A 55,396-nucleotide genomic window follows, 5' to 3' on the forward strand; every position below is an offset into this window, starting at 1 on the left:
GCTCGGCATGCACCCAAGACCAATCAGGCAGCGGTCGTTGTTCGGAGGGTACCGCCGGCGGTGGCGGGAACAGCTGCTGCTCCAGTTCGGAATCGGACAACGAACAGGGCCAGGCTAGACCGCTGGCGGCAAAGCGGTTGAGGTAATCGCCGACGGTGACACGACCGACCTGCACACTGACTGCAATCTGGCGAGCCGATAGCCCGACCTCGAACTTGAGACGAAGTACTTCGCGAATCTTACGCATGGATAAACGCTCCACGACGACCTCTCTGCTTCGAAAAAGAGGTCGATGGTAGTGAAGAAATCCTGCGTTACTGCCTGCCCGGTTGAGTGGCCGGATGGCCGTGGAATCAGTGGCCGGATCACCGTGGAATCGGTGGTCAGATGCTTATGGAATGGGTGGCCAGATGACCGTGGAATCCGCACTATACCTAGTGAGAGGCTATGAACCAGCTGTTCCTTTGGACTTCGATTCTGCGGCCCGACGGAGCGTCCCGAATGAGTTGTCTCAAACCGGGAAGCGAATCTTGCGTTGTTTTCGGTAGCTGCTGCTCAGTTTTGAAGTCAGCGCGACTTCTAGCTCTTTCGCCGCCATATTCCCGGCCGCCTTTCCGCTCTGGTTCTACCCGATCACTCTCCTGCTGACTAGAGTGCTACTCCTAGGTTGGCAAATCGGGCTCGTTTGGATTTTCGGCACGTTGGCCTTTCGTGATGGCTACCTGCGTATCGGGCTATGAACGGTTGGGCCGGTGGGGCACTGGTGGCATTTGGGTTCCAGAAGATCTTCGCGCGCTGAGACGCCTGAGCAGTTCAAGGTCGTCGTGTAATCCTGACGCGTAACCTGCAGGCGACGTTGCGCAATCGAGAGCGAACCCAGTTCGCTCTCGAGATCGCCGCCGAAACGGGGTTAGAGCACCGACCAATCCTTGATGATCGGCGCGTGATAGGCATCTACGGCGTAGCGTCTGCTCGCCAGTGGACGTTACGCCGTGCTCGATGACGGTAAGGGATTCAGCCTAATGCCGTGAACCCCATCATCGAACAACGACTCGGGCAGCAAATTGCAGTGACCCATGCGCCATGGCAGAGTGTTCTGGGAGATTAGTCGGTCGCAAGGCTGAGATGTAGAGTCGAAGCATACTGGTGAAAACCAAGTGAACCTCGTAGCCCTCTAGATTGTCTCGAGTTTGTCCAAGTTATCGCGATGCAGATGGCCGGGCTCGAACATGTTGGCATCTCTCCTTCAGCGATAGGCGATGGCGCTGTAATCCAGGCTGATCCGGGTACCGGATTTGCCCTGGACGATGGCCTCGATATTTTCCAGCGAGCCGATCACCGCCGTGCTGCCAGTGTTGCGGGCGAACTCGCAGGCGGCTTGCACCTTCGGCCCCATGGAGCCGGCGGCAAAGCCGAGTTTGTCCAGCTCGTCGGGGTGAGCTTCGGCGATGGATTTCTGCGTCGGCTTGCCCCAGTCGATATAGGTGGCGTCGACGTCGGTGGCGATTACCAGCAGGTCGGCGTTGAGCTGTTCGGCGAGCAGTGACGAGCACAGATCCTTGTCGATCACCGCCTCCACGCCATGCAATTTGTTGCCGTCGTACATGGTGGGAATACCGCCGCCACCGGCGCAGATCACCACGCTGCCTTTTTCCAGCAGCCATTTGATCGGGCGAATTTCGAAGATGCGTTGTGGCCGTGGGCTGGCCACGACGCGGCGGAACTTGTCACCGTCCGGGGCGATGCTCCAGCCTTTCTCGGCGGCCAGGCGTTCGGCTTCTTCCTTGGCGTAGACCGGGCCTATAGGTTTGGTTGGTTTCTTGAACGCTGGATCGGCGCTGTCCACTTCGACCTGGGTGAGGATGGTGGCGAAGGGCACCTCGAACGGCAGCAGGTTGCCCAGCTCCTGCTCGATCATGTAGCCGATCATGCCTTCAGTTTCGGCGCCGAGTACATCCAGCGGGTAAGGATTGGCGGCGTCGAAGGCATTGCCCTGCAGGGCCAGCAGGCCGACTTGTGGGCCGTTGCCGTGAGCGATCACCAGCTCGTTTCCGCCTGCAACCTTGGCTATCTGCTCACAGGCGATACGTACATTTTCACGCTGGTTTTCCGCGGTCATGGCTTCGCCGCGACGAAGCAGGGCGTTGCCGCCCAGGGCGATGACGAGTCGCATGATGGTTGCTCCTTGTTCTCGTTCGTAGCCCGGATGCAATCCGGGGATGGCGAGGGGGCGATTGCCCCGGATTGCATCCGGGCTACGGTTTAGATGTCGGCCAGGGTCGCGACCAGAATCGCCTTGATGGTGTGCATGCGGTTTTCCGCCTGCTCGAAGGCGATGTTCCATGGCGACTCGAAGACGTCCTCGGTCACTTCGATGCCGTTCTTCAGGTGCGGATACTGTTCGGCGATCTGCTTGCCGACCTTGGTTTCGCTGTTGTGGAAGGCCGGCAGGCAGTGCATGAACTTCACCCGCGGGTTGCCGGCGGCCTTCATGATTTCGGCGTTGACTTGGTACGGCAGCAGTTCCTGGATGCGTTCACCCCAGGCTTCCACCGGCTCGCCCATCGACACCCAGACGTCGGTGTGGACGAAGTCGACGCCCTTGACCGCTTCCTTCGGGTCTTCAGTGAGCAGCAGGCGGGCGCCGCTTTCCTCGGCGAATTTCTTGCAGGCGGCGACATGTTCGGCGCTCGGCCACAGCGCCTTGGGCGCGGCGATGCGCACGTCCATGCCGAGCTTGGCGCCGATCAGCAGCAGCGAGTTGCCCATGTTGTTGCGCGCATCGCCGAGGTAGGCGTAGGCGATGTCGTGCAGCGGCTTGTCGCTGTGCTCGCGCATGGTCAGCACGTCGGCGAGCATCTGCGTGGGGTGGTACTCGTCGGTCAGACCGTTGAACACCGGCACGCCGGCGTAGGTGGCCAGTTCCTCGACAATCTCCTGCTTGAAGCCGCGATACTCGATGGCGTCGTACATGCGTCCGAGCACGCGAGCGGTGTCCTTCATCGACTCCTTGTGACCGATCTGCGAGGAGCCGGGGTCGATGTAGGTGACGTTGGCGCCCTGGTCGTAGGCGGCCACCTCGAAGGCGCAGCGGGTGCGGGTCGAGGTCTTCTCGAAGATCAGCGCGATGTTCTTGCGGCTCAGGTGCTGCTGCTCGGTGCCGGTGTACTTGGCGCGCTTGAGGTCGCGCGACAGGTCGAGCAGGTAACGCAGCTCACGGGTGCTGTGGTGCATCAGGCTGAGCAGGTTGCGGTTGTGCATGTTGAAAGCCATGAGATTTCGCTCCGTTGGCAAGGGCAACTGTAGGGCGGACATGCTGCAGGCTTGTCCGCCTTCTTGCTGGCAAAGGTGGACAAGGCTGCGCCATGTCCACCCTACGAATATGTGTCCGTCAGTAATCGATTGGGTCGCGGATGATCGGACAGGTCATGCAGTGGCCGCCGCCACGGCCGCGTCCCAGTTCGCTGGCGCTGATGGTGATGACCTCGACGCCGGCCTTGCGCAGCAGGGTGTTGGTGTAGGTGTTGCGGTCGTAGCCGATGACCACGCCGGGTTCCAGGCAGACCACGTTGTTGCCGTCGTCCCACTGCTCGCGTTCGGCCTCGTAGGCGTCGCCGCCGGTTTCCACCACGCGCAGTTTCTTCAGGTTGAGCGACTCGGCGACCACGTCGAGGAAGCTGCGCTCGTCGCGGCGCAGGTCGATACCGCCAGGCTTGCTTTCATCCGGGCGCAGCACGAAGGGCACGATGGAGTTGGCCACTTCCGGGAAGATGGTCACTAGGTCGCGGTCGCAGAAGCTGAACACGGTGTCCAGGTGCATGGCCGAGCGCGATTTGCCCAGGCCGGCGACTATCACCTTGTCGGCGGCGCCTTTGGCGAACAGGGTACGCGCCACCTGGCCGATGGCCTGGTGCGAGCTGCGCTCACCCATGCCGATCAGCACGGTACCGTTGCCGATTGGCATCACGTCGCCGCCTTCGAGGGTGGCCGAGCCGTGATCCTGATCCGGGTCGCCATACCAGACCTCGAACTCTTCATTGATGAAGTCCGGGTGGAATTTGTAGATGGCACTGGCGAGCAGGGTTTCCTGGCGGCGCGCCGGCCAGTACATCGGGTTGAGGGTTACGCCGCCGTAGATCCAGCAGGTGGTGTCGCGGGTGAACTGGGTGTTGGGCAGCGGCGGGAAGATGAAGCTGGACTCGCCCAGATAGGCGTTGAACATCTTCGCTGCTTCCGAATCTTTGTATTTCTGCAGGTCTGCGCCGGACACGCCGCCGATCAGGAATTCGGCGATGCGCCGTGGCTCCAGGCTTTCGATAAACGAACGAACTTCGTTCTGCAGACCGAGGCCGACGCTGTTGGGGGTGATCTTGCGCTCGAGAATCCACTGCAGCGCTTGCGGGTTGCGCACGGTCTCTTCGAGCAGGTTGTGCATCTCCACGACCTCTATACCGCGTTCACGCATCTTGGTCATGAAATCGAAATGGTCGCGCTTGGCCTGCGATACCCAGATCACGTCGTCGAACAGCAGTTCGTCGCAGTTGGCGGGGGTCAGGCGCAGGTGCGCAAGGCCGGGCGAGCAGACCATCACCTTGTGCAGCTTGCCGGCTTCGGAATGAACGCCTAGGGCTTTCTTGGACATGTCAAACTCCTTCTCGTGGAACGTGGCCCCGGAAGGTCCGGGGCGGCACTTTTACAAACTCAGGAAACCGTCATACAGGCCGAATGCGGCAATGCCGGCGCCGATCAGTACGGCGATGAAGATCAGCTTCTCGACGCCCGTGAACACCGGTTGGCCCAGCTCGCGCTTGGCCTTGGCGAACAGGATTGCGCCAGGGGCATAGAGCAGCGCGGAGAGCAGCAGGTACTGCACGCCGGCGGCGTACACCAGCCACACCGCATACAGCGTGGAGATCAGCGCGATCAGCAGATCCTTGTTGCGTTCGCCGGCGGCGTTTTCGTAGGTCTCGCCGCGCAAGGCCAGCAGCACGGCGTAGGCACTCGACCAGAAGTACGGCACCAGAATCATCGAGGTGGCCAGATACAGCAGGCTGAGGTAGGTGGACTCGCTGAACAGGGTGATGATCAGAAACAGCTGGATCAGCCCGTTGGACAGCCACAGCGCGTTAGCCGGGACCTGGTTGGCGTTCTCCTTGCGCAGGAACTCCGGCATGGTGTGGTCACTGGCGCTGGCGAAGAGAATCTCGGCGCACAGTAGTGTCCACGACAGCAGCGCCCCGGCCAGCGAGATGATCAGGCCGATGGAGATCAGTTGCGCCCCCCAGGGGCCGACTACCTGTTCCAGCACGGCAGCCATCGACGGGTTTTTCAGTCCGGCCAGTTCGGCCTGGGCGAGGATGCCCTGACTGAGGATGTTGACCAGCACTAATAGCAGGAGCACGCCGATGAAGCCGATGACGGTGGCCTTGCCGACATCGCTGCGTTTCTCGGCGCGGGCGGAGAAGATGCTCGCACCCTCGATACCGATGAACACCCAGACGGTGACCAGCATCATGTTGCGCACCTGATCCATCACGCTGCCGAGCTCGGTGTTGCCGCTGCCCCAGAAGTCCGAGGTGAACACGTCCATCTTGAAGGCGACGGCGGCGATGACGATGAACAGCGCCAGCGGCAGCATCTTGGCGATGGTGGTGATGGTATTAATGAAGGCCGCTTCCCTGATCCCGCGCAGCACCAGAAAGTGCAGCAGCCAGAGCACGATAGAGGCGCAGATGATCGCCGGCAGGGTGTTGCCCTCGCCGAATACCGGAAAGAAGTAGCCGAGGGTGGAGAACAGCAACACCATGTAGCTGACGTTGCCGATCCAGGCGCTGATCCAGTAACCCCAAGCCGAGGAGAAACCCATGTAGTCGCCGAAGCCGGCCTTAGCGTAGGCATACACCCCGCCATTGAGGTCGGGTTTGCGGTTGGCCAGGGTCTGGAAGACGAAAGCCAGGGTGAGCATGCCGACACCGGTGATCAGCCAGCCAATAAGGGTGGCGCCGGGACTGGCACTGGCGGCGATATTCTGCGGCAGGGAGAAGATCCCGCCGCCAACCATTGAACCAACAACCAGAGCGATCAACGCGCCGAGGCGCAGTTTTTGAGTCGAGTCAGACATAGCGAGACCTCCTTGGTCTAGTAATAACTACCGGGCAGACTCTTTCGGAGTTTTCCTAATGTTTAACAAGTTCAATGCAGTCGTGATAAATGGGGTTAGAAAGTTTGAAGGTGGTATCACGAAACCGCTGTCATTGCTGAATCAGAGCGTCCTGATGGTATTCACCTGATCTTTATTTATACGTTGGGGTTTCCCGTCAGGTTGCTTAAATTCGTAGAAACCACTTTTTGCATCGTATTTGGGTTCGTCTAGTGTCTGGATTTCCTGACCGCTGTTGAGCACGATCAGCGAGGGGGTAGAACAGCCAGCAAGCAGGCTGAGAGTCAGAGCGGAAAGTACAAGGCAGATTTTTTTCATGATGATGCTCCTAAGTTGTCGTCAGTAAAGTTGGCTTCTAATGTTTCTTCCGGTAGGAAGTCTTTGTCCGGGTTGTAGTCAGGCTTGAGGAAGCTGTCCAGCGCTTCCAGGTCAGCCGGACTGAGGGTGCCGGCGGCCTGCTTCAGGCGCAGGTTGTTGAGGATGTAGTCATAGCGCGCGTCGTTGTAGTTGCGCACCGCGCTGTACAGCTGACGCTGGGCATCGAGCACATCGACGATGTTGCGGGTGCCGACCTGGTAGCCGATCTCGGTGGCTTCCAGGGCGCTCTGGTTGGAGATGATCGACTGGCGGCGCGCCTGCACGGTCTCCACGTCGGTATTCACCGCACGGAACAGGTTACGGGTGTTCTGCACCACCTGGCGGCGCAAGCTTTCGCGCAACTGCTCGGTCTGCCCCAGGCGCTGATAGGCCTCACGCACCTGCGAGCTGGTCAGGCCGCCGCTGTACAGCGGGATATTCAGTTGCAGGCCGATGGAGCGCTGCGAAACATCGCCACCGTATGTAGTGGGTGACGCAGCAGAGTTGGTAAAGCCCAGGCTGTCATTGTCGCCCTTCTGATAGCTGGCCACGGCATCCAGGGTCGGCGCATGGCCGGCCTTGCGCTGGCGCAGGTTTTCCTCGGCAGCATCGACCGCGAAGAAGCTGGCCTGCAGATTGAGGTTCTGCGCAGCGGCGGTATCGACCCAGGTTTTGGCGTCGTTCGGTGTCGGCGCCAATACCGGCAAGGTATGCACGATACCTTCGACTGCCGTGTAGCTGCGATTGGTCAGCGCCACCAGGGCCTCGAAGGCATCATCCACGGCGCGCTCGGCGAGAATGCGGTTGGCTCGGGCAGTGTCGAAACCGGCCTGCGCTTCGAGCACGTCGGTCTTGTCGGAAAGGCCAACATCGAAGCGCTCGTTGGCCTGATCCAGCTGGCGCTTGAACGCCGCCTCTTCGGCACGGGTCGAGGCCAGGGTGTCCTGGGCGCGCAACACGGCAAAGTAGGTCTCGGCGCTCTGCAGAATCAAGCTCTGCTCGGTCGCTGACAGCTCCAGCGCCGCCTGCTCACTGGTCGCCTCGGCCGCCTGCAGCTGGAACCATCGATCGGCACGGAACAGTGGCTGGCTCAGGTTGGCCTGATACACCAGACCGCTGCGCGACAGGGTGTTACTCGGCGAATCGAGCTCGGTGCGGGTATCGCCATAATTGGCCCCCGCCGACAGGTTGGGCAGCAGCCCGGCACGCGCCTGCGGCACCACTTCGCGACGCGCCTGGTAGTCGGCGCGAGCGGCAGCGATATCGGCGTTGTTCTTCGCTGCTTGTTTGTACACGGTGACCAGGTCGGTTTTGGCCGGGGTGGGTAGGGAGGTTGCCCAGCCCTGTGCTGGGATGCCCAGGCAGATGGCTGTCACCAGGGCCAACCTAGCGGTTGTGGTTATCTCCACGTATTAGTTTCCTTATTTGGTCTGTCTTGCATGTCTATTCGAATGGCACCGTGTGGATGGCCTTCTCAATGCAGGGATTTGCGCAGCCGCGACAAGGCACCGATGAAAAACACGCTACCGATGGCGCCTAGGGCAAGCATTTGCGGCCAGACGACAGCCGGGCCGGCGCCACGGAAGAGAATGGCTTGGGCTAGCTCGACGAAGTGCGTGGTGGGTGCCGCCAGCATGACGTTCTGTACGACTTCCGGCATGCTTTCGCGCGGGGTCATGCCGCCGGAGAGAATCTGCAGAGGCATCAGCACGAGAATGATCAGCAGGCCCAGCTGTGGCATCGAGCGGGCCAGGGTGCCGAAGAAGATGCCCATCGAGGTGGTGGCGAACAGGTGCAGGGCGACACCGCCGAGGAACAACAGCACGGAGCCGGGAATGGGGACGGCCAGCCAGCCCTCGATGATGATGCGCATGGACAGGGCGGTGGCGGCCAGCACCACTAGGCCCATCGACCAGACCTTGGCCGACATGATCTCGAACGGCGTGACGGGCATCACCAGCAGGTGCTCGATGGTGCCGTGTTCGCGTTCGCGGATCAGTGCGGCGCCGGTGAGGATGATCGACAGCATGGTGATCTGGCTGACGATTGCGTTGACGGAGCCGAACCAGGATTGCACCAGGTTGGGGTTGTACTGCATGCGTACCACCGCTTCGACGGGTACCGCGTTGGCGCCACGAAAGCGCCTGAGGAACTCGCCGACCTCGTCATTAATGATCTGCTGGATATGTCCAGCCCCCGTGAACGCTTGGCTGACTTGTGTGGCATCGACATTGAGCTGGATGGTTGGCTGGCGTCCGGCTAGCAGATCTTGCTGGAACTGCGGCGGGATGTTCAGGGTGAAGGTATAGCGCCCGGCGTCCATGCCGCTGTCCATGGTTTCCAGGTCGATGGCCGCGGGCTTGATGAAGTAGGGCAACTGGAAGCCGCCGACGATGCGCGTCGACAGTTGCGAGCGATCCTCGTCGAGCACGCCAATGCTGGCCCGGTGCGGCGACTCCGGCACACTGTTGGCTTGGGAGTAAATGCTCAGGGTGAAGGCGTAGAGGATCAGCAGCAACAGGGCCGGGTCGCGATACAGGCTGCGCAGTTCCTTGATGCCCAACTGCAGGATGTTGTTCAGTTTGCGCATCTTATTTCTCCTGCTTCTTCAGGCCGGCGACGCTGAGCAGGGTCAGTGTGGGGATGGTGATCAGCAAGGGAATGAAGTAGGGGTAGAGTTCGGCCAGGCCCAGCGCCTTGGAGAACACGCCACGGCTGATGATCAGGAAATGGCTGGTCGGGTAGAGGTTGCCGATCAAGGCGCTGGCGCCTTCCAAGGCCGATACCGGGTGGATCAGACCGGAGAATTGCGTAGCCGGCACCACGGTGGCGATGGCGGTGCCGAAGATCGCGGCGATCTGGCTATTGAGCACCGAGGAGATCAGCAGGCCGAGGCTGGTGGCGCAGGTCACGTAGAGCAGTGCGCCGAGTGTCAGGGTCAGCATGCTGCCCTTGACCGGCACATCGAAGAAGCAGACCGAGAAGGCCACCAGCATGAAGAAGTTGGCCATGCCCAGGGCGATATAGGGCAACTGCTTGCCGATCAGGAACTCCAGGCGGGTCACCGGCGTGACGTAGAAGTTGGTGATCGAGCCCAGCTCCTTTTCCCGCACCACGCCCAGGGCGGTGAGCATCGCCGGAATCATCATCAACAGGATCGGGATCACCGCCGGCACCATGGCTTGCAGGCTTTGCACATCGGGGTTGTAGCGGTAGCGCAGGGCGATGTCGAACTGGCTGCGGGCCGCATTCCCGGGAGCCGTCGCGGCAAGCTGCTGCAGGTAGCCCTGGTGGATGCCCTGTACGTAGCCCTTGACCGTATTGGCGCGGGTCGGCATGGCGCCGTCGACCCAGAATCCCAGCTGTGGTACGTCACCGCGCTTGAGCTCGCGACCGAAGCCTGGCGGAATCTCCACGGCCAGGCTGATATCGCCCTGGCGCATGCGCCGTTCGAGTTCGTCGTAGTCGCGCAGTGGCGGTTTTTCCTGGAAATAGCGCGAGCCGGTAAGGGTCTCGGCATAGGCGGCGCTGGTGGTGGTCTGGTCGCGATCGAGTACCGCGTAGCTCAGATCCTCGACATCCAGGTTGATGCCGTAGCCCATGATGAACATCAGCAGAACCGTACCGATCAAGGCCAGGGTGGCGCGAACAGGATCGCGGCGCAGTTCCATGGCTTCGCGCTGGGCGTAGCTGTACAGGCGCCGAGGGCTGAAACATGATTTTGCCGCGCTGGCATGGACGAATTCCGCCTCCTCTGGTGCCTGCTGCGGGGCGTCCGCCGGTGTGTCGTCAGCGGCATCGCGCAGGTAGGCGATGAAGGTTTCTTCCAAGGTGGACAGGCCGCGCTTGGCCATCAGCGCCTGCGGCGTGTCACTGTCCAACACGCGGCCGGCGTGCATCATCGACATGCGGTCGCAGCGCAGCGCCTCGTTCATGAAATGGGTGGAAATGAAGATGGTCACGCCATCCTTGCGCGACAGGTCGATCAACAGCTCCCAGAAGCCGTCGCGGGCTACCGGGTCGACGCCGGAAGTCGGCTCGTCGAGGATCAGGATCTCCGGCTGGTGAATCACCGCCACCGCCAGCGACAGGCGCTGGCGCACCCCCAGGGGCAGATCCTCCGGCAACTGCTCGGCGACTCCCTGAAGATCGAACCTGTCGAGCATTTCCTGAATGCGCGCGGGACGCCGTTGCGGCGGGATTTCGAACAGCCGGGCATGCAGGTCGAGGTTCTGCAGCACACTCAACTCGCTGTACAGCGAGAACGCCTGGGACATGTAGCCGACCCGGCGGCGGGTGTCGATGTTCCTTGGGTCGACCGGTTTGCCGAACAGGAAGGCTTCGCCTTCGCTGGCCGGCTGCAGCCCGGTGAGCATCTTCATGGTGGTCGACTTGCCGCAGCCGTTGGAGCCGAGGAAGCCGAAGATTTCCCCGCGCTCGATGCGGAAATCTACATGATCGACGGCGACGAAATCACCAAAGCGGCAGGTCAGGCCGTGCGCCTCGATGGCCACCGCATTCTCGCCGCTGGCCGCCGGGCGCGGTGGAATCACTAGGGTATGGTGGCCGCTGCGCTTGGCTTCGGGCAACAGGGCGATGAAGGCTTCTTCCAGATTGTCGGTGCCGGTGCGTTCGAGCAGTTCGCCAGGGGTTCCGATATCCAGCACCTTGCCGTCGTCCATGGCCACCAGCCAGTCGAAACGCTGGGCTTCGTCCATGTAGGCGGTGGCGACCAGCACGCTCATGCCGGGGCGGCGCTTGCGAATGCGCTCGATCAATTCCCAGAACTGGTTGCGCGCCAGCGGGTCGACGCCGGTGGTGGGTTCGTCGAGGATCAACAGATCCGGATCGTGGATCAGCGCACAGCACAAGCCGAGCTTCTGTTTCATGCCGCCGGACAGCTTGCCCGCCGGGCGTTCGACAAACGGCGCCAGGCCGGTGCTTTGCGTCAGGTCGGCAATCCGCGCCCTGCGCTCCTGCTCATCCTGGCCGAACAGGCGGCCGAAGAAGTCGAGGTTCTCGAACACGGTCAGGGTCGGGTAGAGATTCTTGCCCAGGCCCTGGGGCATGTAGGCGATGCGCGGGCAGACGTCGCGGCGGTGGCCGGCATCGGCCATGTCGCCGTCGAGCACCCGTATCGTGCCGTCCTGCATCCTACGCGCCCCGGCGATCAGGGCCAGTAGGCTGGACTTGCCCACGCCATCTGGGCCGATCAGGCCGACCATGCGGTTGGCGGGGATGTCGAGGGTGACCGCGTCCACCGCGCAGGTTTTGTTGTAGCGCAGGCTGACCTCGATCAGTTGCACCACGCTGGGGTCGTTCGCTGTCATGGTGTGATTCGCACGTGCAGGCTTTCGGGCCACTCGGCGGAGGCGTCGAGTTTCAGGTAGGCCATGCCGGGAACCCCGGTCTTGACCTGCTCGAGGTGTTTCTGCAGCAGTACGGGATCGATCCGTGCCTTGACCCGGAACATCAGTTTTTCCCGTTCGTTGGCGGTTTCCACTGTCTTAGGGGTGAACTGCGCGACGCTGGCGACGAAGGTCACCTTGGCCGGGATCACATATTGCGGCGCGGCATCCAGGATCAGCCGCACCTCCGCGCCGAGGGCGACCCGACCAGCCTGTTGCGCCGGCAGGAAGACGTTCATGTACACGTCGTTGAGGTCGACCAGATTGAGTACCTTGCCGCCTGCACCCAATACTTCGCCTGGCTGGCTGACACGATACTGCACGCGGCCACTGCGCGGTGCCTTAAGCTGGCTGTCCTCGATATCGGCCTGCAGACGTTCGACGCTGGCCTGGGCTGCTTCCACAGTGGACTCGGCTTCGATCACCTGCGATTGTGCCGCCTCGATGGCTGCCTGGGTCGACAGAACCTGGGAGCGGGCTGCGCTGAGGGCGGCCTGGCCGCTTTGCAGGGCGGCCAGGTCATCGTCGAGTTTCTGCTGGGGCAAGGCATTGCGTCTGACCAGGGTCTCGGTACGGGCGTAGCGCTTCTGTGCCGCGGTCAGTTCGGCCTGGCGCTGGTGCACCACGGCTTCGGCGGTGGCCTTCTCGCTGATACGCAGGGAAACCTGGGAATGAGCCGTGCGGGTGGCGTTCTGTGCTTGGCGAACCTGGGCCTGGGCCTGGCTCAACTGGGCGGTGAGCACCTGGATGTCCATTTGCGCGAGTACTTGTCCGGCGGCGACGAAATCGCCTTCGTCGACGTCGATCTGTAGCAGACGGCCAGCCAGTTTTGCGGCGACATCCACTTCGGTTGCCTCGATCCGGCCATTGGCGCTGGCGAAACCGGAACCCAGGCCGCTCGGGCGCAGTTCCAGCCAGACCAGTGCGGCCACGGCGGCCAGGGCGACGGCGGAGGCCGTGTGGATCAGGGTTTTCTTCTGTTGTGGCTTCATCGAGGGTTTTCCTAAACTTCGGGCGGTCATTGCTTCACGTAGCGCCCAGGCGCTTGTTCTAGGGGAGGGTATTCGGCATTGCCCATCCGCGTGATGGCGGGCCGGAGCTCGCCGGCATGCCCGGCCAGCCAGGCGAACCAATCGACCCACCAACTACCTGCGTGTTGTTGAGCGCTTTGTAGCCAGTCGTCAGCAATCGGCGTGATGTGCTCGTTTACCCAGTAATGGCGTTTGTTGCTTGCTGGTGGGTTAATCACTCCGGCGATGTGGCCAGAAGATCCGAGGACGAAGCGTTTCGATCCCCCAAGAAGAGCCGTGCTGGCATAGGCACTGCGCCATGGGACTATGTGGTCATCGTGGGTTCCGAGGAGGTAGGCTGGCGCCTCTATGGAGCGCAGATCCAGCTTGACCCCGCACAGCTCCAGCTCGCCCGACTTGAGGTCGTTCTGCAGGTAGGTGTGGCGCAGATACCAGCAGTACATGGGGCCAGGTAGGTTGGTACTGTCGTTGTTCCAGAACAGCAGATCTAGGGCGCGTGGTTTCTGTCCCTTGAGGTACTTGTCGACGTTGTAGTTCCACCACAGCTCGTTGGGCCGCAGCAGGGAGAAGGTGTTGCCCATATCCTCTCCGCGGAACAGGCCACATTTACCACCATGGCCACCGATGGTGCGCTCGCGGTAGGCCACCAGTTGCTCATCGACAAAGACACTGATCGGCCCGGTATCAAGGTAGTCGAGGAAGGTGGCGAACAGGCTCAGACTGGCAATGTCGTGGTCGCCCCTCGCAGCCAGCACTGCCAACGCGCAGCTCAGCAGGGTGCCGCCGATGCAGAAGCCCAGGCAGTTCAGATGACGCTCGCCACTGATGACCCGGGTAGTGCGTAGGGCGCTGATCACTCCGTCCTGGATGATCTGCTCCCAGGTGATGTCAGCCTGTTTCTGGGTGAAGTTGCGCCAGGACATCAGGAATACCGGGTGACCCTGTTCCAGCAGATGGCGAACCAGAGAATTTTCCGGGCTGAGGTCGAGGATGTAGTACTTGTTGATGGCCGGCGGGACGATAAATATTGGCCTCTGGTACTGTGTATCGGTGAGCGGCAGGTATTGGATCAACTGGAACAGCGGAGTTTCCAGCACCACCTCACCGGGAGTGACGGCGAGATTCACGCCAACTTCGAAGTCGCCTCGGTCGCATTGACGCAACTTGCCTTCTTGTAGGTCTCCGGCCAGATGCAATAGACCACTGAGCAGGCTGGCCCCCTGGGTTTCCACCAGGCATTTCAGGGCATCGGGATTGCTCAGCAGGAAGTTGCTCGGGGCGCTTGCGGCGATTGCCTGCTCGATCAGGTAGCGCAGACGCTGACGTGGCTTCTCTTCTTTGATGGTGAGCAGCTCCAGCAATTTCAGCAGAAATCCGGAATTCAGCAGGTAGAAGGCGGCCATGGAACCGAACAACGGTTCACTCCAGTTGCCACTAGCGAAACGCCGGTCGTCGAAGTCGAACGGTTGACGGGCCAGCAGTTGCTGGCCAAGCGCTGTCCATTGTTGCTGGTAGTCAACCTGCAATTGTTCCAACGCTTCGGGGGAGACATTGAACCACTGGCTTTGGTCATGCCCGTTGAACCAAGAGTTTTGCGCTACGTACAGGCGCAGTTGCTGTAGGGCGAAGCTGGTGATGAAAGGCGCCTGTCCTGACCAGTAGTGAGCGAAAGAATGTGAATTGTTCATGTTCATGGTTTGTCCAAGAAAATGAAAAAAGGCCGCGCCCGGCAAAGGGCACGGTGCGATCATTTCGGGGAATACCCTCACCGCCATCCAGGCGGTGAGGGTGCAGGGGAGCTCGCCCGATAGATCCGCGAAATCGTTAGTCAGCGTTCAATGGCCAGCGCCACGCCCTGGCCGCCGCCGATGCACAGCGTCGCCAGGCCTTTCTTGGCATCGCGGCGGATCATCTCGTGCAGCAGGCTGACCAGCACGCGGCAGCCGGAGGCGCCGATCGGGTGGCCAAGGGCGATGGCGCCGCCGTTGACGTTGACCTTGGCGGCATCCCAGCCCAGCTCCTGACCAACGGCCAGTGCCTGGACGGCGAAGGCTTCGTTGGCTTCGATCAGGTCTAGCTCGTTCAGGCTCCAGCCGGCTTTGTCCAGGCAGTGGCGGCTGGCCGAGACCGGGGCGATACCCATGATCGCCGGATCGACGCCTGCGTTGGCATAGGCGCTGATTTTCGCCAGCACCGACAGGCCCAGCGCTTTGGCCTTGGCTGCGCTCATCAGCAGCACGGCGGCGGCGCCATCGTTGAGGCTGGAGGCATTGCCGGCGGTAACGCTGCCGTCCTTCTTGAACGCCGGCTTGAGTTTGGCCAGCGACTCGGCGGTGGTGCCGGCACGCGGCTGCTCGTCACGGGCGAAGGCGATTGGATCGCCCTTGCGCTGCGGGATCAGCACCGGGGTTATCTCGGCGTCGAAACGACCAGCTTCGATGGCGGCCACGGCCTTCTGCTGCGAGGCGGCGGCAAAGGCGTCCTGGGCTTCACGGCTGATGCCGTACTTGTCCACCAGGTTCTCGGCGGTGATGCCCATGTGGTAATCGTTGAAGGCATCCCACAGGCCATCGACGATCATGCTGTCGAGCATCTGCGCATGGCCCATGCGCAGGCCGGTGCGGGCTTTGGGCAGCACGTAGGGCGACAGGCTCATGTTCTCCATGCCGCCGGCAATGATCACCTCGGCATCGCCGCAACGGATAGCCTGGGCAGCCAGGTGCAGGGCCTTGAGGCCCGAGCCGCAGACCTTGTTCAGGGTCATCGCAGGAACGACGTGGGGCAGGCCGGCGCGAATCACAGCCTGGCGTGCGGGGTTCTGTCCGGACGCGGCAGTGAGCACCTGGCCGAGGATCACTTCATCGACCTGGGCAGCATCGAGGCCGGTCTGCTCGAGCAGGCGCCGGATGACGATGGCGCCGAGTTCCGGTGCCGGAATCTCGGCCAGGCTGCCTTGGAAGCTACCGATGGCGGTGCGGGTTGCAGCGACGATAACGACGTCGATCATCTGGAATGCCTCATGTTATGACTAGTCGATTGCGCATCACTGCATATTCATGCCGCCGTTCACCGAGAAGTCGGCGCCGGTGGCATAGGCGGATTGATCAGAGGCTAGCCAGGCTACGATCGAGGCAATTTCCTCAGGCTGGCCGAGGCGACCGACGGGGATTCCGGCAATCATGCCTTCAAGGATGTCTGGGCGAATTGCCGCAGTCATATCTGTCTTGATATAGCCAGGGGAAACCGTATTGACGGTCACGCCCTTGCCACTCACTTCTCGGGCCAAAGCCATGCTGAAACCATGGATACCGGCTTTGGCTGCAGAGTAGTTGGTCTGGCCGAACTGACCCCGCTGTCCATTGATCGAGGATATGTTGATGACACGCCCCCAGCCCTTGGTCAGCATGCTCTCGATGACCTGACGGGTTGTGTTGAACAGGCCGGTGAGGTTGGTATCGATCACTGCTTTCCAGTTTTCGGGAGGCATCTTGCGTAGCGTACCGTCTCGGGTGATCCCCGCATTGTTGACCAGTACATCAATCGGGCCGACATTTTCGCGCACCATCTCAAAAGCCTGGCGGGTGCTGTCCCAGTCGGTGATGTCGCAGTCGATGCAGTGGAAGTGGAAGCCAGCCTCTAATTGCTTCGCCATCCAAGAGGCTTTGCGGCTTGAGTAGGGGCCGCAACTCACCACTACGGTGAAACCATCCTGGTGCAGGCGCTGGCTGATCGCTGTGCCGATGCCGCCCATGCCGCCGGTGACCAGTGCTATACGTGTCGAATTACTCGAAGTAGCCACTGACCATGCCTCCTTAATCGAAGCCTTGATATTTTGGTCAAGCTTCCGGTGCTTCACGGGCAGGAACAATGTTTCTGGGTGACGCTGGGTTGTCCTTGCGCGCCAATTCTGTCGCGTTTTGACAGTGGTTCGGCCTGGTCTTGATCTGGATCAGGAAGAATGCCTTGCGGGCCTCTAATATGCGTATTTCACGGCGATCAATCGTTTGCCTTTCGGCTGGGAACGGGCGCAGAGGGATGCTATGTACAGGATCAGTTCCAGTTACGTCGGGATGCTGGTGGCTATGCTGCAGGCGGAGGGACTGGATGCGGTGCGTTTGTGTCGTGAGGCAGGAATCGATATGTGTTTGCTGGCACAGGAGGATGCGTTCTTCACGCGCGCTAGCGCCTATCGACTGATGGCGCTGGCCGAGTTGGATTCGGACAATCCGAATCTCGGCCTCAAGGCTGCCGTGCATTTCAAACCTGGCAGTTTCCAGTTGGTGGGCTACGTGATGATGTCCAGTGCCAACCTGAAACAGGCTCTGGAGCATTTTGTGCGTTTTCACTTGCTACTTGGCAATGGTGTCACTCTCGCACTGTCTCCTGAGCAAGGCGGGCGTCTGCGTTTGACATGTTTGGAGCATCCTGAAGAGGGCTGTCCCAGAAATCGAGCGTTTGAGGATGCCGGTGCCGCAGCCCTGTTGGGTTTTTGCCGTTGGCTGATGGGGGGAGGGCTGCCGCAACCGCTGCAATTCGATTTTGTCCATGACGAGCCGGGTAATCTCCCTGAATATCAGCAGTTATTCGGGTGTTCGTTACGTTTCGGTGCCCAGCACACTAGTGTCCTGTTCGACCAGCAAGAATTGTTGCGCCCGTTGAGCACGGCCAATGAGGCGCTTGCGTTGTTACATAAGCGCTTCGCCGAGTTTCGTCTGGGGCAGTTGGGTGGTGTCTCCTTGGGGGGGCGCGTGCGTGGCCTGATAATCGAGCGCCTGGGTCAGGAAGGATGCGACATGGAGTCGATCGGACTGGCTCTTTGCATGAGCAAGCGTACCCTGCAGCGAGGCCTGGAAAAGGAAGGGCTGAAGTTCAAGGACATTCTCGGTGATGTTCGCCGGCAGTCGGCCGATTATTACCTGTGCCGCAGCTCATACAGTCTGACCCAGGTGGCCGAGTACCTGGGGTTCCACGATCAGAGCAGTTTCCACAAGGCCTGCCTGCGCTGGTTCGGGAGGTCTCCGGGTCGATACCGGCTGGACGAAGGCGAGCAGAGTACGCCCCATGAGGATGTCTCAGATGCCGCTCATCAGGCTGATGATCAGTGCATTGACGATATCGATGAAGAAGCCGCAGACCAGCGGAACGATAATGAACGCCTGGTGCGCGGCTCCGTAGCGCTGAGTAACTGCCGTCATGTTGACGATGGCCGTTGCAGTTGAACCCAGGGCGATGCCGCCGAAGCCGGCGGCTATCACGCTGGCTTCGTAGTTGCGGCCCATACAACGGAAAACCAGCAATACGGTATAGAGGATCGTCAATGTTATCTGCAATGTCAGGGCTGTGACGACGAAGACCAGAACACCGCCTAACTGCCACAACTGCAGTCCCATCAGCGCCATGACTAGAAACATACCCAGGCAGATATCGGATATCAGCGCCAACCCTTGGCCGGCTCCGCTCCAGTGCTTGATGCGTTGACCGCCGATGGCTGCTTGCAACAGGTTACGAATGACGATCCCGGCCAACAGGCAACTGACAAACGAGGGGAGGGTGATTCCGCTGTTGAGCAGCAGCAAGTTGAAGCCGTGGCCCAACATCAGCGTCATGTTCAACCACATCCAGGCCCACAGGATGTCGTAATGGCTGATGGGGGCGGAGATGTCTGCCGAGGTTGCTGGTACTCCAACTTCCAGGTCTGAATCGCGAGAGGGGGTTAAGGCGTGGCGGCGTATCAGGTAGTTAGCGATCGGCCCGCCGATACAGCACGCTGCGATCAACCCCACTGTGTTACTGGCAATACCTAGCTCCATGGCATTTTCGATGCCCAATTGCTCGGTGAACAGCGGTGCCCAGGCCAGGGTGGTACCGACGCCGCCGGTGAGCGAGATCGAGCCGAGCATCAGGCCGGCTCTGGGATCCAGGCCGAAACCGCTGGCCACGCCCATACTCAGCAGGTTCTGCAAGACGATGAACACGCTGGCGAGTACCAGCAGAATTAGCAGCGGGCGGCCACCCTTGACCAGGTTGCGGATATCCGACTTCAACCCGATGCCTGCGAAGAAGTAGAGCAGCAGTACATCGCGTACCTCCAGGTCGAAGACCACTTCGATATCCAGTATGTAGAACAGAACGGCGGTAACAGCGGCACAAAGGAAGCCACCGAGCACTGGTTCTGGAATGCTGTAGCGGCCTAGTGGTTCGTAACGCTGTGCGAGCCTCTTGCCCGCGAACAGCAGCATGATCGCCAGAGTAAAACTGACCAGCCCCTCAACGAGAAAGGTATTGTCCTGCATGAAGAGTCCTTGCGGTTAGCCGAGGATGTTCAGGCCGCCATCGACGAAGTGGACGCCGCCAGTTTGGCCCTGACTGGCATTACTGACCAGCCATGCGCACAGACCGCCGACTTCTTCCAAGCTGACTAGGCGGCGCAGGGGCGCGCGATGGGTAGAGGTTTGCAGCAGGTGATCAAAGTCTTTCAGCCCGGATGCTGCTCGAGTCGGCATGGGGCCGGGGGAAATGGCATGCACGCGGATGTTGTGTGGCCCCAGCTCGGTGGCCAGGTAGCGCACACTTGATTCCAGGGCGGCTTTGACTGGGCCCATCAGTGCGTATCCTTCGATCGTTTCCTGGGCTCCCAAGTAACTCATGGTTACCAGACTGCCGCCCTGGGGCATCAACGGCTCGGCCAGGTGCGCCATGCGGATGAAGGAGTGGCAGGAAATGTCCATGGCCTGCTGAAAGCCGCTGCTGGAACTGTCCAGCAGGCGGCCGCGGATTTCCTCTTTGGGTGCGCTGGCCAGGCAGTGTACGACGAAGTCCAGTGATCCCCATTGCTCTGTAATGTGCTCGAATAGAGCCTCTAGCTCGCCGGGCCGGGTGACGTCCAGCGGCATCCGCACGCTGGCTTGCACCTGTTGCGCCAGGGGCTCGACATGCGCCCTGGCTTTCTCATTCAGCCAGGTGATGGCCAGTTCCGCGCCCATTTCATGTAGCGCTTGGGCACAGCCCCAGGCGATCGAATGGGTGTTTGCGATGCCTACCACCAGGCCGCGCTTGCCAGCCAGGGACAGACTTTCTTTGATGCTCATGGGTGTTGCTCCTGATACAGGTGCCAGCTATGGCGCGCGATGATGCTCTCTTCGTCGGTGGGGATGACCCATACTGATCGGGTGCTGGATGTACCGGATATAAGCTCGGCGTTGCGTCGGTTCGCCGTGTCGTCTAGCTGCAGCCCGAAGAGCGGCGCGAGATGCTGTAGTACCTGGGCACGCAGCTCAGCATCCTTCTCGCCGATACCGGCCGTGAATACCAGTGCGTCCAGTCCGCCCAGGCATGTGGCAAGCCGACCGACTTCCTGGGCGATACGGTAGGCGTAGTAGTCGATGGCCAGGGCCGCGCGCGGCTCGTTGCTGGCGCGTAGCTTGCGCATGTCGCTGCTGACCCCGGATATGCCGAGCAGGCCGGATTGTCTGTACAGCAGTTTTTCCAGCTCATCAACAGATATGCCTTGCCCCAGCAGGTACAGCAATACGCCTGGATCCACGGCGCCGCAGCGGCTTCCCATGGGTAAGCCGTCGAGAGCACTAAAACCTGTTGTCATTTCGATGCTGCGGCCAGCTTCGATAGCGCAAAGGCTGGAACCATTGCCTAGGTGAGCGATGACCAGCTTGCCAGTAGCGAGCTCCGGTGTTTTGTCGATTAGGCGCTGGCTGACGTATTCGAAGGACAGGCCATGAAAGCCGTAACGGCGTACGCCCTGTTCGTATAGCGCGTAGGGCAAGCCGAAGAGTTGACTGATTTCATTGCGTCCAGCATGGAAAGCCGTGTCGAAGCAGGCGATCTGGGGCAGTTGAGGGTCGTGCTCGAGCGCGGCATGGATTGCCGCGAGGTTGTGCGGTTGATGCAGTGGTGCCAGAGGCTCCAGCGTCTTCAGACGTGCCAGTGTAGTGTGATCCACGCGCACCGGTGCGCTGAAATCCATGCCCCCGTGCACCACACGATGGCCGATCAGCACCGGTGGGCGATCCTGTAGGCCTTCTTCAAGGACACGATAAATCTGCTGGAAGGCCGCCTGCATATTGGCAATCTGTTCCGGCTCGAAACTCGTGTCCTGCATTATCGTTCCGTCGGCCATGACGACCTGTAGACGTGGCGCCACGCCAATCCCGTCCAGCTTTCCGCGCGCCAGCAAGCGAGGTTGATCTTCGCCCCGGCGACCGGAGAATAGGCCGGTCTTAATGCTCGAAGAGCCTGCGTTGACGGTGACGATGAGTTCGTCCTGAACAGGGCTCATACAGGTATCCCCAGGCGAGCGCGCCGTGCTTCGGCAAGTAGCACGGCCAGCCCACAACTGGCGATGCGCGCTCTTGGACTGTCAGCGCGGCTGGTGAAAACAATAGGTACTCGGGCGCCAAGGACGATGCCAGCAGCTTCGGCTCCGGCTAGATAGATCAGCTGCTTGGCGAGGATGTTGCCCGCTTCCATGTCCGGTACCAGCAGGATGTCCGGGTCGCCGGCGACTTCTGAGTGGATACCCTTGACCCGCGCGGCTTCGGCGTTGATCGCATTGTCGAAGGCCAGTGGCCCGTCGAGCAGCGCGCCGTCGATCTGTCCGCGCCGGGACATGACCACCAGTGCGGCGGCCTCCAGGGTTGAAGGCAGCTTGGCGGTGACGGTTTCCACCGCCGACAGCAGCGCCACCTTGGGCTGTTCGATGCCGAGAGCGTGCAGCATCTGGATCACATTGCGGCAGATGTCGGCCTTGTCTTCCAGGCCGGGGAAGATGTTGACCGCCGCGTCGGTGACGAACAGCGGCTTGTGGTAGCTGGGCACGCTCATGGCGAACACATGGCTGAGGCGCCGTTCCGTGCGCAGACCGTTTTCGCGGTCGGCCACGGCATGCAGCAGTTCATCGCTGTGCAGGCTGCCTTTCATCAGCAACTCGCCACGGCCTTGGCGGATCAGGGCGACACCACGCTCGGCGGCGGCGTGGCTGTGTGGCACGTCCTCCACGGTCAGCCCGTCGATATCCAGACCGGCTTCGCTGGCGGTTGCCGCAATCTTCTGGCGCGGGCCAACCAGAATCGGTGTGATCAGCCCGGCCTGGGTGGCCTCCAGCGCCCCGCGTAGCGCGTTCGCCTCGCAAGGATGCACGACGATGGTGGGCAGCGGGCCAATCTCGGCGCAGCGGTTCAGCAGCGCCTGGTAGTGATCCAAGCTCATTCGGCGTTGCCTCCCTTGTCCGGGCTCGCGAGGCCAGGTGCGGGCGCGGAGCGGGTTGCCTTGATGCGTGCTGGTTTTTCCGGCGCGGCCACTGGGCTCCTGCTCCGGGTCGCTGCCGGGGGCGGGCTGGCATCAGTCTGTGCCTGCGCCTTGGCAGGCCGGGCGGCATTTTTCTTCCTTGGTCGCGTGGCGGCCTTGGACGTAGGGGCGTCCGCCTCGGGGAGGCGCAGGCTTGCCTGGATTTGCTCTGGCGGGCTGTCCACCGTGATGAGTGGCACGGATGGTTGGGCGAAATCCGGCAATGGGTGTTCGAGCAGATCATGCAACCGACGCCAAAGATCACCCACGGCACCCTCGGCGTACAGCAACTCAGGCACGAGGTGCGTGGCGGCTGTCAGGACGACTTCACGCTGGCTGGCCTTGGCTAGCAAAAGGGGCAAGGTGTTCAGGCTTTCCTCGGGGTGGGCGAAGACCAGTAGATCCTGCAGGCGGACGCTGTCACGTACGGCGAGAGGGTCGATGCCGAGCTGTTGCGAGAGCGTGCGAGCGCGCTGGGCGAGCTCTTCGATGCGTTCTTTGCCGAACCTGCCGCTGGCACGTGCGAGCAGGCAGAAAATGCGAATGAGCGCTTCCCGCTCCCCACCCTGGAGAAGCGAGTCGTGCAGATGCTCGATCAGAGCCTTGTCCCGTTGTTCTATGTGGCTCTGTTGCGAGCGCGGTGCTTGCCCTCCGGTCAGGGTGCTCAGCCCGCCGTAGAAGCTGTGGAAGAGCAACTCCTGGGATGCATCGCGGATGTCGCGATAACCATCGAGCTGGGCCTCGATGACGCTGGAGAATACCTCTTGCCAGGCAAGCAGGGGGTTGTTGGGGGATGCCGGGCGGCGATTGGTGCGGGTCAGGGCCGCGCTTCCCGCCAGCCACCAGAGGGCTGGATTGAGGCTGCTCCAGACGATCTGCTGCTGGTGAAATGGGTGGCTCTTGCGCAGGGATTCGGCGAGTGGTTCGTTGATCGCCCTGCGCATCCAGGGCCGCACGAACCAGTCGTAAAGCGTGCTGTTGAGTCCGGAGACGCGGTCGACCAGGGCGAATTCACGCTCGTCGCTTCGGCCATCTTCATCGTGGGCGAGAATATCGGCGATACGCCGGGACTCGAAATGTACCTGATACGCCTGGTCACCACTGGGGGATGCCGGTAGATCGTCGATCATCAACTCGTACAGGCCAGGCGACAGCAGGGCGATGGCATCGATGGCGCCGAGCAGCTGCCGGTGTTCGCGCCGGGCGACCTTGCCGGAGACGAAGATGCCCAGGTGGCCGATGCTGGCATGCTGCAGGTAGACGATGGTGCGTCCGGCGCTGCGCAGTGCCAGGTCGCTGGGGTAGACGTCGGCTATCCAGTTCAGTGCCTGCTGCGGCGGAGTGATGTTGTCGCCGTACGAGCAGAACACCACCACGGGCGCCTCGATGCGTTTCAGATCGATGCCGCTCGTGCGACCGGAACCGCCGGCCAGGCGGTTGCCGATGAACAGGTCGTCGACGATCACCTCGATCTCCTCGCTGTTGAGCAGGGTCGGGCTGCCCCACCAGCGTTCGAAATCGAGAAAGCGCGGGGTTTCGGCGTCGACGTCGCGGAACAGGTTGTAGTACTTGCTCCAGTAGGTGTTGGCCGGGTTCAGGCTCTCGAAGTTGCTGACCAGCCAGGTGCCGTCGAAGCGGCCGTTGCCCAGGTCGCTGCCCAGGCGGGTCATCCAGGCGCCGCCGAGCAGGCCGCCGGCATAGCGCATCGGGTTGCGCCCGTTGACGCCGGCCCAGTAGGACAGCGGCGCACCGTTGACGATCACCAGGCCCGGCAGTTCCGGACGTGCCGCCGCCAGGCCCATCAGCGCCCAGCCGGCCTGGCAGTTGCCGATCACCACCGGCTTGCCGGCCTCGGGATGGCGCGCGCTGACCGTTTCGATATAGCGGGCTTCGGCCTCGGCGATGTCGAGCAGGGTCTGGCCGGGCGCGGGGGCATGGCTGAAGGCGATGAAATAGGTCGGATGCCCGGCGCGCAGGCTTTCGCCAATTTCGGAGTCTTGCTTGAAGCCGCCGATGCCGGCGCCATGACCGCCGCGCGGATCGATGACGATGACCGGCTGACGAGTGGCATCGCTTGGCTGGTCAGCCGTTGGAAGGATGCGCAGCAGGGAATAGTTGACCGGATGAGGCAGGTCGTGGCCGTCGATCAGCACCTCGTAGGGAAACTTGAGCAGCAGGGGATAGCCGGCGCGCTCGTGGGCCAGGGTATTGTCGCCACGCTGGCGCAGTGCATCCCAGAACAGCAGGCCGCGTTGCCCGCAGTCGACCAGGTATTCCCAGCAGTCTCCCGGGCTGGGGGCACGCAGGCGACCTTCGTTGAGGGGCGCGAGCAGGGCCGCATGGCGTTGGCCGAAGGCATCGAGCATAAGCTTGCCGTGCAACTGCTGCAGACGGCTGAGGTGTTCGAACAGATTATGGAATGAGGAAAAGCTGTCTTCTCGCTTCGCAAAAAAACTTTCCTGGCTCATGAGCATTTCCTATCTCGGTGGCGTGCTAAAGGCCTGCGCTCAATCCTCCCCTTGGAGAGGCTGCATGGCGTTAAGGCTAGGTTTATAGCGAATCGCTGCGGCTTGGGCAAAATTTTTTTGCAGTGCAAAAAAGCTCTTGCGATCTTTTTTGTGCGGTGCAATATTATGCTGGCGCGGCAGCTCCATCATGGATGGCTTTCGCGTGTCAGGCCGTAGGTGGCCTTCCCCATTGCCAGGAGATCCGACCATGTCTTTTTTTGATTCGGAAAAACTGCAAAGCGCACAGAAAGCCAACCTTGACCTGCTGCAGCAGATCAGTGGCAAGGTATTCGAGAGCGTCGAGCAGCTCAGTCAGTTGCAATTCAAGGCGCTACGCGCTTCCAGTGGCGAGCAGTTCGACAGCTTGCGCAAGCTGCTGTCAGTGCGTGACCCGCAGGCCTTCGCCGAGTTGCAGGCGTCCTTCGCTCAGCCGGCAGCCCAGGCGGAGCGCCTGCTGGAGTTCAATCGCGAGGTGTACGATCTGGTCTCCAGCACGCAGGCGGATATCGCCAAGCTTGCCGAGCGCCAGGTCGAGGCGGGCACCAAGCAGGTGCGGGAACTGGTGGACGTTATCGCCAAAAACGCCCCGGCGGGTGCGGAACCGGCGGTAGCCGTGCTCAAGTCGGCACTGGAAAGCGCCGGCAGTGTCTATGAAAGCGCGCAGAAAGCCGCCAAGCAGGCAGCCGAGATCGCTGAGAACGGCATCGCTGCCGCCGCTTCCGCGGCCGGTCAGGCCACTCGTGAAGCCGGCAAGGCTGCGGGCGGGCGCAAGTAAGGCAGGGCGGCCGTGTCACGGACGGTGATGAGTTTCATTGCTCATCACCGTCTTTTTTCGTCTGCCTGAAATTGCCGGGTGGGATGCCGCCGAACATACCGAATAGGTTCTGGGTGCCCAAGTAGAGCTTCTTCGACTGTTCTACGTACTGGCTCATCATCTCCTGCATGACGGGCACCTGCTTGTGCATAAAGTCGCTCCAGGCCTGTGAGGATTGCACCCCGGTCTGGGTCTGGATTTCGATCACAGTCTGGATGCTCTTTTCCAGATAGTTGCCGAGCATGCCCTGGAATGGGCCATAGAAACGGATGATGCCCTTGAGCATATCGCTGGAGAAGAGCGGCTCGCCGTCGCTTTCCGCTTCCTGAATGATCTGCAGCAGGATGCTGCGAGTCAGATCCTCGCCAGTCTTGGCGTCGACCACCTGGAACGGTACTTCGTCGATGACCAACTGGCGGATGTCGGGGAGGGTGACGTGGGTGCTGGTATGGGTGTCGTACAAACGGCGGTTGGCGTATTTCTTGATCAGGCGTGGGGCTCTGTGGCCGTCATCGGACATGTGTAGCGTCTCATTATGAGTCGGAGTGTCTGTGGCAGGTATTATCTCAGGCCTCTCCCGGTGTAGATATATTGTTAATGCGGGGATAATTGGTTGTTTTAGTTTTTCGGATATAAGGCCGTAAGATATTCGCAGATACTTACTTGGGGCTGGCATCTACCGCCAGCAGAATCACTTCGCGCTGTATCAGTCGAGATGGCGTCTGAACCATATGCGGATCGTGATGATCCGCGCCATCTCCGACGTAATGGGTATCTACCGATTGTGAGCTCTTCAACTTATACCACCACTTCGTTCACTGTGAGTCGTTCACTGCGTTGCTTTCCGTCAGTCCTGCTGGTTCTAGTGCTGGCCGGGTGTGCAGGGGTCAAGGTCACGGCGGTCAGCAACAATGATTACCTGGCCCAGCGCCGCGGTGATGTGTTGACCACCGGCAACCTCAGTGCTTCGGCGGTTGCTGCCCTGCAGGTCGTGGGCAGTGATGAGAAGCGCTGCCTTGCTGACCTGCCGGCCTGCCGCGAGGCGCTGGACAGCACAACGGGGTTGCGTGACGAACAGCGGCTTTCCACGCTGGCCGAGCTGTGGCTGAAGGAAGCCCAGGACGGCGGCAAGGTGATGGCGGCGGAGGCCCGCACCGATGCCTACCTGGAGAGTGCCCGGTATGCCTACGCCTACCTCTTCCTGACCACCCGCACACCGAGCCAGCGCGCCCTGGAAGACCGGCAGACGCAGGTGCGCGACTACTACAACTTTTCGGTGCAGCAGGCGCTCGTCGAGGTCTTCGATCGCTACCGTGGACGGCCACCATCACCCGAGGACACTCAGGGTAATTTCCGCCTCAAGACCGGGCGCTGGACGATCGGCGGGCGCATGACCGATGTGAGGCTGGCCGATGACCGCCTGTTGCCGAAGGAGCTGATTCCGGCTGCGTCCCTGTCCTTTGGCGGGTTGCGCAACCAGTACCGTCGGGATGGACTGGGTGCCGAGTTGGTAGCGGTGACGGCCAAGCGCGTGGTGAGCAAGGGGAGCGATGAAATACCCTGGAGCGAAACCCCCTTCCCGGCGATTACTGCCGTGGCGCGCTTTCCCGGGGAGTCCCTGGAGCAGGTGTTGTCCACCTATCAGGTGGAAGTGATCGGTTATGACCCCTACCGGCAGGATTCGGTGGACATGGCAGGTGTGCAGGCGCCCCTGGCGGCCAACTTCACGTCGGGCTATGGCCTGTGGCTGGCGCGTTCCGGGTTTGCCCGGCAGTCCCTGCTGACTCTGGTCGGACGCGGCGAAGTGTTGGAACGCCCCCATGTCTACCTGCTGCAGCCGTTCGATCCCGACCGGCGCATCGTGGTCATGCTGCATGGCCTGGCCAGCAGCCCGGAGGCCTGGATCAACGTGGCCAATGAAGTGCTGGGCGACGAGGAACTGCGCCGCAATTACCAGATCTGGCAGGTCTACTACCCGACCAACCTGCCGCTGGCCGTCAACAATCAGGCCATCCGCGAGGCCATCGAGCAGACCTTGGCGAATTTCGATCCGCAAGGCACGGCCAAGGCCAGCCACGATATGGTGCTGGTCGGGCACAGCATGGGGGGCGTGTTGTCACGGCTGATGCTGTCCTCATCGGGTGACCAGTTGTGGGATGCCATGCTGGGAAGTTACGGGATGCAAGGCGCGCGCCTGGAAAAAGCCCGGGCGAAGCTCGGGCCCTACCTGTATTTCGAGCCATTGCCTCAGGTGAGCCGGGCCGTATTCGCTGCGGCGCCACACCGGGGTACCCCGTTTGCCGAAAATCGCGTGTCGCGCTGGGCCGCAGGGCTGGTGAAGATGCCGGTGTCGATGTTGAACCGTTTCAAGGAGGTTGCCCAAGTGCTGGTTGACCCCAATGCGGCGGCACCGGTCGCGTTGGTGCGCCCCCTCAACAGCATCGACAACCTGAGCAACCAGGACCCCTTCGTCAAGGCCGCAGCCGACCTGCCCATTTCGCCACGAGTGCACTATCACTCGATCATCGGCAACTACACGCCAGACCTCGAGGTCCTGCTGTCCAGTGACGGCGTGGTGCCGTACGCCAGCTCGCACCTGGCTGGCGCCGACTCGGAGCTGGTCGTGCCATCGTGGCACAGCGTGCAGGAAACACCGCAGGCGATCATCGAAATTCGCCGCGTGCTGCATGAACACCTCACCGGCCTGGCCAGCCCCAAGGTGGCTACGGTACGAGCGCCATGAACGGGCTGTTGGGTCTTCTCCTGCGCAGTGTCCTCGCGCTGTCGTTTTTTCTGATCATGGCCTGGGGCGTGCTGGCGCTGTTCTACCAGACTGGAGGGCTGGCAACCTGGGTGCTGATTGCGGGCTGGTGCCTGCTTGGCTGCATTCTGCAGGTTCTGCTGTGGCGCGGGCGTCCCATACTGGCGCTTGTCGGTCAGGTGCTTGTCTTCGCCGCGTTGCTGGTCTGGTGGACAAGCCTGGAACCGTCAAACCAGCGTATCTGGGCTGGTGATGTCGCGCAGATGACCCAGGGCGAGCTCGTGGGCAATCAGCTCATCCTGCACAATGTGCGCAACTTCAACTGGCGCAGCGATGATGACTATGACGTTGCCTGGGAAACACGTCGCTACGATCTCGACCAGCTCGCCTCGGTCGACCTGATCACCTCCTATTGGGGCATGCCGGCCATCGCCCATGTTCTGGTTTCTTTCGGCTTCACGGATGGGCGTTTTCTGACGTTCACCGTTGAGGTGCGCAAGGAGCAAGGCGAGGCCTATTCGGAGATTGGCGGTTTCTTCAAGCAGTTCGAGTTGAGCATCGTCGCCACTGACGAGCGTGATGCCTTGCGCGTGCGCACCAACGTGCGCGGCGAAGACAGCTATCTCTATCGTATTGCTATGCCCGACGAGGCGATGCGTGCGTTGCTGCTCTCCTATGTGCAGCAGGCCAACGCCCTGGTCGATCAGCCGCGTTTCTACAACACCATTACGGCCAACTGCACCACCATCGTTTTCGACATGCTGCAGACGATCATTGGCGGACTGCCGGTCGATTACCGTTTGCTGCTGACAGGCTACCTGCCGGCCTATGTCATGTCGGTCGGTGGCCTGCAGGGTGGCTACAGCCTCGATACGTTGCGTCAGCACGGGCGCTTTACCGAACGGGCACGGATGGCCAACGATGCGAGCGATTTTTCCAGGCAGATCCGGCGCGGAGTGCCCGGCTGGGTCTCTCCCACCGATACCAGCCACAATGATGAAGGCAGAGACTGATGCGAGAACTTGAAGTGATGATTGGCCTGATCGGCCTGGGATTCCTGCTCCTGATGGTCGGCTACAGCCGGCGGGAACGGGACAGTGGTGTGCTGGTGATGGCCACAGGGATAGTGGTGATGTTGGCTACCATTGGTTACAAAATCTACATTGAGCTGAGGTAATGAACCATCCTGCACTCGTTGTTTGTTAGTTTTTGCAGCAGAGCGCCCGTTCCGTGAGCTTAAGTCGGGGCGGAGGCTCTCGATGGGGTATTGGTGAGCTAGTTTTGAATTTCGATAAAGTAGCCTGATGACTTTACCAATGGGTGATGTCGCTTGGGTTGCCACAACTATGTCGAACCGTCTACCGTCCCCGAATGAAGTGAATCCCTCACCCAGGCCACCCGGCCCCGCGAAGAGGTCCACCACCTGAATGGCGTGGTCGAGCTCACCTGTAGGGTCTGTGGGCGTACTATCGAAAAGATTCTTTTGGCCTTGAGTCATGGACATAGTCAGTAAGGAAGTCAGGTCTCGCATGATGGCGGGCATTCGGGGCAGCAACACGTCACCAGAAATGAAGGTCCGACGCCTGCTGCATCGGCATGGTTTCAGGTATCGCCTGCACCAGAAGGATCTTCCTGGAAAGCCTGATTTGGTGCTTTCTCGCTATCGTGTCTGCATTTTTGTTCACGGTTGCTTTTGGCACAGACACCCCGGATGTCGCTACGCTACTAGCCCCAAGACCCGGTTGGACTTCTGGCAGAGAAAATTTGACCAGAACGTCGCCCGAGATACCAGGAACAAGGCTGTGTTACTGGCATCGGGGTGGCGGGTGATACAGCTGTGGGAATGTGGGTGGTGCCCATCCACGGTGGTGGTCACAAGGTGCCACAGCCATACTTCCCCGGCCCCAGAGTGCTTGGCCGCAATAGCTCATTCAATAGCCCCGAGCATGTCTGGAGATTTTTCATGCGAGCTATAGATCCCTGCGACTAGGGGCCACTCACAGCAGTCACGTGGCTACGACTGCGGAGCAGGTAGGATCTTGCCTGCTTGCCGTTGCTTCATCTCCGTATACCAATGGCCCCGGGTTGCGGCGGGAAATTCGATTGCTCCCAGAATGCGCCCCTGACCATATCGAGGTGGCTTCTGCGGCTGGCGAATGCTCGCCAAGACGGCGCTCTCTGCGGGGCGTACATGTGATTTCATGCCTGCGCCCAGTCGGCCATCACCGTACACGCTGATCGACGAGATGGACTGGTGCCCCATGATGTAAGCCATGCTTTCTGGGCTTTCTCCGGATGCTTTCAGAATTGATCCCATCTGGTGCCGGAAGCTTTTCAGCGTTGGCTGCTTTTTCCTCTTGGGCCAGAGGCGTCGGCACTCCTTGCGCAGGCAGTCTCTGATGGCGGTATTAGTGCGTGGGCACCCGGCCATCCACTGCGCGGCCCATTCCACCAACTTCAGCGTTCTTGGTTTGTCGATTACCAAGGTGCGGTCAGCGCCACGGTGCAGTTCAGCCGATTTCTTGCCTCCAATGATGTGCACGTGGTTGCCGGAGATAGTGATCGTGCGCATCTCGCATGGGCGTACACCGAGGCAATAAGCGAGCACCAGTGATGCGGCTTCGTCGAGATTGCCGCCTGCGCGCAGGTGCTGGTGCAGCAATTTAAAGTCTTCGAAGGGGACTTTCCGAATCTGCCCCGGCTTGGGCTTTTTCACTATCTGACTGCCTGGTGCCGTGACCGGGTTGACCAGCGCTCTGATGGTGTTTGCTGCCTCGATGTTTCGCCGGGCAAGCTGGTCATTCATTAGGGTGTTCTTGAGGGTGCTGAACGCATTCGGTCGATAGTCCGGTGCACAGGCAAGCAAAGCTGCGCAGATCTGCGCCGAAGATGGATCGTCCTCACCGCAGTGAGACCGATAAAAGTTTTGTGCCCGGGTTTGGTACCGCTGCAAGGTCGTAGGTTGCATCGCTGTCATCTCTCTTCTTGTTGTTTTGATGACAAAGCTAAGCCGCTTCGCGAACGGCGTTGTGTCAGCTCGAACTCCACTGAAACACTCCGCAGCCGCTCCGTTTTTCTCGTTACGTCCGAACTGCCTCAACGCCCCCTTACTCGCGGCGCGAGTAAGGGTTGCGCGCTCTCACTCACGCGACCCGCTTCATCTAAATTCAGCGTGCGCCGTGAGCAAAAGCGCGCGCAAGCGTTTTGTCATCAAAATCGAAGAGCAGCCAGCGCCATGGCGCTGAAAGGACGAGCCGGGGTAGCGCGAAGCGGTGCGTGGCTGGCGTGTCGAAATGGGGCATTCAAAAATGCTAGCCACGCAGTGGCGATTTGGTTATGAAAAAAGTCGCCGAAGTCAGTGTTTTCAAGGGTTGTAGCGATAATATAACCAAAAAAAGGAGTGCCAGTTTTGGCACGCTGAGCGCCATAACTGGCCAGCTCGGTGTCGGTTTGGGCCACTTTCAGCGCCGTATTGGGCACTCAAACTGCCGCTAGCGGCACGACCCCGAGTGTCGCAAAGTCATGGTGCGACATACACGGTGTATCGTTGCGACATGGCCAGCGTGTCGCAGCGTATCTGTGCGACAGTCCACGTGTGTCGCATAGGGGTTCCGCGACACTCACTGAGTGTCGCAGTGCCTCCTGCGATACGCAGGTCATGTCGCATCGGCTATCCCATCGCACTGCTAGTGCAGCTGCCATGGCTCTGGATACTCCATAGTTAGCATTCGATGCAGATAGTCATCCAGCGATTGCGCACCTTTTAAAATGTTGAAGCTGAGGATTACGTAGAAGCTGCCACTTAGCGTGTGCAGCACCCAAAACGGCCCCTCTCGCTCAGCCTGAACGATGGCTGATGTATGAATGTAGGCACCGTCACTGAAACGATCAGCTCTCACATGCCGGTAAGTGATCCCGTAGCCGCTTGATCCGCGAATATAGGCATCAGTCAGGTATCCGGTGACGGGTCTGCTGAAAGGAAGGTCTTCGACCTGCTCCAGCAGCTTCTGCAAGACTGGGTGTGTATACATGGCTATGTCGACAGATCAGTAAATGTGTTGGCTCGATCAGAAAATGCTCGCAACGGCGTCTGCGCTGACCTGGATGCGCGTGCCTGGTCCTAGAAGCAAGTAGGCTGTATTGAGCGTTCTGAAATGGAACTCCTCGTGATGGTGCAGAAGCGACGTTCGGACGAAGTCTCCGACATCCCACCGTCTTTCACTGTCGAAGATAACCGTGTGTGCATAGACCAGAGCAGGTTGTCGTCGGGTCTTTGCCAGTTGTAGGCGCTGGCTTTCAGTGACATCCAGATCAAGCCACCGCCAGTTCCGCACCAAGCAATAGCCGCCATAAACAAAATGCTGCCGTGCATAGGCCATGGCCTCAGTGTCGTTCATGCCACTGCCGCTCATCGGCTCGCCTGCTGAATACAGCAAGTCCGCCATTTCCCTAAGTGTGGCCATGGTCTAAGGCTGTTCGTGCTGAGCGCTGCTATGGTGGTGCTCCTCAAGCTCAATGCTGCACAACAGGGCCGCAAAGTCCGAGTCGAGCAGATGAATGCGCTGAGGGCGGGCATCCACGATGGATTTGATGATCGCGTCGACCCGTTGTGAAACAGGCATCTGGCTTGGCGATTTCGAGCGGTCATGCTGATAAATGATCGTGCTGAGCGAAGCGACGGCTCCACGCAACTGGTGCTCCTGCGCTTCAGCAATTTCAAAACCGTTTTTCGCACTGAATTGGTCGGAGAGCTCTTTGAGCACGGCTTTGCGGTTTCCTGGCTCAGCCTGTTGCGCTCGCCAGTTCAGAATCCGCTTCAGCACCGCAGGTGCTGCCGTTGCAGTTGGCGGTGTCGGCCCTGCCAGCGGTGTGGGCTCACCAAAGAAATGTGCGCGCAACTGATCGAGTCGCATGCGGGCGCCGGGGGAAACCTTGCGCGAGCTAAGGCTTTTCAGCCAGAACTCGAATTCCGACTGCGGCAGGCACAGCATTCGTTTCAGCAGTGGTTCCCCAGGCAGGGCAACGTCATGCTCGGTCGGGCTGTAGCGAGGGGGCTGCAGTTTGGCGGCTTGAGCATGCCAGTTAAGACCCATAGCTTCGCAAATGGGGCGTATCGGCCAGTAACGCTCATTGTCGCTGCTGATCAGACTTGGAATCGACAGTCCCTGGATTTTGATTTTGGTGGCGCGCATCGGATTACTGTCCTCCCGGAGCTGCATGGTTGGGGGAAGTGGCCGGTGGGTGTTGATGCTGTCTGCTGAGGATCTTGTGCATTGTTTGCGTGGCTTCATCAGAGTCCATCCACTTCAGCCATGTCTCGTAGACGTGGGGTTTGGTCTGTTGCAGCCTGGAAATCTTGTTGGCGCTAGCTTCAATGGTTCGGCAAGCATCTCGGAATTGCACGGCATCTGTTCTGCTATCTGAATCCAACTGGTCAAGAATCAGATCGATGAAGTCAGCAGATAGCTGCATTGGTAAGTAGTACAGCGGTGATCCTGAGTCGGGATCCTCTTTAATTAAGAGCTCGTTTTCCCAGATCGAAGCTGCAGCTTTAGCCAGGGTGGTGGGTGCGCTGAACGCGCAGAGCAGTGAGCCAAGTTCGATCTTGGTTTGCTGTGTTTTCTTGTCGATCAAAAACAGGATTTCCGAATTGCTCGATGGTGTCTTGGTGAGGGTATCCATGAATGGCTCCGTGAACCTTTATCCAGATAATCTGTAAATCAGATATCTGTAGATTAGATATACCCTTGCCGGATTGTCAAGCGTGAGGTGTACCCGTTGGAAAAGTCGGTGTATCGGGATGAGAACCTGGTGCTGCTCAGACTGCTAAAGCAGTGTCGAGTGGAAGCTGGTTTGACCCAGGCGCAATTCGCCCAAGCGCTGGAGCGCCCACAGTCGTTTGCTAGCGATATCGAGCGCGGCTTGCGCCGGATTGATCTCGTCCAACTGCGGGATATCTGCCACGCGCTGAACATCGGCCTCGTCGAATTCGTGCAGCGCTTCGAGACCGAGTTAGCGCGTAAGGACGCTTAAGGCTGGAGCAGATTTTCTGCTTTGCTGCGTTCGCATGCTGCCGCGTACAGCGCAGCCGCATCGGAGCACAGCAGCCGTAGTGCCATGATGCAGTCCAGAAGCAAATGGTTTTCCAAGGTGTTCAAGTCACTTGCACTGGAGAGTGCGTGGAGCATGCCGACTGCGGCGTTTTGGCGAAGCTGGGCTTCATCATGCAGTTGGCCGGAGGTGACGTCAGTGCGAACAGTGAACAGGCCATTAAACGCGTCGAGGGCTTGGGGCACTGAGTCGGTGGTGCCCGAAGGGATGTTGGTCTGCGGCATAGGGTGACCTCTAGAGTTTTAGAGAGGCCACCACCTTTCGCTTCCACACGAAGGGTGGCGGCTGCATGCGGGTGTGGAAGACCGAGACTCTAGGAACTCGGCGCGCCGAAGCGCCCCGCATGCAGCCACCATGACACAAGAATCCTCTGGCGCTGTGTTCCTGAAGCCAGGTCTGTCGACCCGCCCAATCACCCTATGCTGCCCGCAGAGGCCCTGCAAGGTGGCACTTTACGGGATATCGGCGAAAAAGGCTCTGACCATGAGTAGCCTTCAAGATGCTGGTAATGCCTAGATTTTGATGGCGGGGGATGTGATGCGGAGGGCGTCATCGGTGATGGCGGATGAAATAGCCCGATGAGCGGTCGTAAGACTGGCGCAGATTTTTTCTAACCGAGTGGTGGTGTGGTGGCAAATCCCTACCCCAATCCTACCCCAAGCCGAATTTCAGGCACAAAAAAGGGCTACGCTTTCACGTAACCCTTTGATTTGTATGGTGCCGGCACCAGGAGTCGAACCCGGGACCTACTGATTACAAGTCAGTTGCTCTACCAGCTGAGCTATACCGGCTAGGTGGGGCGCCATTATATCCATTCGTCGGCCTGAGTAAAGCTATGTTCGAGCCTGGCTTTTCCAGGGTTGGCTATCAATAGCTTTTGGCTTATGCACAAAGAGAAGGCGCGTGCGATAGGTGCGCACCTTGTCTGTGCAATCGGTCACGCTTTTTTTGCAACTCATTGTTTTTGTTAGAGCTTATGCGGTTGAGCAAAAAATGATCAGATGTTTGCGAGGCTGTTCCCGATTGGCTTTGCAGGGGTTGCCCAGAAAGGATCAACAGAGTTATCCACAGGTTCTGTGAGCAACTCAGGCGCGTTCCGCCAGAAGCAGCAGGTTGCGTGGACTCAGTTGGTAATCGCAGAAGGTGCCCAGTCTGACGCTATAGCCCTGTTCGTCCAGATACAGGGCGCGGTCCAGCAGCAGCCAGAGCTCCAGTGGGCGGCGGAACAGGTTGCGCAGCAGCTCCAGGTTGCGCACCTCGGCCAGACGCTGCCAGCCGCTCGCCTCCAGTGTTGCCCAGTCCTGCTCGCCGGGCGAGGCCACGCCTTTCAGGGCGGCAAGGTCATGGCAGAAGCGGGCGAAGGGTTTGCTGAGCCACTCGCTGGGCAGCGATGGCGTCGGCAGGTATTCGTCGATACCGCGTAGTTGGCGCTGCAGCAGGTCGAAGGCCAGGCGCCAGGCCATGGATTGGTCGCGTTGCCTGCGTACCCGGGCGCCGGCCGTGACGGTCTCGCTTAGCGGCAAGCCCAGATCGTCGCGTGAGAGCTGCAGCGCCGATGCTTGCGCCGCTGTCGAAAGCGTTTGGTACTGCTTGCCGGCGATGCGGTTGTAGCAGCAGGGAGCGACCGCCAGTTGCGAGCAGCCATTACGGCTGGCCAGTTGCAGCAGGCGTACGTGCAGGTCGCCACAGGCGTGCAGGGCGACCGGGGTGTGTTCTTTGCTCAGGCGTTCGCTGCAATCACCGGCCAGCACATCCTGCTGCAGGTGCATGGCATCCAGCCCCAGCCGTTTGCTCAATGCGCTACCGGATTCGATCAGTGCCGGGTCGTACTCCAGGCAGGTCAAGCGCTGATCAGTCTGGGTCAGCCAGCGACCAAGATGGCCCTTGCCGGAGCACCAGTCCAGCCAGTGCGTGGGCTGTTGTTGAAACTGCAGGTGACTGGCGAAGGCCTGAATCTGCGCCAGCTTTCTACCGGGCACATCGACGCTAAGGTTAGGCGAGCGCGCTGGAGCGTCGCGGCTCGGGAGTTCGCCCAACTGGCTGAGCGCCTGCGCCTGGCGGGCTAGTTCGGTAAACGGAGCGGGTGCCGCGAGCGCAAAGAGGTCGCTGTCGCTGGCTTGCGCCTGCTCCAGAGAGCGGCTGCGCAGCCAGGCGGCAAGCTCGGGCAACTCTGCTTCCCAGGGCAGGCGCAGGTGATAAAACGGCCTTGGCCGCCACAGCGCCTGATGCTGCAGGAGAAAGCTGTCCAGCGCCTGGAAGCGGGCGAGCAGTTCGCCTGAGGTAAGAATCGGCTCGGACATGGCGTCTATGGCGGAAGGGCGGGCCGTCTGTGCAGGCGGCCCGCAGGCTTAGCGGCCCTGGCAGGCGTCGACGCGCAGCCAGCGCTCCAGCAGCTTGAAGAGGTTGATCAGGATGAAGGTGATGGCCAGGTAGAACAGTGCGGCGGTGAAGAAAAACTCCATGCTTACGTAAGTGCGGGCATTGAGCGTGCGTGCCATGCCGGTCAGTTCCAGCAGTGTGACCGTGCTGGCCAGGGCGCTGGCCTTGAGCATCAGGATCACTTCGTTGCTATAGGCCGGCAGGCCGATACGCGCGGCGCGCGGCAGGATGATGTGCAGCATGGCCTGGGTGCGCGACATGCCCAGGGCGCGTGCAGCCTCGATCTCGCCTGGCGGTACGGCCTGGATGGCGCCGCGCAGGATCTCGGCGATATAAGCGGCGGTGTGCAGGGTCATGGTGAGCACCGCGCACCAGTACGGATCACGCAGATAGGGCCAGAAGACACTCTGGCGCACGGCATCGAACTGGGCCAGGCCGTAGTAGATCAGGAACAGCTGCACCAGCATCGGTGTGCCGCGGAAGAAGAAGATGTAGCCGTAGGGCAGGGCGCGTACGTACCAGTGTTTCGACGCGCGGGCGATACCCATGGGCAGTGCCAGGATCAGTCCGGCAATGACGGCAACTGCCAGCAGCTCGACGGTCAGCAATGCGCCCTCGAACATCTTCGGCAGGTATTTGTAGATCAGCTCCCAGTTCATTGGTTGCTCCTGACGAAGCCGCGTGAGGCTTTCTTCTCAAGGAAGTGCAAGCCGATCATGGCGATGATGGTCAGCCCCAGATAGATGATGGCGGCGACCAGGAAGAAGGTCATCGGATTCTTGGTGGCTGTAACCGCGATTTGTGCCTGGCGCATGATTTCGGTCAGGCCGACCACCGACACCAGGGCGGTGTCTTTCATCAAAATCATGAACAGGTTGCCCAGACCGGGCAGGGCGATGCGCCACATCTGCGGCATGATCAGCTTCCACAGGATGCGGCCCTTGGACATGCCGAGTGCCTGTCCCGCTTCACGGTGCCCCTTGGGAATGGCCAAAATGGCGCCGCGGAATACCTCGGTGGCATAGGCGCCAAAGCACAAGCCAAGGGCGATAACGCCCGCAGCAAACGGGCTGAGTTCCAGGCTGCCGACGCCCAGGCTTTCGCCCAGCGCGCGCAATACGTTGACGGTGCTGAAATAGATCAGCAGTACCCAGAGCAACTCGGGCACGCCGCGTACGATGGTGGAATAGCTGCCGCCGAGCCACTGCAGCGGCTTGTACGGCGAAGTCTTGGCCAGCGCGCCGAGCAGGCCGAGCACCAGACCCAGAACCAGCGCGGAAAGCGCCAGTTGAATGGTCATCAGGGTGCCGGCGGCCAGGGCGGGGCCGAATCCTTGGAGATCGAAAATCATCGGAGGGCTCGGGCGACCGCGCCGCCAGGTCGGCGGCGCAGTGCCCTCAGGTCATCAGTAGATGCTGAACGGGAAGTACTTGTCGTTGATCTGCTTGTAGGTGCCGTCTTCGATGATGGCCTGCAGCGCGGTGTTCAGCTTCTCGCGCAGCGGATCACCTTTGCGCACGGCGATGCCGATCTTGTCGTTGTCGAATACCGGGTCGCCCTTGAACTCGAAGTCCTTGCCAGCGTCGCTCTTGAGCCATTCCCAGTTGACGAAGGTGTCGGCCAGCACGCCGTCGAGTCGGCCGGAAGCCAGGTCGAGGTAGGCGTTTTCCTGGGTGTCGTACAGCTTGATATCGACCACCTTGCCCATGTTGTCTTCCAGCCAGGTACCGGCGATGGTGGCGCGCTGGGCACCGATCACCTTGCCCTTGAGGCTGGCTTCGTCGGTCTTGAAGTCGGCCGACTTGGGTGCGATAAACTGCAGCTTGTTGGTGTAGTAGGGCTCGGTGAAATCGACCGCTGCCTGACGCTCTTCGGTGATCGACATGGAGGCGATCAGGAAGTCGAACTTCTTGGCGTTCAGCGCCGGGATGATGCCATCCCAGTCGGAGGTGACCACTTCGCACTCGGCCTGCATCTTGGCGCACAGCGCCTGGCCGATTTCCACGTCGAAGCCGGTGACCTTGCCGCTGGCGTCGATCAGGTTGAAGGGCGGGTAAGCGCCCTCGGTGCCGAGTCTGAGTTTGTCAGCTGCGACAGCACTGGTGCCGAAAGCCAGGGTGGCGGCCGCGGCCAGCAGGATCTTCTTATAGTTCTGCATGCGTGTTGCTCCGTGTTAGCGATTGCTGGACATGAATTGTTTACAGCGTGCCGAGTTCGGGTTGTCGAACACCTGGGCCGGTGGCCCCTGTTCCTCGACCAGGCCCTGGTGGAGGAACACCACTTCGCTGGATACCTGACGAGCGAAATTCATTTCATGAGTCACCAGCAGCATGGTGCGACCTTCATCGGCAAGTGCGCGAATCACATTAAGCACTTCTTGTACCATCTCCGGGTCGAGCGCCGAAGTCGGCTCATCGAACAGAATCACTTTCGGCTGCATGGCCAGGGTGCGGGCGATGGCTGCGCGCTGCTGCTGGCCGCCGGAAAGCTGGTTGGGGTAAACGTGACGCTTGTCGGCGATACCGACCTTGGCCAGCAGTGCCTCGGCCACCTCGATGGCCTCCGCCTTGCTCTGGCCGAGCACGCGCCGCGGCGCCTCGATGATGTTGTCGAGCACGCTCATGTGCGGCCACAGATTGAAATTCTGGAAGACGAAACCGATCTCGCTGCGCAGACGATTGATCTGTTTGTTGTCTGTAGCAACCAGCTCGCCGTTCTTCGCGGCCTTGAGCTTGAGCTCCTCGCCAGCGACGAAAATCTGACCCTGGTGCGGGTTTTCCAGGAGGTTGATGCAGCGCAGGAAGGTGGACTTGCCGGAGCCGGAGGAGCCGAGAATGGAGATTACATCGCCGTCTTTGGCCGTCAGGGAAATGCCCTTGAGCACTTCGAGATCGCCGTAGCGCTTGTGCAGGTTGCGAATTTCCAGCGCGGGCGTTGCCTCGGCCATGGGGTGGGATCCTCTTCTTCTTCGAATGCGCTCCGGCGTACGGCGGGCCGTCCTGGCAGGCGGCCAAGCTAGCATAGCGTTTCCGTGACCGCCAAGCCGTTTGCCGGGCGATAGCGCGTGGCCGGGTCGCGGGTGTCGCCTGGTTGCAGCTGCTTGTCGCGCAGGCGAAACAATGGCACGAGAAAAATGCCGGACGCAGAAAGCAAAAAGCCCCAGCGCGTGGCTGAGGCTCTTTGTCGTATATCAGTGGTGCCCAGGGACGGAATCGAACCGCCGACACGGGGATTTTCAATCCCCTGCTCTACCAACTGAGCTACCTGGGCCAACGGGGCGCTATTAGACGGATTTGAAGGATCAGTGTCAAGCGCGAGTTTGAAAAATATTTAATTATTTCGGGCGCTTAGGTTCGTGAGGGGCTGGAGACGGATTGTGTACCCAGCACACTGTCGCGGCTGAAGCCCCTCCCACAAGCATTCTTATTCGCTTGGCGGTACGTAGCCTTCCGCCTGGGCGTATTCCTCACCGGAGAGGAACTTGTCCATCTCGGCCTGGAGGAACTTGCGGTCCTCGGCGTTCATCATGTTCAGACGACGCTCGTTGATCAGCATGGTCTGGTGCTTCTGCCACTCGTCCCAGGCTTGCCTGGAAACGTTGTTGAAGATGTCTTCGCCTTTGGCGCCGGGGTAGGGCGCGCGATCCAGGCCGGGCAGTTCCTGTTTGTATTTGCGGCACAGCACGGTGCGGGTCATGTCGGTTCTCCAGCGGTAATGGCTTGCGCCGCGCGTTTCAGCAGCTTCTTCACCGGGGCGGCGAGGCCCAGGCGCGGCGGGGTGGCGAGGTTATACCAGAGCCAGTCGCCCTCGGCCACGCGGCTTGGCTGCTCGGTCACCCGCACCAGCCAGGGTTCGATGGCGAGCTGGAAGTGGCTGAAGGTGTGGGTCAGGCCTTCTAGTTCGCGGCGTTCGCCGAGTTCGAGCTGTTGCTGCTGGCCGAGGTCGTCGAGCTGAGACAGGTCTTCCAGTTCCGGCAGGCTCCAGAGGCCGCCCCACAGTCCCGTTGACGGGCGGCGATAGAGCAGGATGTCGCCGGCGGCATTGGTGAGCAGTGGCATCAGGGTGCGCTTTTGCGGCAGCGTCTTGCGTGGCTTGGGGATGGGGTAGCGGATTTCCAGGCCGAGCAGATGCGCCTGGCAGCCGCTGCGCACCGGGCATAGCAGGCAGGTGGGCTTGCTGCGGGTGCACAGGGTAGCGCCGAGGTCCATCATCGCCTGGGTGTAATGCCCGACCCGTTCGTGCGGCGTAAGGCGCTCGGCGACGTCCCAGAGCTGCTTGGCCACCTTCGGCTCGCCCGGATAGCCCTCCTGCGCCACGTAGCGCGCCAGCACGCGCTTGACGTTGCCGTCGAGGATCGGCGCACGCACGCCCATGCTCAGGCTGGCGATGGCGCCAGCGGTGGAGCGGCCGATACCGGGCAGCTCGCTGAGTGCCTCGACGCTGCGCGGGAACTCGCCGCCGTGCTCGTGCATGATGATCTGCGCGGTTTTCTGCAGGTTGCGTGCGCGGGTGTAGTAGCCCAGGCCCGTCCACAGGTGCAGCACTTCGTCTTCCGGTGCTTCGGCCAGGTCTTTCACCGTCGGCAATGCAGCCATGAAACGGTCGAAGTAACCGAGCACGGTGCTGACCTGGGTCTGCTGCAGCATGATTTCCGAAACCCAGACGCGATAAGGCGTGATGTTCTGCTGCCAGGGAAGATCCTTGCGCCCGTGCTGGTCGTACCAGGCCAGCACGGCGCCGTTGAACTGCTCGGGACTCATCGGTTGAACAGGCCCTTGAGTGCGTCTTTCAGATCCGGGCTGACCTTGTCGCCAAGTTTCTCTTCCAGCTTCTCGGTCAGCTTGTTGCCAGCCAGGCGTGCGGCGATCTTGCCCAGGCCGTCCTGATCCAGGCGGCAGGCCTTGGCGCCCAGCTCCAGCGGACCGCGGCAGCGCAGCGGCCATTCGATGCCGACGTAGCGTTCGTTGACCTGACAGGCCGGGTCCGGCATTTCACGCTTGTCGCCTTCGATGGTGATGCCGACCTTGTAGTCGAGACCCAGTACGCGCAGGTCGAGATCGCCATTGCCGCTGACCGCCAGGCCGGGAACCTGGGCCTTGAGGTCGGGGTTGTGAGCGACGCCGTCGCGCACGCTGAGGCTGCCCTTGAGCTCGCGGAAGGGGGTGTCCTTGCCGGTTGGCGGGTTGCTCAGCGACTTGCGGTTGAGCGTGGCGATGCCGCGACACAGCTGCTGTTCGAGGTTGGCATCGACCAACACGCCGTCGTTGAGGACGAAGCTGGCGTTGCCGTTGAGTGCCTCGACCCACTCCTTCTGGCTGTTGCCGCGGGTGTTGAACTTGGCATCGAGGTCGAGCTGACCTTTGATTGGAGACGGCTGATCATCCTTCTTCAACAGCGGCTCCAGCGGGATGCGGCTGAGGCGTTTTTCCACGCTGATCATCGGCTCGGCCTGGCGCACGTCGATGCGCCCGCTGCCAGCGAAACTGCCGCCTTGCATCTTGCCGCGCGCTTCCTCCAGGGTGATCAGGCCGCCACGGCCATTGGCCTTGAGATTGACGTCAGTGAAAGGCTGTTTGTCGTAGGTGAGCTGGCCGAGGCTGAGCGCCAGTTGCAGGTCGAGTTTGCGCAGCTGGTCCACCGGCAGCACCTTCTCGTTGCTCCAGGCCTGCTGGGTCGGGGCATTGGGCAGCGGGGTGGTGCCGTCCTTGCCGGCGATCGCGATGCTTTCCTTGACCTCGGCCTTGCGCGCAGCAGCGGGGCTGTCCTTGGCTTTCGGTGGCAGGTAGCGATCGAGGTCGAGCTTGTCGCCCTTGAGGTCGACGCGCAGCGCCTGCTTGCTGACATCGGCCACGCCGAGCTTGCCGGTGAAGGTGCTGCCGTCGAGCTTGAGGTTGAGCTCTTCGAACATCATGCCTTTGCTCGAACCGTTCAGGCGGCTGACCAGCTCGAACTGGTTAAGGGCGTCGCTGGCCTGCATGGCCGGCAGTTCGACGCCGATGCCGTCGAGAAACTCGCGCAGGTTCAGCGAGGCGATGGACAGCCCGCCGGAAATCTTGGCGTCCTCGCCCAGCTCGCGCGCCTTGATCTCGCCGAGGGCGCGCAACTGGTTGGCAGAGAGCTTGAGGCCGTTCCATTCGGCGATATTGGCGGCCTGGTCGACCAGCAATTGGCCTTGGGCAGAGAAGTTCAGGGTCTTGCCCTTGAGCGGTTCGCCGGACGCCTCGCCGGTCAGCTTGAGGTCTTCGAACTGGTAGCGCTTGAGGGCGCGGTCGAAGCGCAGTTGGCCTTCGACTTCGCTGCGTGCACGCAGCACCGGCTGGTTGGTGCCGAAGAAGGCGCTGAACTTGACCGGAATGCTGGCGCCTTCGCGAATCGCGCCGGTTTTCAGCTCGATATTCTCGACGGTGAATTGCTGGCCCTTCTGTGCGTCGCTGTAGTCAACACGCGAGTTGCTCAGGGTCAGGCTGTCGATATCCAGCTTGACCGGCTGGGCGGCCGGCTTTTCGTTCGGCTGGCTCGGCGGTGTGTCTTCACTCGGTGTAGGTTCGCTGGGCGCTGGTTGCGTGGTGCTGGCCTGGGCCGGGCGGCCGACGCCTTCCCAGTTGCCATGGCCCTTGTCGTCGCGCTGCAGGTTGAGATTGAGGCCGTCGACACGGATGTCGCTCATCTGCACTTCCTTGCGCAGCAGCGGCATCACGCGCACCGACAGGCCGATCATGCGCAGGTCGGCGAAGGGCTTGTCCGGCGTGTCGGCGCTGGCCAGGGTAGCGTCGGTCAGCTCCAGGCCCAGCCAGGGGAACAGGCTCCAGCCGATATCACCCTTGAGCTGCAGGTCGAGGTTGGCCTTGTCGTGGGCGATCTGGCGGATTTCGTCCTTGTAATCGTTGGGGTCGAACAGATGAGTCAGGGCGAACAGCAGCGCCACTACGATCAGCAGCAAGCCGAGAAGGAAGAGGCCCAGGATCTTGCCGAGCGCTTTCATGGACGAGTCCTTGTTTCGATAACGAAATGTGCGGGCGGCCAGTGGAGGCGCAGCCGTCGATAATGGCGCCGATTATAGCCTTACAGGGCTTCTGCGACCCGCTCGGCAATGGCCAGGCTGGCGGTGAGTCCTGGCGATTCGATGCCGAACAGGTTGGCTAGGCCCGGCAGGCGGTGGTCGGCAGGGGTTTGGATCAGGAAGTCGGCAGCCGGTTCCCCGGGCCCGCTGAGCTTGGCGCGCACGCCGGCATAGCCGGGTTGCAGGCGGTTCGCATCGATTGCCGGGAAGTAGCGGGCAATGGCAGCGGCGAAAGGCGCGCGCAGGTCCTCGTCGACTGCGTAGTCGAGCGCATCCAGCCAGCGCACGTCCGGGCCGAAGCGCAGTTGGCCGGCGAGATCGAGGGTGGCATGGATGCCCAGGCCGGCAGTATTGGCCTCCGGCATCGGGTAGATCAGCCGGGAGAACGGCGAGCGCCCGCTATAGCCGAAGTAGCGGCCCTGGCACAGATGCAGTGGCGGCACTGGCAGGCCTTCGATGGTGCTGGCCAGGCGCTGGGCGAAGGGGCCGCCGGCGTTGATCACCCGTTGTGCGCGCAGGGTAAAGATTTCGCCGGCGCTGTGGCCGCTGGCGATCCAGGCGTCGCCGTCGCGCTGCAAGCGTTCGACGCGGCTGTGCAGCACCAGTTGTGCACCGCGACTCTCCGCCACCGCCAGCAGCGATTGCAGATAGGCATGGCTGTCGATGATGCCTGTGCTCGGCGAGAGCAGGGCGTGGACACCACGCAGGGCGGGTTCCAGCTCCCGCAGGCGCGACCGGTTGACGGGTTGCAGATCGTTCACGCCGCTGGCCTCGGCATTGCTGGCCAGCGCCTCGAGCTTGCCGATTTCGTTCTCCTGCACCGCCACCAGCAGTTTGCCGATCCGCCGATGCGCCACCCCGTGCTGGTTGCACCAGGCGTACAGACGTTCGCGACCCTCCAGGCACAGCTCGGCCTTGAGCGAGCCGGGCGGGTAATAGAGGCCGGCATGAATGACCTCGGAGTTGCGACTGGAGGTGTGGCTGCCGATCAGCCCCTCCGCCTCCAGAATCAGCGTATCGGGCCCGCCCAGGCGGGCGGCGCAGGCCAGGCCAAGGGCGCCGGCGCCGATGATCAGGGTGTCGACTTCGTGCATGGCTGTATCGCTGTGTTTGCTGGTTGGCGGGAGCATAGCAAGAGCTGCGTTGCGCTTTTCGGCATGGGCGCGTCGGTCTGCGCTGCGGATCCGACCATCGCCGGTAGCCGTTGCCGCCCCGGCACGCCTATAATGCTGGCCTTTTTCCGTTAGCAATTCGTGGAGCTGGTGATGGCCGAACGTACGGCATTCGTCGAGCGCAACACCCTGGAGACCCAAGTCAAGGTCTCGATCAACCTGGATGGCACCGGCAAGGCCAAATTCGATATTGGCGTGCCGTTTCTCGAGCACATGCTCGACCAGATCGCCCGTCATGGCCTGATCGACCTCGATATCGAGTGCAAGGGCGATCTGCATATCGACGACCACCACACCGTCGAGGACGTCGGCATCACCCTCGGCCAGGCTTTCACCAAGGCTATCGGCGACAAGAAGGGCATGACCCGCTACGGTCATTCCTACGTGCCGCTGGACGAAGCACTGTCGCGCGTGGTGATCGACTTCTCCGGTCGTCCCGGCCTGCAGATGCACGTGCCGTTCACCCGCGCGGTGGTCGGCAACTTCGACGTCGACCTGTTCCAGGAATTCTTCCAGGGCTTCGTCAACCACGCGCTGGTGTCCCTGCACATCGACAATCTGCGCGGGCACAACACCCACCACCAGATCGAAACCGTGTTCAAGGCCTTCGGCCGCGCGCTGCGCATGGCGGTGGAGCTGGACCCCCGTATGGCCGGGCAGATGCCCTCGACCAAGGGCTGCCTGTAAATGCAGACGGTAGCCGTAATCGACTATGGCATGGGCAACCTCCACTCGGTGGCCAAGGCGCTGGAACACGTCGGCGCCGGCCGCGTGCTGGTAACCAGCGACGCCAAGGTGATCCGCGAGGCCGACCGCGTGGTGTTCCCCGGCGTCGGTGCAATCCGCGATTGCATGGCCGAGATCAGGCGTCTGGGCTTCGACGAGCTGGTGCGTGAAGTCAGCGCCGACCGTCCGTTTCTCGGCATCTGCGTCGGCATGCAGGCTTTGCTCGAACGCAGCGAGGAGAACGATGGCGTCGACTGCATCGGCCTGTTCCCCGGCCAGGTACGCTTCTTCGGCAAGGACCTGAGCGAAGACGGCGAGCGCCTCAAGGTGCCGCACATGGGTTGGAACGAGGTCAGCCAGGCGGTGAAGCACCCGCTGTGGCACGACATCCCGGAAAATGCGCGCTTCTACTTCGTGCACAGCTATTACATCGAGGCCGGCAAGCCGCAGCAGGTGGTCGGTCGCGGTCACTACGGCAAGGACTTCGCCGCGGCACTGGCCGAGGGCTCGCGCTTCGCCGTGCAGTTCCACCCGGAGAAGAGCCACACCCACGGCCTGCAGCTGCTGCAGAACTTCGCCGCCTGGGATGGGCGCTGGTAATGGCCCGCAACAAGGCTCCCAGTCTCGCGCTCGAGCCTGCCCAGGAGCAGGCCGCGCTGCTGATGCTGCAGCGCTTTCTCGACGAGCGTTTCGAGCTGCAGCTAGGCACCTTCGAAGTGCAGGAAGTCCTCGACCAGATCACCCGCGAGCTGGCGCCGCACTACTACAACAAGGCGATTCTCGACGTGCAGGCGCACCTGAAAGACAGGTTCGAAAGCATCGAGAGCGACCTCTGGGCGCTCGAAAAGAGCTGAGCGCCTTACCGAATTCAAACTTGAGCAGGTTCAACCGATGCTGATTATCCCCGCTATCGATCTCAAGGACGGCGCTTGCGTGCGTCTGCGTCAGGGCCGCATGGAAGACTCCACGGTTTTTTCCGATGACCCGGTGAGCATGGCCGCAAAATGGGTCGAGGGCGGCTGCCGTCGTCTGCATCTGGTCGATCTGAACGGCGCCTTCGAAGGCCAGCCGGTCAACGGCGAAGTGGTCACCGCCATCGCCAAGCGCTACCCGAACCTGCCGATCCAGATCGGCGGCGGCATTCGTACCCTGGAGACCATCGAGCACTACGTGCGCGCTGGCGTCAGCTACGTGATCATCGGCACCAAGGCGGTGAAAGAGCCGGAGTTCGTCACCGAGGCGTGCAAGGCCTTCCCCGGCAAGGTCATCGTCGGCCTGGATGCCAAGGACGGTTTCGTCGCCACCGACGGCTGGGCGGAAGTCTCCAGCGTGCAGGCCACCGACCTGGCCAGGCGCTTCGAGGCCGACGGCGTGTCTGCCATCGTTTATACCGACATCGCCAAAGACGGCATGATGCAGGGCTGCAACGTCGAAGCTACCGCCGCGCTGGCTGCCGCCAGCAAGATTCCGGTGATCGCCTCCGGCGGCATCCACAACCTCGGCGACATCGAGAAGCTGCTGCTGGCACGCTCGCCAGGCATCATCGGTGCCATCACCGGCCGGGCCATCTACGAAGGCACCCTGGATGTGGCCGAAGCGCAGGCCTTTTGCGACAACTTCAAAGGTTAAACCGAAGGGCGGGTGAAACCCGCCACCACTGACGCAATCTTTATCGGTGGGTTGCACCCACCCTACGGGAGCTCCGTATGGCACTGGCTAAACGCATCATCCCTTGCCTGGACGTGGACAACGGCCGCGTGGTCAAGGGCGTCAAGTTCGAGAACATCCGCGATGCCGGCGACCCGGTGGAAATCGCCCGCCGCTACGATGAGCAGGGCGCCGACGAGATTACCTTCCTCGACATCACCGCCAGTGTCGATGGCCGCGACACCACACTGCATACCGTCGAGCGCATGGCCAGCCAGGTATTCATCCCGCTGACCGTGGGTGGCGGGGTGCGCAGCGTGGCGGACATCCGCAATCTGCTCAATGCCGGCGCCGACAAGGTGTCGATCAATACCGCCGCCGTGTTCAACCCTGAGTTCGTCGGCGAGGCCGCGGCGCGCTTCGGTTCGCAGTGCATCGTCGTCGCCATCGACGCCAAGCGCGTGTCCGCGCCGGGCGAGCCGGGCCGCTGGGAGATCTTCACCCATGGTGGGCGCAAGCCGACCGGCCTGGATGCCGTAGCCTGGGCGAAGAAGATGGAAGACCTTGGGGCTGGCGAGATCCTGCTCACCAGCATGGATCAGGACGGCGTGAAGAGCGGCTACGACCTGGGTGTGACCCGCGCCATCAGCGAGGCCGTGCGCGTGCCGGTGATCGCCTCCGGTGGCGTCGGCAACCTGCAACACCTGGCCGATGGCATCCTCGAAGGCAAGGCCGATGCCGTGCTGGCGGCGAGCATCTTTCACTTCGGCGAATACACCGTGCCGGAAGCCAAGGCTTACCTGGCCAGCCGCGGTATCGTCGTGCGCTGATCTGTCGCGCCGCTGGGGGCTGTACAGCAGCCCCGAGTGGCGTTGTCATTTGCCTAAATCGCCCGATTGACGCTGCTTTCGCTAAAAGCTGCGGGCGAGTCGACGGCAAAGTGCCAGCGATCCGGCTAGCATGAGCTCATATCCCTTCACTCTGCTTCTCCGCGCTTGCGGAGGGCTGCTTTTTGCCGAGCATTTTCGACACGGAGTCTTCATGTTCCTTCTTCGATTCGTGACCATCCTGGCCCTGACCTGCGGCCTCAGCCTCGCCCGTGCAGAACCGCTGGTGCTGCTCACGGAGAATCTGCCGCCGTTCAACATGTCGGTCAGTGGCAACAACTTCGCCCGGGACGACAACGTCACCGGTATCAACGCCGATATCCTGCGCGCCGTCTGCGAGCGCGCCGAGGTCGACTGCCAGATGATCCTGCGTTTCCCCTGGCGCCGCGTGTACCAGCAGACGCTGGACGATGTCGGCTACGGCCTGTTCTCCACTGCACGCACCGCCGAGCGTGAAAACCAGTTCAAATGGGTCGGGCCGCTGGCCAACAACGAGTGGGTGCTGTTCGCCCGCGGTGACAGCGATATCCAGCTGGCCTCTCTGGACGATGCGCGGCGTTACCGCATCGGTGGCTACAAGGACGATGCCAAGACCCAGTTCCTGCTTGACCGCGGCTTCGAGGTGCAGACGGCGCTGCGCGATAACGAGAACGTGCACAAGCTGGCACGCGAGCAGATCGATCTGTGGGTCACCTCGAATCAGGCTGGGCGGTACATGGCGCGCCAGGAGGGTATGCACGACCTCAGGGTGGTACAGCAACTGCACACCGCTGAACTCTACCTGGCGCTCAACCTGCAAACCCCGGATGAGCTGGTGCAGAAGTTGCAGAGTGCATTGGATTCGCTGCGGGCCGAGGGTGCGTTGAAGAGCATCGAGGCACGCTATTGAGGCACACTGCCAGTAATCGCTGGGCCGGGGAGGGCATGGCGGTTATCCTGACGCGGTCTGCCTTTTATTAGAAAGAGAAATGCCATGTTCAAACGCCTGCTGATCTCGCTGGCTGGCACCCTTATGGTGCTTGCCGGCGCCGCACGCGCCGAAGTCGACCCGGACTACACCGTGGTCCTGTTGACCGAGAACTTCCCGCCCTACAACATGGCCATCAATGGCAAGAACTTCGCCCAGGAGGACAATATCGACGGCATCGCCGTGGATATCGTCCAGGAAATGTTCAAGCGTGCCGGGGTCCGCTACAACCTGACCCTGCGCTTCCCCTGGGATCGCATCTACAAGCTGGCCCTGGAAAAGCCGGGCTACGGGGTATTCGTGACTGCCCGCCTGCCCGAGCGCGAAGAGACGTTCAAGTGGGTCGGCCCCATCGGCCCGGACGACTGGGTAATGCTCGCTCAGGGCGACAGCCCGGTCACACTGACCGGTCTCGACGATGCCAAGCGATACCGTATCGGCGCCTACAAGGGCGATGCCATCTCCGAATACCTGAGCGAAAAGGGCGTCGAGCACAGCACCTCGCTACGTGACCAGGAAAATGCGCGCAAGCTGGCGACCGGGCAGATCGACCTCTGGGCTACGGGTGACCCGGCCGGTCGTTACCTGGCCAAGCAGGAGGGCATCTCCGGCCTCAAGACCGTTTTGCGATTCAACAGTGCCGAGCTCTACCTGGCGCTGAACAAGGAAACGCCTGACGAGATCGTCGCCAGGCTGCAGGCCGTCCTGGATCGGATGCGCGCCGAAGGCTTCGTCGAAAAGACCCTGAACAGCTACCTGTAAGCACCGAACATGCGACCGGCCACGTGCCGGTCGCTTGCCATGGATGGCAGCGCCACCGAGTGCCGATGACCGGGCTCGGGCCCATGCAAGGATGTGGCTAGCCATAACCACAAATCACGCGAGCGGTACGTCTTATGCTGAAAACTCTGAAGAAAAGCCTGTTCGTCGCCCTGTTTCTCGCCTCCGGCTTCGCCCATGCGGAGCTGCCGGCGGACTACAAGGTGGTGCTGCTGACCGAGAATTTCCCGCCCTTCAACATGGCGGTGGACGACAAGAACTTCGCCCGTGACGACGGTATCGATGGCATCAGCGCCGACATCGTGCGCGAGATGTTCAAGCGTGCCGGCATCGATTACACCCTGACCCTGCGCTTCCCCTGGGATCGCCTCTATCGCCTGACCCTGGACAAGCCCAACTACGGCCTGTTCTCCACCACCTATACCGAAGAGCGCAAACCGCTGTTCAAGTGGGTCGGCCCGCTGGCCAAGACCGGCTGGGTGCTGCTCGCCGCGCCGGGCAACGACATCAGGGTGTCGAGCTTGCAGGACGCTGCCAAGTACCGCGTCGGCGCCTACAAGAACGATGCGGTCAGCCAGCATCTGGAAAGCCAGGGGCTGGAGCCGATCAACGCCCTGCGTGACCAGGAGAACGTGAAGAAGCTGGTGCGTGGGCAGATAGACTTGTGGGCCACCACCGACCCGGTCGGCCGCTACCTGGCCAAGCAGGAAGACGTCAGCGGCCTCAACACCGTGCTGCGTTTCAATGACGCCGAACTTTACCTGGCGCTGAACAAGGACACCCCGGACGAGGTCATCGAGCGCCTGCAGAAAGCGCTGGACGAGATGCGTGCCGACGGCTTCATCGACGACATTACCGAGAACTATCTGTAACCGGTTGCCGGGCACAGGCTCGTGGCTCGCGGCGCGCGTCCTACGGGTCGCGTGCCAGGCAGGGCGGGCGTAACCCGCGACGGATAACGCGCTGGGTTATACCCGGCCTAGATGAAAACGCCGCAATTTCGCGAGGAAATTGCGGCGTTTTTCATTACCGTTCGGCTCAATTGCCGCGCGTGACGCTCAGGCCCTTGAGCAGGTTGAGTGCCTGGCTCAACTGGTAGTCATCGTCCTGCGGGCGCTCGGTGCGAGCGGCCTGGGCGATTCGGCTCGGGCGATCCGCGCCACCGTTGCCATTGCCCAGGTGGCCCTGCAGATCGGCTTCCTTGATGCCTTCAGCGTCCTGCTCGCGGGTGACCTTGGCGCGTGCCACTTCGATATCGGGGACGATGCCCTGAGCCTGGATCGAGCGGCCGTTGGGGGTGAAATACAGCGCCGTGGTCAGCTTTAGCGCGCGGTCGTTGTTCAGCGGCAGCACGGTCTGTACCGAGCCCTTGCCGAAGCTGTCGGTGCCCATCAGTACCGCGCGTTTGTGATCCTGCAGGGCGCCGGCGACGATTTCCGAGGCCGAGGCGCTGCCGCCGTTGATCAGCACCACCAATGGCACGCCTTCGCTGGCATCGGCCGGGTCGGCGTTGAAGCGCAGCTCGGAGTTGGCCAGGCGGCCTTCGGTGTAGACGATCAATCCGTTCTTGAGGAAGTGGTCGGCCACTTCCACCGCAGCCTGCAGCACGCCGCCCGGGTTGTTGCGCAGGTCCATGACCAGGCCGCGCAGCTTCTTGTTGCCGTTCTCCTGGCGCAGCTTGGTCAGCGTCTTGCCGACCTCCTCGCCGGTGTTGACCTGGAACTGCGAGATACGCAGGTAGCCGTAGCCGTCTTCGAGCATCTGGCTCTTGACGCTACGCACCTTGATCACCGCGCGGGTCAGCGTCAGGTCGAACGGGCGGCCGCCGTCGCGCACCAGGGTCAGCTCGATCTCGCTGCCGGCTTTGCCGCGCATCTTTTCCACCGCTTCCATCATCGACAGGCCCTTGGTCGGCTGGCCATCGATCTTGACGATCAGGTCACCGGGCTGGATGCCGGCTTTCGAGGCGGGCGTGTCGTCGATGGGCGAAACCACCTTGACGAAGCCATCCTCCATGCCGACCTCGATACCCAGGCCGCCGAACTCGCCGCTGGTGCTTTCCTGCAGATCGGCGAAGGCTTCCGGCTCGAGGTAGGCCGAGTGCGGGTCGAGGTTGCTGAGCATGCCCTTGATGGCATTCTCCAGCAGGGTCTTGTCGCTGACCGGCTCGACATAGGCGGCCTTGATGCGGTCCATCACCTCGGCAAAGGTGCGCAGATCATCCAGCGGCAGCGGGGCCTTTTCGCTTGCTACCGCTGCTGGCGCGGGGGCAGGCTCGGCGGCATGCAGGGCTGGAACGCCGAGCAGCAGCCCGAGGGCCAGGGCCAGGCAGGTGGGGCGAAAGCGATGAGACATCAAGAGAACTCCTAAATGGATAAGGCGCTTATCCCTGCGCGCGGCACCACTGTGCCGGATCACTCGGGCGACCGTTCTGGCGAATGGCGAAGTACAGTGCCGATGCATCCTGGCCGCCGCTACTGCCGACGGTGGCGATGGGGTCGCCGGCCTTGACCACGTCCCCGGCATTCTTCAGCAGGCTCTGGTTGTGGCCATACAGGCTCAGATAACCATTGCCATGGTCGAGAATGACCAACAGACCGGCGCCACGCAACCAGTCGGCGAAAACCACTCGGCCGCCGTGCACGGCACGCACCTGGCTGCCGGCGGCGGCGCCGATCAGCACGCCATCCCACTTAGTACGAGCGTCGCCGCCGCGAGGGGTTCCATAGCGTGCTACCAATCGGCCATCGACCGGCCATGGCAACTTGCCGCGCGCGCTGGCGAAAGGCCCGCCATAGACAGCGCCTGAGCTGACCAGTGGCCCGCTTTGCTGGCTGGCTTGCTGATTGCCCGGGCGCGCCTGCTCTGCCTTCTGAGCAGCAAGCGCGCGCTTGCGCGCTTCCTCGGCCTCGCGCGCTTGGCGCGCGAGGGTTTCCTCGATGGTCTTGAGTACGCGGCCCAGTTCGGCCTGTTCCTGCTCGCGTGCCTTGAGCCGCTGATCGCGGCTGGCGAAATCACGGTTGAGCTTGGCCAGTGCCTGCTGGCGCTCCTTACGCGCCTCGGCGAGTTTGGCGTGACGTTCATCGAGGCCCGCCTTCTGCGCCTGTAGCTGGGCCTGGTGACTGGTGATTTCCTCTTCGACGTTGGCCAACTGGCGCAGGGTCTCGTTGAACGCGGCGAGCTGCTCGACACGCGCCTGGCTGAGGTAGTCGTAGTAGGTGAGGGTGCGCGAGAACTTTTCCGGGTTCTGCTGGTTGAGCAGCAGCTTGACGTACTCCTGGCGGCCGCTCTGATAGGCGGCGCGGGCCTGGATGGCGATCAGGCGTTGCTGTTCAGTACGCGCGCCCTGGAGTTTTTTTTTCTCCTGATCCAGGCGCTGGATTTCGTCCTCGCTGCCCTTGAGTTCGCGCTGCAGTTCCTTGACCTGGTTTTCCAGGTCGCCCATCTCGGTCTCGGTCTTCTTCAACTGCTGCTGCACGCCGGATTTCTCCTGCTGCAGTTTTTCCAGCAGTTTCTTCAGCTCGGCGACGTCCTGGCGCGCGGCTTCCAGCTGGCGCTGGGTATCGGCGCGCTGATCGGCGATGGCCGGAGCGATCAGGCTGCTGAGCAGAATCAGGGCAAGGATGCGAAGCATGGGCGAGGCGACACCTGGCGGAGTAGCGAATGGCGCTTAGTATGCCTAAAAAAGCAGCGGCAAGCTGCAAGCCGCAAGCGGTAAGAAGAGCGAAAGTGGCGCGTAGCCCGGATGCAACCCGGGGGGCGATCTCCGGATTGCATCCGGGCTACGATTCTTGCGTTCTATTCCAGTTCGACGATGGTCTTGCCGGTCATCTCGGCCGGTTGTTCCAGGCCCATCAGCTTGAGCAGGGTCGGCGCCACATCGGCCAGCACGCCGCCTTCGCGGATGCGCGCCGGACGCTGGCCGACGTAGATGAACGGCACCGGCTCGCAGGTGTGGGCGGTGTGCGCCTGGCCGGTGCATTCGTCTTCCATCTGCTCGACGTTGCCGTGGTCGGCTGTGATCAGCGCTTCGCCGCCGACCTTCTCCAGCGCGGCGGTGATGCGGCCGACGCAGCTGTCGAGGGTTTCCACGGCCTTGACCGCAGCCTCGAACACGCCGGTATGGCCGACCATGTCGCCGTTGGCGTAGTTGACGATGATCACGTCATAACGCTGGTTTTCGATGGCATCGACGATCTTGTTGGTGACTTCCGGCGCGCTCATTTCCGGCTTCAGATCGTAGGTGGCGACGTCCGGCGACGGAATCAGGATGCGCTCTTCGCCCTCGAACGGCTCTTCGCGGCCGCCGGAGAAGAAGAAGGTGACGTGGGCGTACTTCTCGGTCTCGGCGATGCGCAGCTGGGTCTTGCCGTTCTTCGCCAGGTATTCGCCGAGCACGTTGGTCAGGGCTTCCGGGGCGAAGGCGCTGGGGGCTTTGATGCTCGCCGCATACTGGGTGAGCATGACGAAGCCGACCTGCGGCGCACGCTTGCGCTCGAACTCCTTGAAGTCGGGTTCGACGAAGGCGCGGGTCAGTTCGCGGGCGCGGTCGGCGCGGAAGTTCATGAATACCACGGCGTCGCCGTCCTCGACCTGCACCGGCGCGCCGATGGTGGTGGCCTTGACGAACTCGTCGCTCTCGCCGCGCTCGTAGGCGGCCTGCAGGCCGTCGGTGGCGCTGGCGGCGTTGAACTGGCCGGCACCGTCGACGATCAGGTGGTAGGCCTGCTCGACGCGGTCCCAGCGGTTGTCGCGGTCCATGGCGAAGTAGCGGCCGGTGATGCTGGCGATGCGGCCCTTGCCGAGGCGGGCGAAGGCGGAGTCGAGCAGCTCGATGGACGGTTGCGCGCTTTTTGGCGGGGTGTCGCGGCCGTCGAGGAAGGCATGCAGGTAGATCTTCTCGGCGCCGCGCTTGGCGGCCAGTTCGGCCATGGCGACGATGTGATCCTGGTGGCTGTGCACGCCGCCGTCGGAGAGCAGGCCGAGGATGTGCACGGCCTTGCCGGCGGCGACGGCCTTGTCCACGGCCTGGTTGATCGTCGCGTTATCGAAGAATTCGCCGTCGCGGATCGCCTTGGTCACGCGGGTGAAGTCCTGGTAAACCACGCGACCGGCGCCGAGGTTCATGTGGCCGACTTCGGAGTTGCCCATCTGCCCGTCCGGCAGGCCGACGTCCATGCCGCTACCGGAGATCAGGCCGTGCGGGTAGGTGGCGCGCAGGCGGTCGTAGACCGGCGTGCTGGCGGCGTGGATGGCGTTGTATTCGGGGTTGTCGCTGTGACCGAAGCCGTCGAGGATGATCAGGACCAAGGGTTTTGGCGTGGCACTC

Annotated in this window: 52 protein-coding genes, 2 tRNA genes and 3 pseudogenes (2 of these 57 only partly in view); 16 read left to right on the forward strand and 41 right to left on the reverse strand. The window is 61.6% G+C overall.

What is annotated here, in order from left to right; translation table 11 throughout:
- Positions 1–247 (reverse strand): annotated as a pseudogene (gene istA / locus P3C50_RS16330) (IS21 family transposase) (its annotated part extends 737 nt beyond the left edge of the window); the annotation flags it as partial.
- A gap of 570 nt (positions 248–817) precedes the next feature.
- Between istA and P3C50_RS16335 the strand changes: the two are divergent.
- Positions 818–1,124: pseudogene (locus tag P3C50_RS16335) on the forward strand (DUF3363 domain-containing protein); the annotation flags it as partial.
- A gap of 122 nt (positions 1,125–1,246) precedes the next feature.
- On the opposite strand, the gene arcC reads toward P3C50_RS16335, so the two are convergent.
- The 12 genes from arcC to phbB form a co-directional block, all read right to left on the reverse strand.
- On the reverse strand, positions 1,247–2,173 hold the full coding sequence (arcC, locus tag P3C50_RS16340; protein WP_038664471.1) for a carbamate kinase: 927 nt from the start codon (positions 2,171–2,173) through the stop codon (positions 1,247–1,249).
- An 89-nt stretch (positions 2,174–2,262) separates the two neighbouring features.
- Positions 2,263–3,273 (reverse strand): ornithine carbamoyltransferase, encoded by a 1,011-nt coding sequence (locus tag P3C50_RS16345; RefSeq protein ID WP_038664468.1) that lies wholly within the window; start codon positions 3,271–3,273, stop codon positions 2,263–2,265.
- A gap of 118 nt (positions 3,274–3,391) precedes the next feature.
- Positions 3,392–4,642, reverse strand: a complete 1,251-nt coding sequence (gene arcA / locus P3C50_RS16350; protein ID WP_038664465.1) for an arginine deiminase — start codon at positions 4,640–4,642, stop codon at positions 3,392–3,394.
- Positions 4,643–4,693: 51 nt separating this feature from the next.
- Positions 4,694–6,121 carry an arginine-ornithine antiporter gene (gene arcD / locus P3C50_RS16355; protein WP_275546802.1) on the reverse strand — a complete coding sequence of 476 codons (1,428 nt, stop codon included), beginning with the start codon at positions 6,119–6,121 and terminating at the stop codon, positions 4,694–4,696.
- Positions 6,122–6,262: 141 nt separating this feature from the next.
- Positions 6,263–6,478 (reverse strand): YgdI/YgdR family lipoprotein, encoded by a 216-nt coding sequence (locus P3C50_RS16360; RefSeq protein WP_010563423.1) that lies wholly within the window; start codon positions 6,476–6,478, stop codon positions 6,263–6,265.
- On the reverse strand, positions 6,475–7,884 hold the full coding sequence (locus P3C50_RS16365) for a TolC family outer membrane protein (protein ID WP_230585319.1): 1,410 nt from the start codon (positions 7,882–7,884) through the stop codon (positions 6,475–6,477). Before P3C50_RS16365 ends, P3C50_RS16360 begins: the two co-directional genes overlap by 4 nt.
- A gap of 107 nt (positions 7,885–7,991) precedes the next feature.
- Positions 7,992–9,107: an ABC transporter permease gene (locus P3C50_RS16370; RefSeq protein WP_038664457.1), complete on the reverse strand. Its 1,116-nt coding sequence runs from the start codon at positions 9,105–9,107 to the stop codon at positions 7,992–7,994.
- A gap of 1 nt (position 9,108) precedes the next feature.
- Positions 9,109–11,847, reverse strand: coding sequence for a ribosome-associated ATPase/putative transporter RbbA (gene rbbA, locus P3C50_RS16375; RefSeq protein WP_106733390.1), 2,739 nt, complete (start codon positions 11,845–11,847; stop codon positions 9,109–9,111).
- The gene (locus tag P3C50_RS16380) at positions 11,844–12,917 is read right to left on the reverse strand and encodes an HlyD family secretion protein (RefSeq protein WP_038664451.1); all 1,074 of its coding nucleotides are present in this window, start codon (positions 12,915–12,917) and stop codon (positions 11,844–11,846) included. Before P3C50_RS16380 ends, rbbA begins: the two co-directional genes overlap by 4 nt.
- Positions 12,918–12,943: 26 nt before the next feature.
- Positions 12,944–14,644: a class I poly(R)-hydroxyalkanoic acid synthase gene (phaC, locus tag P3C50_RS16385; protein WP_011911904.1), complete on the reverse strand. Its 1,701-nt coding sequence runs from the start codon at positions 14,642–14,644 to the stop codon at positions 12,944–12,946.
- A gap of 140 nt (positions 14,645–14,784) precedes the next feature.
- Entirely contained in the window at positions 14,785–15,963 is a 1,179-nt protein-coding gene (locus P3C50_RS16390; protein ID WP_003464250.1) for an acetyl-CoA C-acetyltransferase, read from the reverse strand.
- Between the two features lie 36 nt (positions 15,964–15,999).
- Positions 16,000–16,755, reverse strand: coding sequence for an acetoacetyl-CoA reductase (gene phbB, locus P3C50_RS16395; RefSeq protein ID WP_011911905.1), 756 nt, complete (start codon positions 16,753–16,755; stop codon positions 16,000–16,002).
- 283 nt (positions 16,756–17,038) lie between these two features.
- Here phbB and P3C50_RS16400 point away from each other — a divergent pair.
- Positions 17,039–17,977 (forward strand): annotated as a pseudogene (locus P3C50_RS16400) (AraC family transcriptional regulator); the annotation flags it as partial.
- 51 nt (positions 17,978–18,028) lie between these two features.
- On the opposite strand, the gene gltS reads toward P3C50_RS16400, so the two are convergent.
- Genes gltS through P3C50_RS16430 form a run of 6 tightly spaced genes read right to left on the reverse strand, consistent with a single transcriptional unit; the run spans position 18,029 to position 24,913 of the window.
- Complete coding sequence (gene gltS / locus P3C50_RS16405) at positions 18,029–19,249, reverse strand: sodium/glutamate symporter (protein WP_010563430.1); 1,221 nt, start codon at positions 19,247–19,249, stop codon at positions 18,029–18,031.
- 15 nt (positions 19,250–19,264) lie between these two features.
- Positions 19,265–20,044, reverse strand: coding sequence for an enoyl-ACP reductase FabI (fabI, locus tag P3C50_RS16410; protein ID WP_010563431.1), 780 nt, complete (start codon positions 20,042–20,044; stop codon positions 19,265–19,267).
- A complete protein-coding gene (locus P3C50_RS16415; RefSeq protein WP_003464233.1) occupies positions 20,041–21,249 on the reverse strand; it encodes an acetate/propionate family kinase in 1,209 nt (402 codons plus the stop codon). The genes fabI and P3C50_RS16415 overlap by 4 nt, the downstream gene beginning before the upstream one ends.
- Positions 21,246–22,178: a phosphate acetyltransferase gene (locus P3C50_RS16420; protein WP_003464230.1), complete on the reverse strand. Its 933-nt coding sequence runs from the start codon at positions 22,176–22,178 to the stop codon at positions 21,246–21,248. Before P3C50_RS16420 ends, P3C50_RS16415 begins: the two co-directional genes overlap by 4 nt.
- Positions 22,175–24,724: a DUF3141 domain-containing protein gene (locus P3C50_RS16425; RefSeq protein WP_003464227.1), complete on the reverse strand. Its 2,550-nt coding sequence runs from the start codon at positions 24,722–24,724 to the stop codon at positions 22,175–22,177. Before P3C50_RS16425 ends, P3C50_RS16420 begins: the two co-directional genes overlap by 4 nt.
- A gap of 39 nt (positions 24,725–24,763) precedes the next feature.
- Entirely contained in the window at positions 24,764–24,913 is a 150-nt protein-coding gene (locus tag P3C50_RS16430; RefSeq protein WP_153336801.1) for a hypothetical protein, read from the reverse strand.
- 58 nt (positions 24,914–24,971) lie between these two features.
- On the opposite strand from P3C50_RS16430, the gene P3C50_RS16435 reads away from it, so the two are divergent.
- Positions 24,972–25,538, forward strand: coding sequence for a phasin family protein (locus P3C50_RS16435; RefSeq protein WP_003464225.1), 567 nt, complete (start codon positions 24,972–24,974; stop codon positions 25,536–25,538).
- Between the two features lie 34 nt (positions 25,539–25,572).
- Here P3C50_RS16435 and phaR read toward each other — a convergent pair whose 3' ends face one another.
- Entirely contained in the window at positions 25,573–26,097 is a 525-nt protein-coding gene (phaR, locus tag P3C50_RS16440; protein ID WP_010563433.1) for a polyhydroxyalkanoate synthesis repressor PhaR, read from the reverse strand.
- 345 nt (positions 26,098–26,442) lie between these two features.
- On the opposite strand from phaR, the gene P3C50_RS16445 reads away from it, so the two are divergent.
- From P3C50_RS16445 to P3C50_RS16460, 4 genes are all read left to right on the forward strand, one after another.
- Positions 26,443–28,320 (forward strand): esterase/lipase family protein, encoded by a 1,878-nt coding sequence (locus P3C50_RS16445; protein ID WP_275546803.1) that lies wholly within the window; start codon positions 26,443–26,445, stop codon positions 28,318–28,320.
- A complete protein-coding gene (locus tag P3C50_RS16450; protein ID WP_003464218.1) occupies positions 28,317–29,351 on the forward strand; it encodes a DUF4105 domain-containing protein in 1,035 nt (344 codons plus the stop codon). The genes P3C50_RS16445 and P3C50_RS16450 overlap by 4 nt, the downstream gene beginning before the upstream one ends.
- Positions 29,351–29,515, forward strand: coding sequence for a hypothetical protein (locus P3C50_RS16455; RefSeq protein WP_010563435.1), 165 nt, complete (start codon positions 29,351–29,353; stop codon positions 29,513–29,515). The genes P3C50_RS16450 and P3C50_RS16455 overlap by 1 nt, the downstream gene beginning before the upstream one ends.
- Positions 29,516–29,834: 319 nt before the next feature.
- Entirely contained in the window at positions 29,835–30,314 is a 480-nt protein-coding gene (locus tag P3C50_RS16460; protein ID WP_080695116.1) for a very short patch repair endonuclease, read from the forward strand.
- Positions 30,315–30,352: 38 nt separating this feature from the next.
- Here the strand turns inward: P3C50_RS16460 and P3C50_RS16465 are convergent, their stop codons facing one another.
- The 6 genes from P3C50_RS16465 to P3C50_RS16490 all read right to left on the reverse strand — a co-directional run bounded on the left by P3C50_RS16465 (position 30,353) and on the right by P3C50_RS16490 (position 34,020).
- Positions 30,353–31,144: a site-specific integrase gene (locus P3C50_RS16465; RefSeq protein WP_230585266.1), complete on the reverse strand. Its 792-nt coding sequence runs from the start codon at positions 31,142–31,144 to the stop codon at positions 30,353–30,355.
- Positions 31,145–31,548: 404 nt separating this feature from the next.
- Positions 31,549–31,797: a hypothetical protein gene (locus P3C50_RS16470; protein WP_125835803.1), complete on the reverse strand. Its 249-nt coding sequence runs from the start codon at positions 31,795–31,797 to the stop codon at positions 31,549–31,551.
- Between the two features lie 227 nt (positions 31,798–32,024).
- Positions 32,025–32,369: a hypothetical protein gene (locus P3C50_RS16475; protein ID WP_050572642.1), complete on the reverse strand. Its 345-nt coding sequence runs from the start codon at positions 32,367–32,369 to the stop codon at positions 32,025–32,027.
- A 36-nt stretch (positions 32,370–32,405) separates the two neighbouring features.
- On the reverse strand, positions 32,406–32,735 hold the full coding sequence (locus P3C50_RS16480; RefSeq protein WP_226342867.1) for a DUF6957 family protein: 330 nt from the start codon (positions 32,733–32,735) through the stop codon (positions 32,406–32,408).
- A 69-nt stretch (positions 32,736–32,804) separates the two neighbouring features.
- Complete coding sequence (locus tag P3C50_RS16485) at positions 32,805–33,530, reverse strand: phage antirepressor N-terminal domain-containing protein (protein ID WP_003464201.1); 726 nt, start codon at positions 33,528–33,530, stop codon at positions 32,805–32,807.
- 4 nt (positions 33,531–33,534) lie between these two features.
- Positions 33,535–34,020, reverse strand: coding sequence for a hypothetical protein (locus P3C50_RS16490; RefSeq protein WP_003464199.1), 486 nt, complete (start codon positions 34,018–34,020; stop codon positions 33,535–33,537).
- A gap of 96 nt (positions 34,021–34,116) precedes the next feature.
- Here P3C50_RS16490 and P3C50_RS16495 point away from each other — a divergent pair, with 96 nt between their 5' ends.
- A complete protein-coding gene (locus tag P3C50_RS16495; RefSeq protein WP_003464196.1) occupies positions 34,117–34,371 on the forward strand; it encodes a helix-turn-helix domain-containing protein in 255 nt (84 codons plus the stop codon).
- On the opposite strand, the gene P3C50_RS16500 is transcribed toward P3C50_RS16495, so the two are convergent.
- From P3C50_RS16500 to P3C50_RS16555, 12 genes are all read right to left on the reverse strand, one after another.
- Complete coding sequence (locus tag P3C50_RS16500; protein WP_038664426.1) at positions 34,368–34,673, reverse strand: hypothetical protein; 306 nt, start codon at positions 34,671–34,673, stop codon at positions 34,368–34,370. The two genes, P3C50_RS16495 and P3C50_RS16500, sit on opposite strands and share 4 nt — an antisense overlap.
- A gap of 491 nt (positions 34,674–35,164) precedes the next feature.
- Positions 35,165–35,240 (reverse strand) — tRNA-Thr (locus P3C50_RS16505).
- A gap of 294 nt (positions 35,241–35,534) precedes the next feature.
- The gene (locus tag P3C50_RS16510; RefSeq protein ID WP_275546804.1) at positions 35,535–36,749 is read right to left on the reverse strand and encodes a methyltransferase; all 1,215 of its coding nucleotides are present in this window, start codon (positions 36,747–36,749) and stop codon (positions 35,535–35,537) included.
- A 48-nt stretch (positions 36,750–36,797) separates the two neighbouring features.
- On the reverse strand, positions 36,798–37,487 hold the full coding sequence (locus tag P3C50_RS16515; RefSeq protein ID WP_275546805.1) for an ABC transporter permease: 690 nt from the start codon (positions 37,485–37,487) through the stop codon (positions 36,798–36,800).
- Positions 37,484–38,179, reverse strand: coding sequence for an ABC transporter permease (locus P3C50_RS16520; protein WP_197859232.1), 696 nt, complete (start codon positions 38,177–38,179; stop codon positions 37,484–37,486). Before P3C50_RS16520 ends, P3C50_RS16515 begins: the two co-directional genes overlap by 4 nt.
- 54 nt (positions 38,180–38,233) lie before the next feature.
- On the reverse strand, positions 38,234–38,986 hold the full coding sequence (locus P3C50_RS16525; RefSeq protein ID WP_197859233.1) for an ABC transporter substrate-binding protein: 753 nt from the start codon (positions 38,984–38,986) through the stop codon (positions 38,234–38,236).
- Positions 38,987–39,001: 15 nt separating this feature from the next.
- Positions 39,002–39,775: an ABC transporter ATP-binding protein gene (locus P3C50_RS16530; protein WP_197859235.1), complete on the reverse strand. Its 774-nt coding sequence runs from the start codon at positions 39,773–39,775 to the stop codon at positions 39,002–39,004.
- Positions 39,776–40,022: 247 nt separating this feature from the next.
- Positions 40,023–40,098, reverse strand: a tRNA-Phe gene (locus P3C50_RS16535).
- A 153-nt stretch (positions 40,099–40,251) separates the two neighbouring features.
- Positions 40,252–40,524, reverse strand: a complete 273-nt coding sequence (locus tag P3C50_RS16540; protein ID WP_037055319.1) for an oxidative damage protection protein — start codon at positions 40,522–40,524, stop codon at positions 40,252–40,254.
- A complete protein-coding gene (gene mutY, locus P3C50_RS16545) occupies positions 40,521–41,588 on the reverse strand; it encodes an A/G-specific adenine glycosylase (RefSeq protein WP_275546806.1) in 1,068 nt (355 codons plus the stop codon). Before mutY ends, P3C50_RS16540 begins: the two co-directional genes overlap by 4 nt.
- On the reverse strand, positions 41,585–43,810 hold the full coding sequence (locus P3C50_RS16550; RefSeq protein WP_275546807.1) for an AsmA family protein: 2,226 nt from the start codon (positions 43,808–43,810) through the stop codon (positions 41,585–41,587). The genes mutY and P3C50_RS16550 overlap by 4 nt, the downstream gene beginning before the upstream one ends.
- An 80-nt stretch (positions 43,811–43,890) precedes the next feature.
- Positions 43,891–44,982, reverse strand: coding sequence for an NAD(P)/FAD-dependent oxidoreductase (locus P3C50_RS16555; protein ID WP_275546808.1), 1,092 nt, complete (start codon positions 44,980–44,982; stop codon positions 43,891–43,893).
- Between the two features lie 171 nt (positions 44,983–45,153).
- Between P3C50_RS16555 and hisB the strand changes: the two genes are divergently transcribed.
- From hisB to P3C50_RS16595, 8 genes are all read left to right on the forward strand, one after another.
- Positions 45,154–45,747, forward strand: coding sequence for an imidazoleglycerol-phosphate dehydratase HisB (hisB, locus tag P3C50_RS16560; RefSeq protein WP_099526028.1), 594 nt, complete (start codon positions 45,154–45,156; stop codon positions 45,745–45,747).
- Positions 45,748–46,386: an imidazole glycerol phosphate synthase subunit HisH gene (gene hisH, locus P3C50_RS16565; RefSeq protein ID WP_090429589.1), complete on the forward strand. Its 639-nt coding sequence runs from the start codon at positions 45,748–45,750 to the stop codon at positions 46,384–46,386. It abuts the gene before it with no gap.
- On the forward strand, positions 46,380–46,640 hold the full coding sequence (locus P3C50_RS16570) for a DUF2164 domain-containing protein (protein WP_177323719.1): 261 nt from the start codon (positions 46,380–46,382) through the stop codon (positions 46,638–46,640). Before hisH ends, P3C50_RS16570 begins: the two co-directional genes overlap by 7 nt.
- 37 nt (positions 46,641–46,677) lie before the next feature.
- The gene (gene hisA / locus P3C50_RS16575) at positions 46,678–47,415 is read left to right on the forward strand and encodes a 1-(5-phosphoribosyl)-5-[(5-phosphoribosylamino)methylideneamino]imidazole-4-carboxamide isomerase (protein ID WP_275546809.1); all 738 of its coding nucleotides are present in this window, start codon (positions 46,678–46,680) and stop codon (positions 47,413–47,415) included.
- Between the two features lie 77 nt (positions 47,416–47,492).
- Positions 47,493–48,263 carry an imidazole glycerol phosphate synthase subunit HisF gene (gene hisF / locus P3C50_RS16580; protein ID WP_197859247.1) on the forward strand — a complete coding sequence of 257 codons (771 nt, stop codon included), beginning with the start codon at positions 47,493–47,495 and terminating at the stop codon, positions 48,261–48,263.
- Positions 48,264–48,474: 211 nt separating this feature from the next.
- A complete protein-coding gene (locus P3C50_RS16585) occupies positions 48,475–49,209 on the forward strand; it encodes a substrate-binding periplasmic protein (protein ID WP_275546810.1) in 735 nt (244 codons plus the stop codon).
- 84 nt (positions 49,210–49,293) lie between these two features.
- Positions 49,294–50,049 (forward strand): substrate-binding periplasmic protein, encoded by a 756-nt coding sequence (locus P3C50_RS16590; RefSeq protein ID WP_275546811.1) that lies wholly within the window; start codon positions 49,294–49,296, stop codon positions 50,047–50,049.
- A gap of 134 nt (positions 50,050–50,183) precedes the next feature.
- Complete coding sequence (locus tag P3C50_RS16595; protein ID WP_275546812.1) at positions 50,184–50,939, forward strand: substrate-binding periplasmic protein; 756 nt, start codon at positions 50,184–50,186, stop codon at positions 50,937–50,939.
- Positions 50,940–51,105: 166 nt separating this feature from the next.
- Here P3C50_RS16595 and P3C50_RS16600 read toward each other — a convergent pair whose 3' ends face one another.
- From P3C50_RS16600 to gpmI, 3 genes are all read right to left on the reverse strand, one after another.
- Entirely contained in the window at positions 51,106–52,422 is a 1,317-nt protein-coding gene (locus tag P3C50_RS16600) for a S41 family peptidase (RefSeq protein ID WP_275546813.1), read from the reverse strand.
- Between the two features lie 28 nt (positions 52,423–52,450).
- Positions 52,451–53,701: a murein hydrolase activator EnvC family protein gene (locus P3C50_RS16605; RefSeq protein ID WP_275546814.1), complete on the reverse strand. Its 1,251-nt coding sequence runs from the start codon at positions 53,699–53,701 to the stop codon at positions 52,451–52,453.
- Positions 53,702–53,865: 164 nt separating this feature from the next.
- Positions 53,866–55,396, reverse strand: the 3' portion of a protein-coding gene (gpmI, locus tag P3C50_RS16610; protein ID WP_275546815.1) for a 2,3-bisphosphoglycerate-independent phosphoglycerate mutase. The gene runs 2 nt beyond the window's last position; 1,531 of the gene's 1,533 nt are visible here — the last part of the coding sequence; the start codon is cut by the window's right edge — 1 of its three bases falls inside, at position 55,396; its stop codon occupies positions 53,866–53,868.

The sequence above is a fragment of the Pseudomonas sp. Marseille-Q0931 genome, from assembly GCF_940789645.1.
Taxonomy (GTDB): domain Bacteria; phylum Pseudomonadota; class Gammaproteobacteria; order Pseudomonadales; family Pseudomonadaceae; genus Aquipseudomonas.

What these genes read in the sequence shown, in the direction of transcription:
- arcC (WP_038664471.1), bottom strand. Translation starts at nt 2,173, where the DNA reads ATGCGACTCGTCATCGCCCTGGGCGGCAACGCCCTGCTTCGTCGCGGC.
- P3C50_RS16345 (WP_038664468.1), bottom strand. Translation starts at nt 3,273, where the DNA reads ATGGCTTTCAACATGCACAACCGCAACCTGCTCAGCCTGATGCACCAC.
- arcA (WP_038664465.1), bottom strand. Translation starts at nt 4,642, where the DNA reads ATGTCCAAGAAAGCCCTAGGCGTTCATTCCGAAGCCGGCAAGCTGCAC.
- arcD (WP_275546802.1), bottom strand. Translation starts at nt 6,121, where the DNA reads ATGTCTGACTCGACTCAAAAACTGCGCCTCGGCGCGTTGATCGCTCTG.
- P3C50_RS16360 (WP_010563423.1), bottom strand. Translation starts at nt 6,478, where the DNA reads ATGAAAAAAATCTGCCTTGTACTTTCCGCTCTGACTCTCAGCCTGCTT.
- P3C50_RS16370 (WP_038664457.1), bottom strand. Translation starts at nt 9,107, where the DNA reads ATGCGCAAACTGAACAACATCCTGCAGTTGGGCATCAAGGAACTGCGC.
- rbbA (WP_106733390.1), bottom strand. Translation starts at nt 11,847, where the DNA reads ATGACAGCGAACGACCCCAGCGTGGTGCAACTGATCGAGGTCAGCCTG.
- P3C50_RS16380 (WP_038664451.1), bottom strand. Translation starts at nt 12,917, where the DNA reads ATGAAGCCACAACAGAAGAAAACCCTGATCCACACGGCCTCCGCCGTC.
- phaC (WP_011911904.1), bottom strand. Translation starts at nt 14,644, where the DNA reads ATGAACAATTCACATTCTTTCGCTCACTACTGGTCAGGACAGGCGCCT.
- P3C50_RS16390 (WP_003464250.1), bottom strand. Translation starts at nt 15,963, where the DNA reads ATGATCGACGTCGTTATCGTCGCTGCAACCCGCACCGCCATCGGTAGC.
- gltS (WP_010563430.1), bottom strand. Translation starts at nt 19,249, where the DNA reads ATGCAGGACAATACCTTTCTCGTTGAGGGGCTGGTCAGTTTTACTCTG.
- fabI (WP_010563431.1), bottom strand. Translation starts at nt 20,044, where the DNA reads ATGAGCATCAAAGAAAGTCTGTCCCTGGCTGGCAAGCGCGGCCTGGTG.
- P3C50_RS16415 (WP_003464233.1), bottom strand. Translation starts at nt 21,249, where the DNA reads ATGAGCCCTGTTCAGGACGAACTCATCGTCACCGTCAACGCAGGCTCT.
- P3C50_RS16420 (WP_003464230.1), bottom strand. Translation starts at nt 22,178, where the DNA reads ATGAGCTTGGATCACTACCAGGCGCTGCTGAACCGCTGCGCCGAGATT.
- P3C50_RS16425 (WP_003464227.1), bottom strand. Translation starts at nt 24,724, where the DNA reads ATGAGCCAGGAAAGTTTTTTTGCGAAGCGAGAAGACAGCTTTTCCTCA.
- P3C50_RS16430 (WP_153336801.1), bottom strand. Translation starts at nt 24,913, where the DNA reads ATGATGGAGCTGCCGCGCCAGCATAATATTGCACCGCACAAAAAAGAT.
- P3C50_RS16435 (WP_003464225.1), top strand. Translation starts at nt 24,972, where the DNA reads ATGTCTTTTTTTGATTCGGAAAAACTGCAAAGCGCACAGAAAGCCAAC.
- phaR (WP_010563433.1), bottom strand. Translation starts at nt 26,097, where the DNA reads ATGTCCGATGACGGCCACAGAGCCCCACGCCTGATCAAGAAATACGCC.
- P3C50_RS16450 (WP_003464218.1), top strand. Translation starts at nt 28,317, where the DNA reads ATGAACGGGCTGTTGGGTCTTCTCCTGCGCAGTGTCCTCGCGCTGTCG.
- P3C50_RS16455 (WP_010563435.1), top strand. Translation starts at nt 29,351, where the DNA reads ATGCGAGAACTTGAAGTGATGATTGGCCTGATCGGCCTGGGATTCCTG.
- P3C50_RS16460 (WP_080695116.1), top strand. Translation starts at nt 29,835, where the DNA reads ATGGACATAGTCAGTAAGGAAGTCAGGTCTCGCATGATGGCGGGCATT.
- P3C50_RS16465 (WP_230585266.1), bottom strand. Translation starts at nt 31,144, where the DNA reads ATGAATGACCAGCTTGCCCGGCGAAACATCGAGGCAGCAAACACCATC.
- P3C50_RS16475 (WP_050572642.1), bottom strand. Translation starts at nt 32,369, where the DNA reads ATGTATACACACCCAGTCTTGCAGAAGCTGCTGGAGCAGGTCGAAGAC.
- P3C50_RS16480 (WP_226342867.1), bottom strand. Translation starts at nt 32,735, where the DNA reads ATGAACGACACTGAGGCCATGGCCTATGCACGGCAGCATTTTGTTTAT.
- P3C50_RS16485 (WP_003464201.1), bottom strand. Translation starts at nt 33,530, where the DNA reads ATGCGCGCCACCAAAATCAAAATCCAGGGACTGTCGATTCCAAGTCTG.
- P3C50_RS16490 (WP_003464199.1), bottom strand. Translation starts at nt 34,020, where the DNA reads ATGGATACCCTCACCAAGACACCATCGAGCAATTCGGAAATCCTGTTT.
- P3C50_RS16500 (WP_038664426.1), bottom strand. Translation starts at nt 34,673, where the DNA reads ATGCCGCAGACCAACATCCCTTCGGGCACCACCGACTCAGTGCCCCAA.
- P3C50_RS16510 (WP_275546804.1), bottom strand. Translation starts at nt 36,749, where the DNA reads ATGTCCGAGCCGATTCTTACCTCAGGCGAACTGCTCGCCCGCTTCCAG.
- P3C50_RS16515 (WP_275546805.1), bottom strand. Translation starts at nt 37,487, where the DNA reads ATGAACTGGGAGCTGATCTACAAATACCTGCCGAAGATGTTCGAGGGC.
- P3C50_RS16520 (WP_197859232.1), bottom strand. Translation starts at nt 38,179, where the DNA reads ATGATTTTCGATCTCCAAGGATTCGGCCCCGCCCTGGCCGCCGGCACC.
- P3C50_RS16525 (WP_197859233.1), bottom strand. Translation starts at nt 38,986, where the DNA reads ATGCAGAACTATAAGAAGATCCTGCTGGCCGCGGCCGCCACCCTGGCT.
- P3C50_RS16530 (WP_197859235.1), bottom strand. Translation starts at nt 39,775, where the DNA reads ATGGCCGAGGCAACGCCCGCGCTGGAAATTCGCAACCTGCACAAGCGC.
- P3C50_RS16540 (WP_037055319.1), bottom strand. Translation starts at nt 40,524, where the DNA reads ATGACCCGCACCGTGCTGTGCCGCAAATACAAACAGGAACTGCCCGGC.
- mutY (WP_275546806.1), bottom strand. Translation starts at nt 41,588, where the DNA reads ATGAGTCCCGAGCAGTTCAACGGCGCCGTGCTGGCCTGGTACGACCAG.
- P3C50_RS16550 (WP_275546807.1), bottom strand. Translation starts at nt 43,810, where the DNA reads ATGAAAGCGCTCGGCAAGATCCTGGGCCTCTTCCTTCTCGGCTTGCTG.
- P3C50_RS16555 (WP_275546808.1), bottom strand. Translation starts at nt 44,982, where the DNA reads ATGCACGAAGTCGACACCCTGATCATCGGCGCCGGCGCCCTTGGCCTG.
- hisB (WP_099526028.1), top strand. Translation starts at nt 45,154, where the DNA reads ATGGCCGAACGTACGGCATTCGTCGAGCGCAACACCCTGGAGACCCAA.
- hisH (WP_090429589.1), top strand. Translation starts at nt 45,748, where the DNA reads ATGCAGACGGTAGCCGTAATCGACTATGGCATGGGCAACCTCCACTCG.
- hisA (WP_275546809.1), top strand. Translation starts at nt 46,678, where the DNA reads ATGCTGATTATCCCCGCTATCGATCTCAAGGACGGCGCTTGCGTGCGT.
- hisF (WP_197859247.1), top strand. Translation starts at nt 47,493, where the DNA reads ATGGCACTGGCTAAACGCATCATCCCTTGCCTGGACGTGGACAACGGC.
- P3C50_RS16585 (WP_275546810.1), top strand. Translation starts at nt 48,475, where the DNA reads ATGTTCCTTCTTCGATTCGTGACCATCCTGGCCCTGACCTGCGGCCTC.
- P3C50_RS16590 (WP_275546811.1), top strand. Translation starts at nt 49,294, where the DNA reads ATGTTCAAACGCCTGCTGATCTCGCTGGCTGGCACCCTTATGGTGCTT.
- P3C50_RS16595 (WP_275546812.1), top strand. Translation starts at nt 50,184, where the DNA reads ATGCTGAAAACTCTGAAGAAAAGCCTGTTCGTCGCCCTGTTTCTCGCC.
- P3C50_RS16600 (WP_275546813.1), bottom strand. Translation starts at nt 52,422, where the DNA reads ATGTCTCATCGCTTTCGCCCCACCTGCCTGGCCCTGGCCCTCGGGCTG.
- P3C50_RS16605 (WP_275546814.1), bottom strand. Translation starts at nt 53,701, where the DNA reads ATGCTTCGCATCCTTGCCCTGATTCTGCTCAGCAGCCTGATCGCTCCG.